Consider the following 57671-nt stretch of genomic DNA (forward strand, 5'->3'; position numbering starts at 1 on the left):
CTCAGACTCTGACCCCAATATTTAGAGAAATGCACTCTGACTTCAAAAGCTAATACTTTGCGCATCAATAATAACCAGAAAATTGTTTACCATTTCTCTCTCTTGTTAAGGTTATACTTGAAGATATCCAACTAAAAGGAACTGATGATGTCTGAGAGAGTAATATTTGAAGCCACCTTTAACCCTGCGGTAAAAACCTACTGGCTTTTAAGTTTACTGTTGGTGTCGTCTATCACTATAGTAGGTATACCTTTCTTGATTATATCCATCCCCTTGTTTTTCCTGATCAGTGGCAAAATATTGGCCGCCATGTCTGCCGTTGTTACAGAACGAAAGCTGGTCGTAAAACGCGGTGTATTTAACAAAGAAGAGAAGTCTATTCCTTTAGAGAAAATTACCGATGTAGCTATGGTCCAAGGACCGCTAATGCGGCTCTTCAATTTATATCGGTTGTCATTCGAAACTGCTGGGCAATCGGCGCAAGGCGCTTTGGTTTCACTTATTGGTATCAATGACGCCGATGCATTCAGAGAGACAATTTTGTCGCAAAAAGATAAGTTACTAACAAATACTGGCGCGTTCCATAGAGAAAAAGTTGATGAAAACGATGATATGAAGTTACTTATTGAAAGCGTTAAACGAATAGAACAGTTGCTAGAAAAAGCGCTTGAGGGAAAACAGTAAACATTCAAGATTAACACCATACAGAAAAGCTAACATCTAAAGCACATTTCTTTGCTTTTTGTGCCTCTAATTTTTTTTACTGTCAGTATTCATAGACGGTCTTATTCGATAAAAGCCTTAATAGAATCGACTTACTTTTAGCAATGTGTAGGTTTTTTGGTAAACTCTTGCGAATATCATTTTAGTCGAAGTAAATAGGACGAACTAATGGCCGTATTCGGTACAGTATTCATGCCAGAAATGGCGCTTGCTACCTTTGTCAACGATCAATGGACTGACACCGAATTTGTCAGTGCTAACAGCATTCAACTTCATCCGGGCGCTCACGTACTCCATTACTCAAGCACATGCTTTGAAGGCTTAAAGGCTTTTAAACATGAAGATGGCAGTATTAATATTTTTAGAATGGATAAGAATATTGAGCGTTTTGCTCAAAGTAGTCGTCTTTTAAACTTGCCTGAAATAGACAAAGCTCAGGTAGAAAAGATGATCATTGATATTGTTGCTAAATACGCATCTGAAGTACCTGAGCCTCCTGGCTCTATGTACATCCGTCCGACTCACATTGGTACAGAAGCATCAATTGGTAAAGCGGCTGCGCCATCAGCTACATCCATGCTGTATGTACTGTTGTCACCGGTAGGAGATTACTTCGCAGGCGGCCTGAAGCCACTAAGATTGTTATTAGATGAAACCGGTATGCGCTGCGCGCCACATATGGGTATGGTGAAGAGTGGCGGGAACTACGCTAGTGCATTGCCTCCTATTCTTAAGGCGAGAAAGGAAGTACAGGCTGACCAAATTTTGTTTTGCCCAAATGGTGATGTTCAGGAAACAGGTGCTGCTAATTTCTTACTGATTGACGGTAATGAAATCATCACTAAGGGCCTAGACTCTACCTTCTTACACGGTGTAACCCGCGCAACTATCCTAGAGATAGCTAAAGACCATGGCATGACGGTTAGTGAGCGCGATATCACAGTTGAAGAACTACTAGAACGCTCAGCGAAACCTAATACTGAAGCTGCCCTTTCAGGCACAGCGGCCGTCCTTACACCAGTAGGAACTTTTATTCACAACGATAAAGAGTATCAGGTTGGTAACGGCGAAGCTGGACCAGTGACAATGAAACTTAGACAAGCGCTAAATGATATCCAATGGGGTAAAGCGGAAGATACCCACAACTGGTTGGTGAAAGTACCAAATTAACCTAAACCGACATCCATAAAAAAAGCCTGCTTTAGCAGGCTTTTTAGAATTTAAGAGGTTTAAGCTTACTTCGCTTGGCCTTGTTTAGCTACTGCATCCATCATTGCTTTAATAGCGTCAGCGTCGCCAAGATACTCTTTAGAAATCGGCTTCAGGTTCTCATCTAATTCGTATACAAGTGGAACACCTGTAGGAATATTCAGACCTAATACTTCGTCATCTGACATGCCATCTAGATACTTAACTAATGCACGAAGGCTATTACCATGGGCGGCAATGATTACGCGCTTGCCGGCTTGGATGTCTGGACGAATGACGTCATGCCAGTAAGGCAGTACGCGTTCGATTGTTAGTTTTAGGCTCTCACCACGTGGCAAGATATCAGAATCTACATTGTTGTAGCGTGGATCGTGACCCGGGAAGTGCTCGCTGTCATCTTCTACCGCAGGAGGTGGAATATCAAAGCTACGACGCCAAATTTTAACCTGCTCTTCACCGTGCTTAGCTGCAGTTTCTGCCTTATCTAAGCCAGTAAGCGCGCCATAGTGACGCTCGTTCAAACGCCAGTGACGCTCGACGGGAAGGTAATGTTGACCCATCTCTTCTAGTGCAATGTTAAGCGTTTTAATTGCGCGCAAAAGGACAGAAGTATATGCCTGATCGAATGTAAATCCAGCGTCTTTTAGAAGCTGACCTGCGGTTTTCGCTTGTGCTACACCAGTGTCGGTCAAATCAACGTCGTGCCAGCCTGTGAAACGGTTTTCCAAGTTCCACTGACTTTCTCCATGACGAATAAGTACCAATTTATACATAGTTGAGTTACCTGCGGCGTTTGAGTGAAATAGTCTGAGATACTTCCAGAAAATGGACGTTCAGACGTATATTTAAAAAACTGCCGTTATCATCCTTGATCAGCGTAGAAAAATCCAGTTCAAGCTATCACAAAATCGCAGGTAAGATGTGTATCCGAAAAGCCATTATTGAGGCTTAGATAAAACGCATAAGATCAGGATGCGCGACTTTTATCCACTCTTGCATAGATGGCTCTTCGATAAAACTGAAGTCTTTAAAATCGAAACCCGGCGCGACAGAACACCCAACAAGTGAATACTCGCCCATAGTTGCTGCTGCTTGGAAATTTCCCGCTTTAACAACTTCTACATATTCGTTGTCCCCACCACCGATGCGGCGCTCCCACATTTGTTGGTTCTCTAATTGAAATAATTGAAGTGGCGCGCCCTCATAGTGGTTCCATACTTCATCGTGCAGTACTCGATGAAAGCGACTGACCTGGCCTTTTAACAGAAGAAAATAGATATGGGTTAGCGCAGGGCGCGTCTGATTATGAGCATATGATGTTGTCTCATGTTCAGAACGAAACACTTGACGGTAAAACCCCCCTTCAGGGTGGGGCTCTAAATTGTACTTCTTAACTAACGGGTGTGTCATGATAGCGTCATTATTATTGTTAATCTTTGCTCGACACCTTCAATAACAATAATTGCGAAGACGCAGCAAAGGTTTCTTATTTGGCTTGGTCTTAAAGCATAACCTCTGCGGATTTATAAGAAAATACAATTGTTGCTAATTTGTAAACTGGGTCGACCAGTTTTGAAATAGTTGCAATGCGCCACTTTAATAATGACCTTATTTGGCCTTGTTTGAAATCTCGATTATTTCAACTGCCGACTCTTTGTGAGTGGCACTATGAACTGTGCGGCTAAAGCTAAATATTGGCCACTTCCAAAAAGAAGTCGGTATATCGTTTTTAGGTGAACTTTTTTTCATGTTTCAGCCGTACAAATACATACTAAGAGCGAGTAAGTGATACTGCTTCAAATTCTGCTAACGTAATCACTTATCATCGTCATTTTAAATTATGAACAGGCAAAGAAGGATGAGAGCGTATGACATATAAGTCTTTTTCGCAGCTTGAGGTCAATGGTAAAAGCTTCAAGGCGGTTAATTTTGACGGTATAGGTAGTAAGTATGCGCTCGACCGGCTTCCGTTCTGTATCAAAATTCTTTTAGAGAACTTGATTCGTCACGAAGACCAAGAATTCGTTAACAGCAGCGATATAGAACAAGTTGCTAAATGGGATATCGAAAATCACGCTGACCACGAAGTTTCATTCGTGCCGGCTCGGGTTATATTACAAGATTTCACAGGTGTTCCTGCTATTGTCGACCTTGCAGCCATGAGAGATGCGGTGAACAGGCTAGGAGGAGATGCTCAAGCGATTAATCCGCTAAACCCAGTTGAACTAGTTATCGACCACTCTGTTATGGTTGATCATTTCGCTGAAGAAAATGCGTTAGAAAAAAATACAGATATAGAAATAGAGCGAAACAAAGAGCGCTATCAATTTTTGAAGTGGGGTCAGTCTAGCTTCGATAATTTTAAAGTGGTTCCTCCTGGCCGCGGCATTGTTCACCAAGTTAATTTAGAGTATCTAGCACGCTGTGCTTTTACTAAAGAGCAAGATGGGGAAACCTTGGTTTATCCCGATACTTTGGTAGGGACAGATTCGCATACCACTATGATTAATGGCCTCGGCGTTCTAGGCTGGGGAGTGGGTGGTATTGAAGCAGAAGCAGCAATGCTTGGTCAGCCAGTTACTATGCTGTTACCAAAGGTAGTTGGTTTTAGGCTTTCAGGTAAATTGCCTGCCGGCGTCACTGCCACCGACATGGTGCTTACTATTACACAGCAGTTACGTGAACACGGCGTAGTCGGAAAATTTGTTGAATTCTATGGGCCGGGCCTTAAGCATCTGACAACAGCGGATCGTGCCACTATCGCAAATATGGCGCCAGAGTACGGTGCTACATGCGGTATTTTCCCTATCGATGATATAGCGCTGGATTACTTGCGTCTGACGGGAAGAGACGAAGATCAGATTGCACTTGTTGAAGCCTATGCGAAGTTTAGCCACTTATGGCATGACGACCACTCCAAAGACGCACAGTATCACGAAACGTTAGAACTAAATTTAGAAGAAGTTGTTCCCTCTCTAGCAGGTCCTAAACGTCCTCAAGATCGCATAGCGCTCGACAATGCCGCAGAGGCATTTAACGAATGGCATCGCTCTCAAATTGACGTAAAAGTGCTAGATGAGGAAACCGATCTCATCGCGGAGGCAGGTCTAGGCACGACCGATGATGTTGACGAAGACCATGATTCTTTTGTGGAATTTAGAGGAAGTAAGTTCAATCTTGAAGATGGCGCTATTGTTATTGCAGCAATCACGAGCTGTACGAACACCTCAAACCCTTCTGTTCTGGTTGGAGCAGGTCTGCTGGCCAAAAAGGCAGCAGAAAAAGGGCTAACGCGTAAGCCTTGGGTAAAAACCTCTCTTGCTCCAGGCTCTCAAGTGGTAACGCAATATTTAGAAGATGCCGGTCTCATGGACCCGCTAGAATCACTAGGCTTTAATTTAGTGGGCTATGGTTGTACAACGTGTATCGGTAACTCAGGCCCGCTGCCAGATGCTATCTCAGATGCGATTAGAAAGGCAAAACTCACCGTCACCTCTGTGCTATCCGGTAACCGTAATTTTGAAGGCCGAATCCACCCAGACGTCGCGGCGAATTACCTCGCGTCTCCACCTCTTGTTGTTGCATATGCACTTGCGGGTAATATGAATATTGATATTACTAAAGAGCCGCTTGGTAAAGCGAGTGATGGTGCGCCCGTATACTTGAAAGATATCTGGCCAACCGAAGAAGAGATTCAGCAATACATCGCCGAAAATGTTACAGGTGATTTATTTAAAGAGAAATATGCTGATGTATTTAAAGGCAGTGGCGAGTGGAACGAGCTAGAGGTAAGCAAAACATCGGTCTACGATTGGCCTGACTCTACCTATATCAAGCATCCTCCATTTTTTGAAGTGATGGAGAAAGAGCCTGAGGTATTGACGGCGATAGAGAACGCTCGATGTTTGGTGAAAGTAGGAGATTCAATTACAACTGATCATATATCACCCGCGGGAGCCATTGCTAATGATAGTCCAGCAGGTGAGTATCTTCAGGCAGAGGGCGTTGATCCTAAAGATTTCAACTCGTACGGTTCGAGACGAGGTAATCACGAAGTCATGATGCGAGGTACGTTCGCTAACGTACGTCTTCAAAACCAATTAGCACCAGGCACCCGAGGCAGTGCAACTACCCATTATCCAAGCGGTGATAGTATGTCTATCTTCCATGCGGCGATGCGCTATAAAGAGGAAGGTGTACCTGCTGTGGTTATTGGTGGTAAAGAATACGGCACGGGCTCTAGTCGAGATTGGGCTGCGAAAGGGCCATCGCTCATGGGAGTCAAGGCGGTTCTAGCCGAGAGTTATGAACGCATCCATCGCTCGAATTTGATTGGAATGGGGATTTTGCCATTGCAATTTAAAGAGGGGGATAGCGCAAGTTCTTTAGAACTCAAAGGTAATGAATCCTTCTCTATTGATGCTGTTGAACGTGGACAGTCTGAGGTAGAGGTAAGAGCTGTTACTGACGATGGTAAAACTACTGCTTTCATGATGGATATCAGAATTGATACATCAAATGAGTTTACGTACTTTGAAAACGGTGGAATTCTGCACTACGTGATCAGGGAATATTTGAAAAAGTAGGTCACCATACAAGCAAAGAAATGCCGTTTATTCAGTTTTGAATAGGCGGCATTTTTATTTGGTGTTAGTAGTAACGTTTTTCGCAAATGATCTCTTTAATATTAGACCCAATAGCCGCTCGTTTTTCACATCTTAAATCTTGTGCGTCAGCGCCATATAAAGACATGTATTCATCCACGTATGGCTCTAACGCTTCTATATAATCTTCTGGCAGCGCATTTTTGATTTGACGATAAGAGCGATTCCATTCAGCAGTTTTTTGCTCCATAGCAACACTTAACCATAACCAACCTTCTTCGTAGCTTACAGGGGTTCCCCACCCTTGAAAGTACATTTGGGCAAGGTAATATTGGCCTTCTTTATTTCCCATTTTTGCTGACTCGGTTAATTTCTCGAGCGCTTTGCCATACCTTTTCGCTTTCAATGCATGTAAACCTAGCTCTAAGGTGGATATATACTCTGACTTCCAGATATGATTTTTAGTTTTTACTTGCGCAACTGCTGATAAAGACAAGCTAAGAAAAGTTATTGCTGTAGCTAAAATGAGTCTTCTGTTCATTGGGTTTCCTTTCCTTTTTTATATATTTGTACTACACACTTTGCTCTAAATAACCTGAGCAAAGGTACAGTTCTTTTGAGATTCCATCTCTGCACCACAAAAACGGAGGCTATTCACCGCCTATAATTTGAACCTGTGCTAAGTCGGTGTCACCTTTGATCACTTTGTAAATGGCGTCTTGAACGAGCGTACGCATTCCATCTTTAGCTGCCTGTGATTTCATGTCTGCGACACTCGCCTCTTTATAAACCATAGAGCGAAGCTCTGGTGTCATACCCAATAGTTCATGGACACCGGTTCGGCCTTTGTAACCAGTATTGCCGCACTCTTGGCATCCTTTTGCTTTGTAGAGTTCAAGAGGCGTTTGGATGTTTAGCTCTGACATGAGCTCCTTGCCGTACTGGCGCTCTATAAACGCGATATCAGTCTCGGTAGCAAGGTATTTCTCCTTGCAACTACCACACAAGGTTCTAATAAGACGCTGCGCTAATATCCCCACACAAGCATCAGAGAAGTTGACTGGGTCAAGGCCTAAATCGAGTAGGCGAGTAATGGTTTCAGGGGCAGAGTTAGTATGCAGCGTTGAAAGTACTAAGTGCCCGGTTAACGAGGCTTCAATACCCGCATGAGCGGTCTCTTTATCACGCATCTCACCAATGAGAATAATATCGGGGTCAGCACGCAAAAATGCCCGTAGCGCAGCGGCGAAATTAAAACCTATCTTGGGGCTTACTTGAACCTGCTGAAGCCCTGGCTGGGTAATTTCCACAGGATCCTCTGCCGTCCAAATCTTCTTCTCTGGCGTATTTAGATAACCCAAAATAGCATGAAGGGTCGTCGTTTTACCCGAACCTGTGGGCCCTACCACAAGTAATATACCGTGTGGCTTTTTAATCATTTCTTCTAGACGCGCGCGATTTGTTGGCGCTAGGTTCATCTTATCGATCGGCATGGCGCCACCCGACGCCAATATCCGCATTACCACTCCTTCACCGGCGACGGTTGGAATTGTGGCAACCCGCACTTCGACCAGCTGCCCGTTCATTCTAAAGGCGAGTTTTCCATCTTGCGGTACGCGCTTCTCCGCAATGTTTAGGTTAGACATGATTTTTATACGTGCAATAACGGCGCTATGGTGAGAGTTAGGCACTTGGTTCATGTCACGGCAGACGCCATCTACCCGCATGCGCACGCGTGTTGGAGCGTTTTTTTCCGGGTCGATATGAATGTCTGATGCATTAAGTCTTTTTGCGTCATGCAATATGCGGCTAACCAAACGTACAACGGCAGGCGCGTCGTCTGATAACTCATCAATTTGCTCGTCGCTGTCATCGTTCGATGAGCTTATTTCATCCAGAATATCACTCATCTCACCAGGGCCACCGCCGCCGGTATTTTCACCTAGGTATTGCAGAATTAAGTTAGGAAGGCTTACTGCTATTTCATAACTGTCAATGCCCATGGCACTTTCGATTTCCATGAGCAGCGCAGCGTTATTCGGCTCTGCCATGAGCACGATAGGTTTGTCGTGCGCATCAGCAATAACTGCAACATAGTTCCTTTTTAGGTAAGAAACATTTAGCCGACTTTCGTTTTCAAATCTGTGATATTTATCGGGTAAGTAAGAAATAAAGGGTACTTGGTAATGAATAGACAGTGAATTGCCTATTTCGTCTTCGGGTATGCGGTACTCAGATACTAGCCGCTGAACAAAAGCCCGAATATCCGGTGTACTTGTTTGAATGTCTTTAAGGGTCGCTTCTTCTAGAAGGCTTTTATGAACGAGAAGATCGAAAGGGTTATTAGTGCCGCCGAGTTCAAATCTAAACTTGTCGCCGAGAATAAGTGCAAGGGCGCTACCAAGTTTTAAGTCATTCTCAGTGAACGCACCATTCACCTTGTTGATAATTTGAATAACGCCCATCAAAACGCCCGCATTCATGATGGGAACGCACAGAATATTTTGTGTTCTGAAGTCACTGTCTTTGTCGAATCTATCTGCAAAACGAAGACGGGGATGAATACTTTGTAGCAATGTGGGGCTATATGGGTCGTCGATAACGACGGCTTTTTGAGATAGTGCAACATACCCGGCAATGGACATTGGGCTGATAGGAACCTTGATCTCAAGTGTTTCCTTACCTGTTTTAAAGCGAGCGACTAAATCCTGGTGTTGACGTCGGCGCTGGAAAATACTCATACGTTGGGCACCGAACAACTCGAGTATAATCGGTTCCAACAACCCGTACGCATCCAAAAGTGTGGAATGGTTATTAAGGATACGTTTTATTTGTGCAAAAGTTTGCTGGTTATTCAGTACTTCCATATTCTCACTTCTAACAAGGACGGCCCGTCCATTTCTAATTATTTATAATTTTCTTCGTAGGGTAATAAGGTATACGCATACCGAGAAAGCAACAATACTACTTATAGACAGTTACATACAGTTATATAGCCTAAAAATATGTGTATAAAAAGCAAACTACCTCTTGCATTGCTCTTTCCTTTCTGTATAATTCGCGCCCACTGCCCAATACGGGCATGAATTTTTAGCCGCGACCTCACTGCTTTTAGGGTGGTTGCCGAAGTAACGGATTTATCATAACTGATTAGGCTGTTGCTGGCGTGCTAGAAAAAAGAACAGGGTTCCGATAGGGAACCATCGGTTTACGCACATCTTTTCTTTCCGGAATTAATGGAAGAGAAAAGGTGAATTTTTTTGTTCTTTCGATTGGAGCTTAATCGATGCCAAATCAAAGAATTCGCATTCGTTTGAAAGCGTTTGATCACAAGTTGATCGATCAGTCTACGGCTGAAATCGTTGAAACTGCGAAACGCACTGGTGCTCAGGTAAGTGGTCCTATTCCTCTACCTACTCGCAAAGAACGCTATACAGTTCTGATTTCTCCGCACGTTAACAAAGACGCGCGTGATCAATATGAAATCCGTACTCACAAGCGTTTGGTAGACATCATCGAGCCAACTGATAAAACAGTTGACGCGTTGATGCGTTTGGACTTGGCTGCTGGCGTTGATGTTCAAATCAGCCTGGGCTAACAAGAGAGGGTTATAACAATGGCGATTGGTCTAGTCGGTCGTAAAGTGGGTATGACTCGCATCTTCACTGAAGATGGTACGTCTATCCCTGTGACTGTTATTGAAGCGACCCCAAACCGTGTTACTCAGCTTCGTACTGAGGAAACTGACGGTTATCGCGCTCTTCAGGTTACTGCTGGAACTAAAAAAGCTAACCGCATCAACAAAGCTGAAGCAGGTCACTTTGCTAAAGCTGGTGTTGAAGCTGGACGCACTCTAGTAGAATTCCGCTTAGAAGATAACGAAGGTGCCGATATTGAAGTAGGCAGTGAAATCACTGTTGAAATCTTTAACGACACTAAAAAGATTGATGTCACTGGTACATCAAAAGGTAAAGGTTTCCAAGGTGCTATCAAACGCTGGAACTTCAGTTCACAGCGTATGACACACGGTAACTCTTTGTCACACCGCGCACCTGGTTCAATTGGCCAAAACCAATCACCAGGTAAAGTATTCAAAGGCAAGAAAATGGCTGGTCAGCTTGGTAACAAGCAAGTGACTACGCAGTCTTTGGAAGTTGTACGTGTTGACGTAGAGAACGGCCTTATCCTTGTAAAAGGTGCCGTACCTGGCGCAACTGGCAACGATGTAATCGTAAAGCCAGCTGTTAAAGCGTAACGTCTGGGGAGTGAACTGATGGAATTAACATTGAAAGACGCGCAAAGCGCTCTTGAAGTATCCGAAGCGACCTTTGGACGTGAATTCAACGAAGCCCTGGTACACCAGGTAGTTGTAGCTTACGGAGCAGGCGCTCGTCAGGGTACAAAAGCGCAGAAAACTCGCGCTGAAGTTCGTGGTGGCGGTAAGAAGCCATGGCGTCAAAAAGGTACTGGCCGTGCACGTGCTGGTACTATCCGTAGCCCAATTTGGGTTGGCGGTGGCCGTGCTTTTGCAGCAAAGCCTCGTGACTTTGACCAAAAAGTTAACAAGAAAATGTATCGCGGTGCGATTAAGAGCATCTTGTCTGAACTAATCCGTCAAGACCGTTTGGTTGTTGTAGAGAAGTTCGGTGTTGACGCACCTAAGACTAAAGCTCTTATTTCTGCACTTAACGAATATGAACTAAATGACGTTCTAATCGTTACTCCTGAAGTTGATGAGAACTTGTTCCTAGCGGCACGCAACTTGTACAAAGTTGACGTACGTGACGTAGCAGGCATCGACCCAGTGAGCTTGATTGCATTTGAGAAAGTGCTAATGACTGCTGATGCGGTTAAACAACTTGAGGAGGCGTTAGCATGAAAGAAGAACGTCTACTGAAGGTGCTAGTTGCACCTCACGTTTCAGAAAAGTCTACCATGGCTGCTGAAGCGAACAACACAGTTGTATTTAAAGTAGCTAAAGACGCGAACAAAGCTGAAATCAAAGCAGCAGTTGAAAAACTGTTTGAAGTTGAAGTTGAAGGTGTTCGTACTGTGAACGTTAAGGGTAAAACCAAGCGTCACGGCATGTCTTTCGGTAAGCGCAGCGACTGGAAAAAGGCCTACGTGGTTCTTAAAGAAGGTCAGGACATCGACTTTGTCGGTGGTGCTGAGTAAGAAGGGGATTAGAAATGCCATTATTGAAAGCTAAGCCAACTTCTGCCGGTCGTCGTCACGTTGTTCAGGTCGTTAATCCTGACCTGCACAAAGGTGCACCTTATGCGCCTTTGCTAGAGAAAAACAGCAAGTCTGGTGGTCGTAACAACGGTGGTCGTATCACGACTCGTCACATCGGTGGTGGTCACAAGCAACACTATCGTGTAATCGACTTCAAACGCAACAAAGACGGCATTCCAGCTAAAGTTGAGCGTTTAGAGTACGATCCAAACCGTTCTGCTAACATTGCTCTAGTATTGTACGCAGACGGTGAACGTCGTTACATTCTAGCTCCTAAGGGTATGAAAGCAGGTGATGCTATCCAGTCTGGTTCGGACGCTCCGATCAAGTCTGGTAACACTCTACCTATGCGTAACATTCCTGTAGGTTCTGTTGTACACGCAATTGAAATGAAGCCTGGCAAGGGTGCTCAAATCGCACGTTCTGCTGGTGCTTACGCTCAGATCCTAGCACGTGACGGAAACTACGTTACCCTACGTCTACGCTCTGGCGAAATGCGTAAAGTTTTATCTGATTGCCGCGCCACCATTGGTGAAGTTGGTAATGCAGAGCACATGCTTCGTTCACTAGGTAAAGCTGGTGCTACACGCTGGCGTGGTGTTCGTCCTACCGTTCGTGGTGTTGCCATGAACCCGGTTGATCACCCACACGGTGGTGGTGAAGGTCGTACATCAGGCGGTCGTCACCCAGTAACTCCTTGGGGTGTTCCTACCAAAGGTAAGAAAACCCGAAGCAACAAGCGTACTGATAAGCTTATCGTACGTCGTCGAAACAAGTAATAGCGAGGATTCACCATGCCACGTTCTCTCAAGAAAGGTCCTTTTATTGACCTTCACTTGCTGAAGAAGGTAGAGGCTGCAGTGGAAAAGAACGAACGTAAACCAATCAAAACTTGGTCTCGTCGTTCTATGATCATCCCAGATATGATTGGGTTGACCATTGCGGTCCATAACGGTCGCCAACATGTACCTGTCATTATTAGTGACGAAATGGTCGGCCACAAGTTGGGCGAATTTGCGCCAACGCGTACTTACCGCGGCCATGTCGCGGATAAGAAAGCTAAACGTTAAGGGGTAGGAAGATGGAAGCATTAGCTAAACACCGTTTTGCCCGCACGTCGGCTCAAAAGGCACGCTTGGTTGCGGATCAAATTCGTGGAATGCACGTTGAGAAAGCTCTTGAGCTTCTTGCGTACAGCCCGAAGAAAAGCGCAGCGCTAGTAAAGAAAGTTTTGGAGTCTGCGATTGCTAACGCAGAGCACAACGAAGGCGCGGACATCGACGAGCTAGTCGTTGCCAAGATTTTCGTTGACGAAGGTCCAACTATGAAGCGTATCAAGCCACGTGCCAAAGGCCGTGCTGATCGTATCTTTAAGCGCAGCAGTCACATCACTGTGGTTGTAGCGGATAACTAGGAGTAGATAATGGGACAGAAGGTACATCCTACAGGTATACGCCTGGGTATCAGCAAACCATGGACATCTACCTGGTACGCTAATACTGCAGACTATGCAGATAACCTGTATAACGATCATCAGGTACGTCAGTATCTGACTAAGCAACTTAAAAACGCTTCACTATCTAAAATCGTGATCGAGCGTCCTGCTAAGAGCATCCGTGTGACTATTCACACTGCTCGTCCAGGCGTAGTAATCGGTAAGAAAGGTGAAGACGTAGAGAAGTTACGTAACTACGTATCTAAGCTAGCCGGCGTGCCAGCTCAGATCAACATCGCTGAAGTACGTAAGCCAGAGCTAGATGGCCAGCTAGTAGCTGACAGCATCTCTAGCCAGCTAGAGCGTCGTGTTATGTTCCGTCGTGCTATGAAGCGCGCAGTTCAAAACGCAATGCGTCTAGGCGCGAAAGGTATTAAAGTTGAAGTTAGCGGCCGTTTGGGCGGAGCAGAGATTGCACGTTCTGAGTGGTACCGTGAAGGTCGCGTTCCTCTGCACACTTTCCGTGCGGACATTGATTACGCAACCTCTGAAGCGTCAACTACTTACGGTATCATCGGCGTTAAAGTATGGATCTTCAAAGGTGAAGTTCTAGGTGGTCTACCTACAACTCAAGAGCAAGCACCAGCTGCTCAACCTAAGAAGAAAGGCCGCAACGCTAAGCGAGAGGGCTAATCATGTTACAACCAAAACGCATGAAGTTCCGTAAGATGCACAAAGGCCGCAACCGCGGCTTGGCAGCGGGTAATACTGTTGCCTTTGGTACTTACGGCCTTAAAGCAGTTGGTCGTGGTCGAATGACTGCGCGCCAAATCGAAGCAGCGCGTCGTGCTATGACTCGTCACGTTAAGCGTCAAGGTAAAATTTGGATTCGAGTTTTCCCTGACAAGCCAATTACTGAGAAGCCTCTTGAAGTGCGTCAAGGTAAAGGTAAAGGTAACGTTGAGTACTGGGTATGCCAAATTCAGCCTGGTCGTGTTCTTTACGAGATGGAAGGTGTTCCTGAAAATCTTGCACGCGAAGCGTTTGAATTGGCAGCGGCTAAACTGCCATTTAAAACAACCTTTGTAACTCGGACGGTGATGTAATGAAAGCGACTGAACTGAAAGATAAAAGCGTAGAAGAGCTGAACGCAGAGTTGATTAACCTGCTACGCGAACAGTTCAACCTACGCATGCAGCACACAACCGGTCAGCTTGAAAAAACTGATCAGTTGAGAAAAGTACGTCGTAACATCGCGCGTGTTAAAACCATTCTGACTCAAAAGGCTGATGCGTAATGACTGAGCAAAAAATTCGTACAGTACAAGGTCGTGTGGTTAGCAACAAGATGGATAAAACCATCACTGTTGTAGTTGAACGTTTTGTTAAGCACCCAATCTACGGGAAGTTCATCAAGCGCTCTACTAAGCTTCACGCCCACGACGAAAACAACGTGTGCAACCAAGGTGACGTAGTAACAGTACGTGAATGTCGCCCGCTATCTAAGAACAAATCTTGGATGCTAGTTGACGTTGTTGAAAAAGCTGGCGTTTAATCGCTAACTTTTTTCAAAGTCTTAAAAAAGCCGCTTTCGAGCGGCTTTTTTGTGTCTGTTTAACTGGGCTGGACAAGATTTTTAACCGTCTTATTAGTATCTTTGTCACCTTGAGTAAGAGAGTTGTATAGGTTGACGTAGGCATTAGCCATCTTTGTTATGCTGAATTTCTCTGCTACATGTTTGTATAGCGCATTTCCATACTGATAACGTAAAGTCGGTTGCTCAATTAAACTCACAAGACTTTCTCCAATGGCATCAATATCTCCAGGCGCCACCATTAAGCCCGTTTCTTTATGGGTAACAATCTCAGGGATACCGCCTACGGGGCTAGTTATCACAGCGCGTCTACTTGCACCAGCCTGTAGTAAAGCAACGCCTAGTCCTTCGGCGTAAGCAGGATGTATAACAATATCTACATTGGGGAGTATTTTTGTCACATCAGTAGTGAAACCGCATAGTTTGACATTACCGGCAAGCCCGTGACGCTCAATCAACGATTGATAACTCTCTTCAAGCCCTCCTTTACCAAACAACAAGCACGTTACCTTTTTGTGCTTATGCAGAACGTCGTGCATTGCAAGTATCACGTCTGCTTGACCTTTTCGAGAAATATACTGGGCAAAATTAGCGATTACGGTATGGTCGCTTGGAATATTAAAGGTGTCGTGCAGACACTGTTTGTTTTCCACAAGAGAGTATTCGTCTAAATCCACAGCAGAATGTATGACGAATTGATGTTTTACTCCTTCGCAATGTTTTGCCACAACGCTTTGTACGCCCTCTGAAATACTGATAACTGCATCGAACTGTTTGTATTTATAGTATGAGAAACGTGACTCTAAGTTGTCGACACGACGGGTACAGACAGAAGGAATGCCGGTCATTTTAGCAATTATTGCTCCCCATACGTCAGCGCCTCGTCGACTATGAATATGGATGATGTTGGGCTTAATCTCTTTTACTAATGAGAGTAAACGTTTGATAAATAGAAAGTCCGTTTCACCTGAATACTTTAAGGCGTGCACGTCACAACGTCCGAGAGACGTGTTCTGAATCTCACTGTCTTGTGTGCATACTAAATGCTGTCGAATGTTATCGTGCTGTTCTAACGCATTGATAAGGTAAGTGACCTGTTTTGCACCACCGTATAAATGTCTGCCTAGTTCAACGTGTAAAACACAAGTGCTCAAATGTCGTCCTTAAAATTTATTTAATAATTTATATACGGAAGAAGCCTATTTAAGACTTCTTTGGGCGTAACTTCCTTCATACAGTCGAATTTGCCGCCACAGGTTGGCCGCCTTTTACACGGCGCGCAGGATAATTCCTTATAAATAATGTGAGTGTTAGCGCTGTCAGTTTTTGTATAAGGGCGTGTAGAGCCAAATATCGCCACCGTAGGTTTATTGAAAACAGTTCCTAAGTGAGTGAGTCCAGTATCTACGCCAACGAGGGCATGGCATTTCGATGCTATAGCGACCGATTCCTCTAGTGTCAGATTCCCTGCTAACGACACTATGCTTTCTTGGCCAAACGTTAAGCTTTCAGCATGTGCGGCATCACTTGGTCCACCTAAAATGACAATGGGCATTCGAGTATGCTTTCTTATTTTCTCTAGTAATGTCTCCCAGTGCTCCATAGGCCAATGTTTTTGTGGTCGAGTTGTAAAGGGCGCAATAACCATAAAAGGCTGTGTAATACCCCTTAATGACAACTTATCAAACGCAGAGGCATTGACCGAGCTTAAGACCCTTACTTGCAGTTGATAGGGCTTTACGTTGTAAGCATTATCTCGCTGTTGCGTATCCGCTATGAATTTGGCTAGGTGACGATATTCACTGCTTATCTCGTCAGACATTGGCTTAGCCGTTGTGTGAGTCAACAGTAAGTGGCTATTCTCTTTACTTTTAAAGCCAAAGCGGACGGGCGCGCCACTTAAGAAGGCCAACAATGCGCTTTTTAAGAGGCCTTGTGCTTCAACGGCCACCGTAAATCTGTGGCTGCGAAGTACTTGTCTAAATTTCCAAACTACCTTAACTAATTGCCAATATTGGCGCCGCTTTGCTAATGCTTTCCATTCGGATTTTGGCCAAGCAATAACATTGTTAACGTGTGGGTGTGCGCTTACCAGCCCAGTGTAGGGGGCTTCTACCAACCATGTTATCTCAACGTTGGGGGCTGTTGACGCGTAAATACTATTGATACTAGACGGAAGGCCTGAAGCCATTACAATATCGCCAATTGCGCTAAGACGAATAAAGAGAATACGTTGAACGTGTTGCGGCATTAGAATAGGCTTTCAAACACAAATATAGTTTACTTGAATCTAGTCAATCATACGTTCACGACAGTTTAATGACTGGCAGTGATACTGACTAATGCCAAGTACTCACGTTAATAAACCAAATAAATTTTACCCGAAGGAAGTATTTATGCCTGCTGCCAAACGCAGTGACTACAAACCTAAATTTGTTGAAACGCTTTGTCGGTGGGGGTATTCATGTGTATTAGCACTTCTTATTCCTTTTGCTATCGCGCAACTTGTTATGAGGGGCTCTACAAGAAATAAAGATTATAATCGTCGTCGTTTCGAACGCTTTGGATTAGTTCGCCGTCCACCCAAAGAAAATGGCTATCTTTTTCATTGTGTTTCAGTAGGTGAGGTCGTGGCTGCTTCGTGCCTTATAAAGCGCATAATGCGCCTTGAACCGGGTGCGCAAATCACTATCACTACCACAACGCCCACGGGGTCAGCACGAGTTCGCGACATTTTTAAAGATACCGTTCATCACTTCTACCTCCCTTATGATCTACATATGGCAATGGCCGGCATGTTGAAGCGGGTAAAACCTAAAATGGTAATGATTACCGAGGTAGAGTTGTGGCCAAACCTGGTTCACGCGTGCTGGAAACGCCATATTCCCGTCGTGGTCATTAATGCCAGAATGACCGACCGTTCTGCAAAGCGTTATAAGAAAATAGGAAAACTTTTTAATCCTATGTTAGGTAAGCTGTCTCACGTATGTGCGCAGGGACAACGAGATTTTGATAACTATTCCTGGCTGGGTATGGATAACAATAGGCTTACTCTCACTAACAACATAAAGTTTGATCAAGCGAGTTCTGAGATAAACACCTCGAGTCACTTTATTGGAATTAGCCGTGGGGAGCGGCCTCTTTTGGTAGCTGGCAGTACACACGAGCCGGAGGAAAAGGCTATTCTTGATGCGGCTTTGGAAGTATGGAAAGTATTACCTTCTTTTCGCGTTGTTATCGTGCCAAGGCATCCGGAACGATTCGATACCGTCGCTAAAATCATTGAAAAATACAATGTATCCTTCGCAAGGACCTCAGAGATCGCATCGGTACCTGATGATATTAACGTTATACTTCTCGACGAGATGGGAAAACTCAACCAAGCGTACGCCGTAGCAAGTTTTGCTTTCGTGGGAGGGTCAATTGCAGAACGAGGCGGACATAATGCACTTGAGCCTGCAGCTTTTTCTTTACCTATTTTGATGGGCCCTCACACCTATAATAACCCTGTTATATGTGAATATCTTCAAAACTGCGGTGCGCTAACGATCGTTGAGGATAGTGCCAATATGGTTTCAGCTTTAACAAGGTGGCTTCAAAAGCCCGACGAGGCTAGTACAGCCGGTAGCGCTGGTAATAAGGTATTACTGGATAATAGCGGAGCGTTAAATGCCACGTTATCGTGTATTTCCAAGTATCTCACATGACGCGAGAAAGCGTCGTAAACGCTATATAACTTACTGTAACTGAATGAAAAACGAACCCCTGATTAGTGCATGGTGTGCACCAAAAGGGTTTGTGCAATGAACCAAAATACAGGTAGTGTTAGTGGCTGAATGTCTAATTTATTGATTTGGCAGAGTTTATTAAAGTTGGTGTACCGTTTGCTATTAAGCGTACGACAGCGTAACGACGGTAAAATCAAAATTAAAATGCTCTTGCTAAGAGGGCACTGTGTTACGCGGTTTTCCAGGGAGAGACCTCCTGCCGGTGGGCAGGAGGTTTTCTTACTTCACGACTCTATGTGGCCTTTTTTTGTACTCTCAGTTGTCCCTTCGTCACGCTCGGGCTCAATCAAGCTAATTAAACGCCATCCCGCTTTCGGTTCAATACTGTTTCCATTGATAAATGTATAGCTCTTACCTTCAGCATTTATAGCAATAAGTGGCGTTGCTCTCTCACCATATTGTTTAATATATTGCTCATAGCTAAACTCCTCAGACAGACGCGTTGTCTTAACCTGAGACTCACGGGCTATTGCCGAGGCCAAGTAACCGTAAGTGACACCCTCATCAAACAAGGTTAACTTCTTAGCGTATTGTTCACTCACTTGGTGACTAGGGCGCGTGGACTGCTCATTATTCGTCAATGCCCACACTTTATCTTTACCCATTGTATATTCAAAGTGATAAGCAATGAGTGGATTGAGCTGCTTATAGGGCGACATGATAAGAACAGTACCAAACGTGTTTAGGTCTAGGTGTCGGGCGGCATGATCTGACATGGGGTTACCGAAATAGATGGGGATGTCCATCATGCGCGCTTCGCGAATGGCATCCCAGTTAGTATCAGCAATCGTCACATCTAATTTTTGATTTAACATTTCACACGCCAAAGCCCGGTTGAACTTGCTTCCACCAAATATTAAATAGCCGGTAGGGGCTGGGGCTCTCACTTTTAATAGTGATGCAACGGTTCGAGAAGTTAAGCTCTGCACCACAACCGTAGCGATAATGACCATAAACACGATGGGGACGATGATACCCGCGCCTTCATAACCTATTTCTTCTAGCTTTAACGAGAACAGCGCTGATACCGCCGCCGCTACAATACCGCGAGGGGCTATCCAGCTAAGTAAGGCTAACTCGTTTAATTTAAGGCCGGTACCAATGGAGGAGGCCATGACTGATAACGGTCTAGCTACAAACATGATGGCGGCCAGCACTACAACAGAGCCCCAACCAACGTCTATAACCGATTGCAAATTCAAACGAGTAGCAAGCAGTATGAATAGCCCAGAGATAAGCAAGACACTCAAGGTTTCTTTAAACTCAAGTATGTCTTCCACATCCACGTCTTTCATATTGGCAAGTACCATACCGGCAATAGTAACAGCCAAGAGGCCGGACTCGTGGGCTACATAGTTAGATGCAGCAAAGACACCGAGAATAATCGTTAATACGGCAGTGTTGAGTAGGTAATGGGGGATCCATTCCTTTCTGATAGATAGCCCCAGTAAATAGCCGGCAGCAAGGCCGAGCACCGAGCCAATACCTACGGTTTTACCAAAGGCAATTAACGTATGTGTAATAGCGGTTTCTTGTGACGCTACGATAAACTCGAACACCAGTACGGCAAGCAATGCGCCGATAGGGTCGATGACTATTCCTTCCCAACGCAAGATGTTCGCGAGATTGGTTTTAGGTCGAACCGTCCGTAACATGGGAACAATAACCGTAGGGCCAGTAACGGTTACAATTGCGCCGAACAAAAAGGAGAGCTGCCATGACAGGTCTAGACTGTAATGGGCAGCCGTCGCTGCAACAATCCACGTCACCACAACCCCAATGGAACAGAGGTTCCTGACCATATTACCGTGACCCGCAATGTCGCTGAACTTAAGCGTTAATGAACCTTCAAAAAGAATGATGGCTACAGAGAGTGAAACAACGGGGAACAGTAAGTCGCCAAATAAACTGTCTGCGTTAAGTACACCGAAAACGGGCCCCACCACAATGCCAACAATTAAAAGAGGTAGTATGGCTGGAAGTCTAATTTTGTATGCCAAGTACTGACAGGCAATAGACAACAGTCCTACTGAAACGAGAGAAAGTAGTGGGTCTGACAAATGTAAATCCTTAACGTATTAATATTATTCCATCGTATATCAGTCTAAGCATTCGTCATACGGTAATGTTAGGACTAATTTACGTGTAGCATGATACGCATAATGATTAAGTTTAGACCAGTATGTTAAGGTGTGCAGCGGGTAAAAATTCATTTTCAAATGGGGCAATAAGAATTGCCTATGCTGTTAAATAAACGGTTGAGCTAACCAAGAAACAATATGAATTTACGTGAGTTAATTCTTTAGTTTGATATTATCTGTGGTGTAGAGATTATTTTGGAGTGTCTCATTGAACAATTTATATCGGTTCATGGCTTTATCATTGGCACTTTTGCTATTTACAGCCTGTGCCGTTAATTATCCAACGCCTTTAGCATCGTTGAAAATCGATACCATGGTAACGTTACCTGATGAGCTTGCAGAAACTTCAGGTTTGTTCTGCGAAGAAGAAGGCATGGTTTCGCTGAACGACTCGGGTAATGCCCCGCTCATATTTCATGTCAATTACCAAGGCGAAATAACAAAGCGTACGCGGCTGGCGCTTACCAATAAAGATTGGGAGGCCATTACTGCGGACCCTGATTTTTATTATATCGCTGACGTTGGGAATAATAAGGGTAAAAGAGAGCAGGTTGAAATTCACAAAGTGAATCGCAGCAACGTGAATGATATTAAAACGATTACGTTAAAATATGCAGGCAACAACGCTGACAATAATATTCCTTACGCTCATGATTTCGACTCAGAGGCCATGGTCAAGCTTGATAACAAGCTACTTCTATTTTCCAAAAGCTGGCGCACGGGGATAACGCATATTTATGACGTTAACGAGGCAGAGCCGCTTCAGACGTTACGTCCTTTCGCATCTATCGAGGGATTACCTGGCGTAGTGACGGGGGTAGATTTTGACGAACTTCAGCAGCGATTTGTGATAACCGGCTATAAGTCAGATCCTTTCGGCAATTTTGCTACCTTTTTGGCGCAAGTTTCAAAAGCGTTTTTACTCCTTGATATTTGGCCTTTAGATGAATACAAGCAAGTTGAGGGCGTGTGTGTCGATGGACAAGGCCTCTACTGGTTCAGTGAGGAGGCAACCGAAGGGCGCAGAGCATCACTTTCAAGCGCTCGGGTTGAAGCTAACTAACAAGCTATATCATCGTTATTACGTTCCAAATATAATTCACTCACTCTCCGTCATACTTTCTTCGTTATTTTTTATCGGGTGTTAGTAATATGGCTAATACCCAACCTCCTATTTTCTTGTCTATACTGATTTTGAAGACGTTAACGGTTTAATCAACGATATTTCAAGAGGCAGCGAAAATGCGACGATTTACTCAGTCACTGTTATCTGCATGTATTTGCCCTTGCTTGCTAATAGCGGGCCCGGCGCAAGCCTCTGTAGTTGAAAAAGCGCAAGAATGGTTAAATCAATACGCAGATAGCGACGATACTTTTTCGCTTACCCTTACGAAGAACAAGATTAAATTTGATGGCTGTAAGCAAAAGCAATATCAACTCGCGTTTAGTCAACAAATTGCCCCCATGTTTAATATTGAAGCCATAGTCCATTACAATAAAGGCCTGCTTGATAATGGCGTATTGTCTCAACGGGTAAGAAGTCATGAATTTGAACTGGTAAGTTGGTGGGACAGCGGCGATTATCGTTTGGGCTTAAGTCATAAAGTTAGACCCCGACATGAAATGAGCATACCAGTCGCTGATACCGTCCGTCTTCCTACTAGCACATCGGCAGGTATTTATTTAGAAATTCCGTTTAAAGAAGATAAGCATGTGCTAACAATTGGCGCACTCAGGGAATCATGGGAAAGCGATGGTGCGTCCTTTCAATTACCTTGGCGTTCTAGCAGAGACAATCAGGTAAAACTCCAATACGCTATCAACTTCTGAATACAATGCGAAGTTAGTTAATTCATCATTCCCAATCCGGGTGAGGACAACGCGCTCGTCGTTGTTAATAGCCGAGGTAGAGCGCGTTATTTATGTTGCCTACTTTGATCTCACGTCGCGGCTAATAGTCGCTATAGTTTGAACCGGCTTACTTCAGAAGATAGCTCCTGCGCTAACTCATCAAGCTTGTCGCTCACGTTCACTAAAATTTGTGTAGCATTAAGCGTTTCTTCACTCGACGCGCTAATATCGTTGATATTGCGACTGATATCTTCAACCACGGTTGCTTGTTCTTCAGTTGCAGTAGCCACTTGCGTGTTGACATCGTTTATATGTGCGATTTCTTCAGCGATGTTTTGCAGTAGCGTATCAATTTCAGTAGTGGCAGCCACCACATCTGTAGTGCGTTCACGGCTAGATTCCATCTGTGAAACGGCTGACTTGGAGTCTTGTTGGAATTTATCAATCTTCACCTGAATCTCGTCTGTGGCTTGAGCAGCACGTTGAGCTAGGGTTCGAACTTCATCAGCAACCACAGAAAAGCCTCTGCCGTGATCACCTGCGCGCGCAGCTTCAATAGCTGCGTTAAGCGCTAACAAGTTAGTTTGCTCTGAGATGCCTCGAATAGTATCTAAGATACCGCCAATTGCCGCTGTATGCTCGTCAAGTGACCGAATCACGCTGGAAACATCTTGTATTTGCTCTGACAGCCCCTGTATTGCATGTACAGCGCGTTGAGTGATTTCTCTTCCTTGGGCCGAATTGGTCGTAGCTAGGTTAGCATTTTGTGCTGCAAGGGTAGCCGATTGCGCGACCTCGTTAACCGTGCTGCCCATCTCTGTGAGCGCTGCTGCAGCCTGTAGAGTTTGATCGCGCTGACTTTTTGTTGAACTTTCTGTTTGATGGGATTGCTTGGCTACGTCTTGCGCTGATGTTTTAAGTGCATGACTCGTTTTCGCTACCTGAGAAATGGTGCCGTGGAGGTGGTCTATAAAGTTATTAAACCCTTCCACCAAGCGCGCAATTTCTTTTTGTTCTGGTGTGGGAATGCGAGAACGCAAATCACCTTGGCCTTGTCCAAGCTGCTGAAATACATCAGCAAGGGATTCTAAAGGCTTAGTTAACGTGCCTGCTAGCCAAATTCCGATAAGCGCGAACGCCCCCGCAATCGCTAACGCCCACACAATGATCTGACGGCTGCCCGCGTTCAATGACGCATAAAGCTCATGCTCTGGCACTTGAGCAACAACATACCAGCCTGCTTTATCTACATAGGTACTTGCAAACAGCTGGGTGTCACCCTTCGAGTCGCTAGTGGCCATAGCAAAGCTCTGGCGATTGAGAAGTTTTCCTGCGGTATTTGAGTCGCTAAGAGACGCAAGTTTAGCTTTACCCAGCAACTCCGTATTTGGATGTGCGATGATAGTACCGCTGCCGTCAACTAAGAAAACAAAACCGGTTTGCGCAATTTTTACGGCGTTTATGATCCCTAACAATTCATCAACGGATTTAGCAACGCCCGACATACCTCTGCCGTTAACTTGCTGATAGTTCGCAAACAGGCGATAGCCCTGACCTGGCTCGTTATACAGGCTTAAAGAAATGGGCTCTCCACTGTCTTTATAGGCAAAAAACCATCCGTCGAATTCATCGTTTTTAAGAGCCCGTAAAAAGCCCTCTTGATTCCAATATTTGTACGTTGTTCTATCGACAAATGAGGCCACGGTTAAATCGTTGAATTCAACAATGTTGTTCAAGTAGCCAAGAAGGCGACGTTCACCAGCGCTGTCTGCACCTGCTGTCGACCATGCAAGAATATCTGGATTTGAAGCGATGCTGTGAGCGACGGTTAGCATTACGCTCGCTTCTCTATCAACACGATTGCCAACTTGTTTGAGAAGTGATGGAAGCTGTAGCTCTTCCATACTATCTTTAACCAGATCGCGGGCAATCCACTGACTAACTGAACCGACGAGTACGGCAGCCGCAAGTACTGCTACGATAAGAGAAATAATGAGTTTTTGTTTTATACTGAAAGTCATGACTTTCGACCACGTAAGTTAATGCTGAAACTATGAATAAAAGATGACGTGGCATTGCAGGCACAACGACGTCTAATACCGGTCGTTACTACGACACAGTACGGCGATTTAAATTTAGCGCTGGTTTTTATTATTCTTTTGGCCAAACATGTTATCGGCCTCTTACCAACAAAGTTTATACTTTTTGGTGGCAAAGAGCTCACTAAGATTGTGAATGACAACTGACCAGAAGGTCAATGAAAAGATGAGTGCTTTGTCGCGTAAAGCAAATAAAAAGGCCTTCGATTAAATAAATTAAACCGAAGGCCAGTATATTTACTGTGTGTTGAATAATTTCAACTACAGCCTAGAAGCGTTGGTGTTTATTCTTTCGCTTCTTTTGGGATCGGGAAGCCGCGGTCACGCATTAACGCGTCTACTTTAGCATCGCGCCCACGGAATTTGCGGTACGCTTCTGCCGGGTCCATTGCGTTGCGTACAGCGAATAGATATTTCACTAAGCGATCGCCTACTTCTTTATCGTAGAAGCCGCCGGGTGCTTCCATGAAGGCTTCTGCCGCATCAGCAGTTAAAACTTCCGCCCACATGTAGCCATAGTAAGCCGCTGCATAACCTTCGCCAGAGAAAACGTGTCCAAAGTGTGGAGAGCGATGACGCATAACGATTTCTTCTGGCATGCCTAGCTTTTTAAGCTCTTCACGTTCAAAAGTATCAGGGTCAATCTTGCTAGGGTCGGTAGTGTGATACTTCAGATCCATGATTGCAGAGGCCATGTATTCTGTCGTCTTGAACCCTTCATTAAAGGTTGAAGCCTTCTTAATCTTCTCAACCAATTCGGCAGGGATCGGCTCGCCAGTTTCGTGGTGTACCAGGTAGTTATTAATAACTTCATCGGTGGTTAACCAACGCTCTAGTAACTGTGACTGAAACTCGGTGTAGTCGCGCACGCCTGAGTGAGAAGATGGGTATTCTACGTCAGACGCTAAGAAGTGTAGCGCGTGACCAAACTCATGGAAGTAGGTTTCAGCATCGTCCCACGAAATAAGCGTAGCTTCGCCATCGGCCCCTTTAACGAAGTTCGAGTTGTTAGAAGATAATACGGTTTTTTTACCATCGAACGTGGTGTAAGAACGGTAGGTCGTTGCCCAAGCGCCTGAACGCTTACCTTGACGTGAGAACGGGTCAAGGTACCAAAGGCCAATGTGCTCACCGCTATCTTTATCTGTTACTTCCCAAACCTTAACATCCTCATGGAAAACCGGCACTTTGCCTTCTTCAACCGGAGTGAAGTTAAAGTTAAACAGGCGACCAGCAACGTAGAACATTGCCTCGCGAAGTTTATCAAGCTGCAAGTATTGCTTTACTTCATTTGAGTCGAGGTCGTATTTGGCCTGACGTACTTTTTCTGCATAGAAGCGGTAATCCCAAGGCTCAATAGTGATATTAGCACCTTCTTTATCTGCAATAGCCTGCATATCAGCCACTTCTTCTTCGACGCGAGCAATGGCCGCAGGCCATACTTTCATCATAAGATCCATGGCATTTTCTGGGTTCTTCGCCATGCGATCTTCTAAACGCCATTGAGCGTAATTTTCGTAACCTAATAGTTCAACGCGCTCATCACGAAGAGTTAGAATACGCTTGATAATGTCGTTATTATCGAACTTATCTGCATTGTCACCGCGATTGTAGTAGGTGCGCCAAACTTTCTCGCGAAGCTCTCTATTTGTAGAGTAGGTTAAGAATGGATCCATCGACGAGCGGGTGTTAGTAATGGCGTATTTACCTTCTTCACCGCGAGACTCAGCGGCAGCCTTTGCTGCTTTTACAAAAGACGCAGGCAAGCCATCCAACTGGTCTTCAGTAATGTAAGTCACATAGTTTTCTTCGTCGGCAAGAACGTTGTTTGAAAACTTAGTGTGCAGCGTAGCAAGTTCTTCGTTTATTTCTGCGTAGCGTTTCTTTGCTTCGCTATCAAGCGTTGCACCATTTCGAGCAAAGCTATTGTACGTCATCCATGTAATACGCTGTTCTTCTGGCGTAAGTGACTTCAGCTCATCAGACTCGTATACCGCTTTTACTCTTTCAAATAGCTTTTCATTTTGCGTGATTTGAGTGAAGAATGCTGACATCTTAGGTGACATTTCTGCCTGAATCTCGCGGAATTCAGGGCTAGATTTGTTAGAGCTCCAAATACCGTAGTAAGTAAACACGCGGCCAAGCTCAGCGCCTGCGCGCTCCATCTCTACAATAACGTTATCAAATGTTGGTGGTGCTTCGTTGTTCGCGATAGCTTCGATTTCTTTAAGGTTCAATTCCATGGCTTTTTCTAGCGCAGGTTTCAAATCTTCTAAATTCATTTTATTGAAAGCTGGCACGCCGCCATACGGGCCTTTAAATTCTTGAAGTAGCACATTATCAAACTGTGCTTGCTGAGATGCTGTTGTAGGTTGTGCATCTGCGCTGGTGGTTTCAGGTGCTTTTTGTTCTGAACATGCACCCAGTGCAACCACAACCGCCATAGCGGTAAGTGATGATTTAAATTTACCCATGAGTTTTCCTGTCTGTTTTTATCTATACGTTTTTGACGCTTATCATCTTAAGATAATGTAAAAATAAGTTAAATGCTCTTTAACGTAATTCCTTGCAGTACAGCGGTTTGAAGAGAAATCGCGCTGATATGCAATTCATCGAAATTGGTCAAATTTTGATTGGCTTTATGCTGTATGGAATTTACACTGCGCGCGTTTTCAAATGCTGGCTTCAGCAACCCTTCAACCTTTTATATTTTAACGTGCTCACTATGTTCGAAATTCTACTTCACGCGTTTCCTGTCGCTTTTGCTTTGGCCTCTTTTTGGTCGAATACTGAACGTAAATTATTGCTACTGAATTTAGGGCTATGTATTGCTATTGGCTCACTTTTGGTTTTCGAGCAAGCGTGGGGAGGAGCCGTTGTTATTACGGTGGCAGGGCTGAGTACTAGTTATAGGCTAATTAACCAAAAGCTACTTTCTCCTGTGGCAACCTATATCACATTAATCAGCATGATGGTTATTGTACTGACGGTGAATAATTTAACCGGTAAAACCTCGTTAGTTGAAGCTATGCCTGTGTTGACTTTTATGGCTTACCGATTTGGTGAGCTTCACTGCAAAGAAGCGGGTCTTCGTGTGTGTATGATTGTTGGCTCTATCAACTTCACAGCGTACGGCATAATTACGCAAACCTGGGGGCTAGCTATTACGGAGGCGCTATTTGCTGCATCAAACCTGTGGTATTACATGAAACTAAGACGTGCCATGCGTACCAGCCCTGTATGAAGCATAAATTAGTTCATGTCAGACCGATAACTGCACTAACCTAATGACAAGAAAGTGGACGTTTTGAAGCCGTTGTTTGTATTGAAACCAAAGCCGCTTTGTGATTTATTGAGTGTTTAAAGGGAATCAAAATTTCACAGGGAAGACGATGCAACGCAAAGCCATCGACAAGGCACTACTTCTTGGTGTTCCCGCTTTTCTACTGGCTCTTTTTGTTTTAAATATCACTGCAGAAGGTGAAGTGAAACTAGTGGCTACCCTAGGCAGTGTAGGGCTATGTATTGGCTTTTTCTCTCACCATTACCTTGGCGTTATCTTGGAAAGCGGCAACGGCAAAGGGTTTGACTTTCACTATCCTCATAAGGAAGCCGTAATAAAAGCGAGACTTCAAGAGGTGCTTGGTGATGATGGGTTTAACAACGTAAAAAAGAATGTCTAAACAAAGCGAAAAGAGTATAAAGCGAAAAGAGTATAAAGCGAAAAGAGTATAGAGCGAAAAAAGTGTAGAACGAAAACAGTAAAAGGAGAAGCCCGAAAGTAATGCTTACTAGCGGGCTTTTTTAATTTATCCGTGTGAAGACTTACGCAAACACCACGGTCTTATTTCTGTGAATAATCACGCGGTCTTCTAAGTGGTAGCGCACGCCATGAGCTAATGCCGTTACTTCACAATCTTTACCCTTACGCACCATGTCAGCTGCACTGTCACTGTGACTAATACGTTTAACGCTTTGCTCAATAATAGGGCCTTCATCTAAATCTTTAGTAACGTAGTGACAGGTTGCGCCAATTAACTTTACGCCGCGATCATAGGCTTGCTGGTATGGCTTAGCACCGGCAAAGCTGGGCAAGAAGCTGTGATGAATGTTAATGGCTTTACCTTGCAGCTCTTGGCAAAGCGTATCAGGTAAAATCTGCATGAAGCGGGCAAGCACGGTCAAATCAATCTTGTATTCTTGAAGTAAGGTCGTGATTTGCGCAAATGCAGCTTCTTTGCCGAGCGCTTTAAAGTCTACCCAGTGAAAAGGCACCTTGTACCAGTCTGCAAATTGCTTCATTTGCGGGTGGTTACCAATAATTACGGGAATATCACAGTGTAGTTCGCCTGTATGCCAGCGGTGCAGCAGGTCAACTAAACAGTGAGACTCAAGGCTGGCTAAAAGAGCCACGCGTTGCTTTTTGTTTGAATCACTCAGTTTCCAATTCATTTGATATTCATTGGCAAGGGGAGTGAACTCTTCCACAAAGCTTTTATGGTCTAATTTTAGCGAGTCGGTACTAATTTCATGACGCATGAAAAAGCGACCTGTCTGTAAATCGGTGTGATGGTTCGCTTCGACAATGGTGGCATTGTGGTCTGCTAAAAATTGCGAAACGCTGGCAACCAAACCAATTTGGTCGGGGCAGTCTATAACTAATCTAAATGTTTGTTGCATGAAGGCAGAATGAATTAAAAAACAGGTCCTCTTTTTACCCGTGCCGCAGCACGTTGTAAAGGTGATAGGCCTCTTTAACCCAGCTTAAATTGGCATAAGTCATAATTACTAACTGTGGTGCAGATGTTTTTGCTCATTCATCAGTTATCCCTCTGCGCAATTTCTCCCTAACAGACATGTTATGTTTTAAAGACCACGACTGGCGAATTGGATAAGTCACTCCCTGTGGCGTGGAGACTGATTCGAATAAGTGAAAGGCAGATACATGCATATCTACACTCGGGCTGTAAAGTGGCAGGGGCAACATTGACGTGGCTTTTCTAACAATTGTAACGTGAGGTTTGTATTCTTTTCCTTCTACCTCAATTGCTGCTTTTCGCGCCGCTTTACGAGATAGTTTAGCGAGTTCCATTAGTGCCTTGGGTTTATTGTTGGGAGCAGCAAATAAAATTTTAGGGCCATTCCATAACCCGGTAGTATCAAGCGTTAGAGAAAAAGGCTCACTCACGAGGTGGTCGAGTTCGTAAATAAGTGCTTCATGCTGTCGATGGCTTATTTCGCCTAGAAAGCTCAGGGTTATGTGAAAATTTGCTGCTGGCACTGCGTAGGGCAGGGGAGACCCTTGATGAATTTGTTGATGCTTTGAAGATTTTCGGGATATCGGAGCGGCAGCTCTTGTCCATTGCCTTGGCATGACTTCAGGTAAGGCTTGCTGACGCCAGCTATCAAGGGCGAGCTTTTCTGAAGTGCTAAGATCTAATCCAATAAAACATCGCATAGCTTTACTCCCTAATTTGCATTTTTACACCAGTTGCTCGTATGAAGCCTTTCTATAGCAATAGCCTATATGTTTTCACTAAACGCATAAACAAAGCAAACATATTAGTAAGCATTTACTTATCATGTCTCAATGATGGAGTTCTGACACACATGATAGGGCTTATCGGGTACACTTACGGCATTAGCTTACAATATTTTTTTGCCCCTTATGTTACAGCCGTTTTCTCATTTACCCGCTTATGAACTTGCAACACCGCTACAAAATGCGATTGTTGACAATAATGTCATTATCGGAGCTCCACCTGGCGCAGGTAAGTCGACCGTGCTGCCCTTGTCGTTACTGCATTCTTCCCTCGAAGGAAAAATATTGCTTATGCAGCCCCGCCGAGTTGTTGTAAGAAGTCTTGCCGATTATTTGGCCAGACAGCTTAAGGAACATGTGGGAGAAACGGTTGGTTATCGTATCAAAGGCGAGTCGAAAACATCGCCTTCAACAAAATTAGAGATTATCACTGAAGGGGTGCTGAGCAGAATGATTCAGCAAGACCCAGAGTTAAGTGGCGTAGCTGCAATTGTTTTTGATGAATTTCACGAACGCAGTATCCACAGTGACTTTGGTTTAGCGTTAGCTCTGGAGGTGCAGGCAGGGCTGCGCGACGACCTTCGGCTAATCATCATGTCGGCAACCTTAGAGATAGAGCCACTTAACAAACTGCTGTCCGAATACAGTGCATTGCCCGTGGTAAATCTGAACACGCAAGGGCGTATGTTTCCTGTAGATATTCGCTATATGCAAGATGTGTCTGCTCATGAACTCGTTCCCAAAGTTGGCAGTGTCATTAAGCAGGCTGTCGCTGAACACCAAGGTGATATTTTGGTGTTTCTGCCAGGAAGAGGGAGCATCAACGCCGTAGCGCGGGACATAAAACCTTTAGCTGAGAGCGCCGATATCGCTCTTCATATGCTTTACGGCGCGCTGGGAAAATCTGCGCAGCAAGAGGCGATCTCTAAAGACGCAACCGGTCGGCGTAAAATTATTTTATCTACCAATATTGCTGAGACGAGTTTGACGATTGAGGGCGTGACTGTCGTCATTGATAGCCTTTGGGAAAATAGTGCACAGTATCACCCATCAAGCGATATTACAGCGCTTACGCAGCAGCGTATTTCTCAGGCTTCTGCGGTGCAGAGGGCCGGGCGAGCAGGGCGCGTCGCGGCTGGAACTTGCTATCGCTTATGCAGTAAAAGCAGTTTTGAGCGTTTGGCAAAGCATAGTGCTGCTCAGATAGAAAAAGAAGATTTGAGCGGCTTCCTACTCGACACCTATGCGTGGGGAAGTACGCCCAATACGCTTGCATTATTAACGAGGCCCTCCCCAGCGCAGCAGCGCACAGCACATAGTAAACTTAGCCGCTTAAATGCAATTACAAGTAAAACCGATGGGGCAAAGGATACTAAACCCGACGCCCATCGCGGGACCGAAAATATCAATATTACTGCCTATGGCCGTTCGCTTGCCAAATTGCCGTGTCAGCCTCACTTAGCACACCTTTTATTAACAGTGAAAAGCGGCTTTGATGCGTTTTCAGATGAAGAGAATAATGCACTAAAACAGGCTGCCATTTTTGTTGTTGCTTTGAGTGAAAGCAATATAAGTACAAGCGGTTCGACAGATGTGATGGACACGTTACTTCATGCGAGTGGCAATACACGAAGCCAATTGCTACATCAGGCCTCTCGCTATTTGCGATATGTATACAATGAAGATACTGATATTCAAGTGCGCAATGCTGACGTGAATTTACTGGATGAGCACGCGCTAGGTTTATGTATTGCTATTGCATTCCCGATGCAGGTGGGATATCTGCGAACGTCGTTGCCGTCGAATAACGGTAGCGCGAAAAAAGCCTCAGGTATCGGCAAGGCATCTACGGTAGGTAAACGCGCGTCTGATTTGCTTGAATATAAACTGGCAAGTGGCAAAGGCGCAGAGCTTACGGCGTCGAACAGTGCGAATTTTGCTAGGGGAGAGGAGGGTGAAAGTACGCCATGGTTAGCAGTACTTGATGGTCAACTGATAAAAAGCACGGTAACGATTCGCCTAGCGCAGCCGTTACCAGAACACTGGTTGCGTGTAGCGTTTTCTAACGCGTTCAGTGAGAAGCGCAGTGTGACGCTCAATGGTGACACGGGCCAGATGGAAGCGCGGAGAATCACCGGCTTCTTTGAGATAACGTTAAGTAGCCTGCCTGTATCTGGGCAAGAAAAAGCACGTGATAGTGACTTTTGGGACGATGCCTTTACTGACGGGTGGTTTTCTTATCTTGAAACCTTGCCGCTTTCAGCTTGGCCTCTCTCACAGTCCGATTGGCAGTGGTGGCGAAGGGTGGAATTAGCCGCAACGCTCAATTTGCCTCAGGAAAAAGCGTTTAACGATCCAGAACCATGGCCATCTTCCCTCAGTGAGTTGGTGTATAAGGCGAGAGACAGCTTAAAATCGTCATTGAAAAACTGTAAGAATATTAAGTCGCTGCAGCAGTTACCGTGGAAAACCGCGTTAAATAATGGCTTGTCGTGGCCTCAACAAGATGCGCTGGCAACACTGTTGCCCACGCATTTAACCGTTCCGTCGGGAAAAAAGGTTGCTCTGGACTATCGCGACAACGGCGATGTGGTGTTGTCTGTTAGGCTACAGGAAATGTATTCGCAGCAAGCGCCAATTACACTTGCAGCGGGCAGTATAACCGTGGTGTGTGAATTACTGTCACCGGCAGGGAGACCTTTACAAACCACAAGTAACTTAGGCATGTTTTGGCAAGGCAGTTTCAAAGAAATTCAAAAGGAAATGAAAGGCCGCTATCCTAAGCACAACTGGGATTTACCGGATTAAAAACAAGGTTGAAGTCTGAGAATAGTTTCTATTAGTTATAAAGGGAGCAGCCATTCTGAATCCCCACGCTTCGCTAGGAAACTTGCCAGCGCCTTCTGAGTGGGTAATTATCTATGCGGATTGGTAAAATTACGTTAAGTTGGTAATTGAATTGTTAAAACTCTCTGAGGTAACGTGACGCTATGAAATCAAACAGACTAGGCACTGCCGCTCTTTTTCTAATGACATCGCTTAGCGCTCAAGCGCATGATTTCTGGTTAGAGCCTACCCATTACCACACCAACACACCCAGCTCAATTGCCCTGCAGTTTAAAGTAGGTCACAAGGAAGACACCTCTCATTGGAGTCTTGCCTGGAATAAAATAGTGGCTCTACGAACTTACTCGTCAGACGGTGTTACAGATATGGGGGCAAGCGTAGTGCCTAGAACAGCATTACTACCTGGTATGGCAAAAACCACTGAGCTAGCTCCTGGCAGTCACGTTATTGGGTTTGAAAGTTATCATGCCACGAGCGTATTAGACGCGAAGAAGTTTAACCAGTACGCAAAAGACGAAGGTTTAGCGGAAATACTGGCCTATCGAGAGTCTAGAGGTCAAAACGATATTGCGGGAGAGGAACTCTACTCTAGAAAAGCGAAAACCATTGTTCAGGTGGGTGACACCATTACGGATAATGTATTAAAGCCTATTGGCCATACGTTAGAAATAGTACCGCTGAATCATCCTTATAAGCTGAACGATAATACGCTGTCTGTTCAAGTATTATTCAAAGGGAAACCACTTAGCAACGCACTGATTGATGCATTATCACTTGCAGATCACAACGCTCAGACGCAAGCCTTAACGACTGATAAAGACGGCAAGGCGACGTTTAAACTCGATACTAAAGGGCCGATGATGCTAAATACCGTGTGGGGCGTGCCGTTAACAAATAGCTCAGCCGCAGACTTTGAAACGTATTTTTCAAGCCTGACGTTCGAGTATCTTCCTTAACCGACACGCTTATATGCAGCGTTTTTGTCAGTAAATGCCGCCAGTGTTATGCACTTCAATGCGGCATGCTTCAATTAGGACTGCGATGTTGTGCCGTTCTCAATTGAGATATCTAACGCAGCCATCACTTCAAGCCCTGGAAACCCGTCAGCAATCATGTTGTTGCTAATTTGATAGTTGCGAATGCCTTCACGTGTGGCTGGGCCTATAATGCCATCGGGTTTGCCCACATCAAAACCTAAGTCATTGAGCTTGCTTTGCAGGGCAATAATATCTTTGCGGTTATATGCCGGAAGGTCAGGCAATGTGGCTTTGATACCAGTAGCACCAGATATACGATCGGCAAGCACGCCAACAGCGATGGCATAAAACTCAGAATTGTTCCAGCGCATGATCACCCGAAAATTCTGATACGCAATAAATGCTGGACCATTATGGCCCGCGGGAACAATTACGTATGCTGTGGTATCGCCTTCACCAAGTTCGCTGCCATCAGCTTTTTTCACGCCTTGGGCGTTCCACTTACTAAGAGGCTTTTTATTTTTATAACCCGATTCCTGATAATCAAAGTTTTCTGGCAGTTGCACTTCGCGGCCCCAGCGAAAGCTTCTCTCCCAACCCAAGCTTGCTAAGAAATTAGCTGCCGACGACAGCGCATCTTCCTCGCTTGCCCACAGGTTTATCTGGCCGTCGCCATCGCCATCAATGGCATAATGCGTATACGCTGAAGGCATAAATTGAGTGTGGCCCATAGCACCCGCCCAAGAGCCAATCATATCTTCTTTTTGTAGCTTCTCTCTTTCCAAAAGTTTGACGGCAACGAGGAATTCTTGGGTAAAGTATTTGCTTCTGCGTTTGTCGCAAGCAAGTGTAGCCAGTGAATCAAGTACTGGCATCTTCCCTTTATACGACCCGAAGTTGGTTTCTAGGCCCCAAAAGGCAAGAAGGTAGTGGGGTGGAACGCCGTATTTATCGCTTAGTTCATGAAGTAGTTTCTCATGTTTAGCGTACATCTCTTTGCCTTTTTCAGTGCGCCAGTCAGTCACTCGCTTACTGAAATACCCTGGAAAGGTTTGAACAAATTCGGGCTGGCTTCTGTCCAACTCTATAACTCTGTCTTGATGAATAAGGCGGGGAAACACATCGTCAATAATCTGCTGACTGACGCCTTCTTGTTTAGCCTTGTCGGCAAGCGCAGCGGTACAACTAGCAAATTGTTCATTTGCAGAAGCATTACTTACTAAAGCACCTGAGAAAAGAATTGCAAATGACGTACGCAACAAGCCACCTTTGAGTGAGAATGTTGATAAAAAAGAAGACTGAAATGAAGCTAAGCGCATAGTACGGTTCCTGTGTTACTTCCCTGCATGCTATCGCATTGTGACCGCGAAACGCGAGTAAAATTCATTCCAAGTAGACGGCTTTTATGGTCAGCACGCTTTTTCAACGGAGTAAGGTTTACAGTGTGCCTAAATGGAAACAGTTGTTGAGAAGCGGCCTCAGTGGTAATGTTTACGCTATCAAAAACGACGTTTTTAAAGGCGCGCGTTAATCAATATCGCAAAGAATGCGATGTCATTTCAATGATCTTCATGGCGTTTTCACGTGGCAAAAAGACAGACTAAAGACAATACATCTTCAAATGGCAAGGCATCGAAAACATCCACAACGGGTAAAAGCTCGTCCAAACGTTCGTGGATGTTCACCCTGTTCTGGCGTGTGAGTCTTATCGGGCTCGTGGTGCTTGGCGCTTATGCTTTTTATCTCGACGCGCAAATTAAACATGCCTTTTCAGGAAATAAATGGGAAGTGCCGGCACAGATATTTGCTCGCCCTCTAGAAATAAGCAAAGGCGAAGAAATTACCCCGCAAGAAGTTATTGATGAACTAAATCTGCTTGGCTACCGAAAGGTGACTTTTGCTGATAGCAGTGGTGAATACAGTTATCAAAATAAGGTGCTCAATGTGCAGCGCCGTGGCTTTCAATTTCCTGAGGGCGCTGAGCCGTTACGCCATCTAGTCATAACATGGGAAGGCCCTCGTATTGGTGAAATATACGACAAGACTCAAGGTCGCCCTTATGGCGCGGTAAAGCTAGAGCCTTGGCTCGTTACGCGCATGACAAGCGGATCGCAAGAAGACCGTATGTTGGTTAAGTTAGATTCTATACCTGAAATGCTGCCCAAAGCCTTAACCTTGGTTGAAGACCGCAACTTCTACAATCATCACGGTGTTGCACCGCTTTCTATTTTGCGAGCTCTTATGGCGAATATTGCTGCAGGAAGAACGGTTCAGGGGGGCAGCACGCTCACGCAACAGCTGGTTAAAAATATGTTTTTAACCCGCGAACGTTCCATCGTTCGCAAAGCAAAAGAAGCCATTATGGCGGTCATTATTGACGCGCGTTACAGCAAGTCAGAAATTATTGAAGCGTATTTGAATGAAGTATTTCTAGGGCAAAACGGCGATATGGCAGTCCATGGCTTTGGACTTGCCAGTTACTTTTACTTTGACCGACCTGCAAATGAGTTAAGTACGGTAGAAATTGCAACGCTGGTAGCTATTATTAAGGGGCCGTCTTACTACAATCCGCGTAAATATCCTGAGCGTACCAAGGAACGTCGCGATCTCGTATTGCGCATGTTGTTTGACGAAAATGAAATTAATCGAGATGAATACGAACGCTATGTCAATATGCCGTTGGGATTAGCCAGTGGCGCAAGCTTAGCAAGCGGTAAACACCCTGCATTTATGGAGCAGGTTCGCCGCGAGTTAAACGAAATCTTGGCAGAGCCAAGCTTAAGAGATTCTGGCGTTAAAGTGTTTACAACACTTGATATTGTAGCGCAACGACGAGCTGAAAAAGCACTGTCGACCACCTTAGACGGTTTACAAAAAGACAGAAAAGTACCGTTGCAAGGTGCCATGGTAGTGACAAACAGTGCAAGTGGTGAAGTACGCGCCATTGTCGGTGGAAAAGACTTTGAGTTTAAAGGTTTTAACCGCGCGCTTGATGCAAAACGTCCTATCGGCTCGTTGATAAAACCAGCGGTGTATTTGACTGCACTAGAAGATCCAACGCAGTTCAATCTGGCAACGCCACTTAAAGATGAGCCTATTACCCTTGAGAGTAAAAATGGGACAACGTGGTCGCCTCAAAACTACGACAAGGAGTTCAGAGGGCAAGTACCTTTGCTTCAAGGTCTGGTTGAGTCTCTCAATGTTCCCACGGTCAACCTGGGTATGCAGATAGGGCTTGATGCTTTGGCTGATACGATTGCGCGCTTAGGTGTAACCACGCCAGTTGATAAAGTGCCATCGCTTACTCTTGGCGCGTTTGAGCTAACACCGTTTAACACCAATCAAATGTACCAAACGCTGTCAAACGACGGTCGCTATATTCCTCTTCATACTGTGACTTCAGTGGTAACAAATGATAACGCATTGCTTTGGAAGAAAGCCGAGTTCTATGCGCAGCGTGCAGATGAGGCGGCAACTTATTTGCTCAACTATGCGCTTTATAAAGTGACTACGGAAGGAACGGCAAAGCGCATAGGCTGGAACTTTGGAAACGTGAATATGGCGGGTAAAACCGGCACTACTGACGACTATCGAGATAGCTGGTTCAGCGGTTTTGATAGAAATAATGTAGTCACAGTTTGGGTCGGCAATGATGATAATAAACCAGTAAACTTAACGGGTGCAGGAGGCGCACTACCTGTCTTTGTAAACTACATGAAATCTCAATCACCCAAGTCACTATCTAGACGTTTTCCTAAAGGGTTGGGCATAGCGCATTTTGATGCTAAAACCGGTGCAGTTGTTGTTGCTGGGTGTGCAGGAAGTTTGAGTGTGCCTGCTATTTTAGATGTGCTCCCTCCACCTCAACAAGATTGCTCAGGCCGGCCGGTCGATAAAGATGGTAACACGAAAGAAAAAAGCTGGTGGGAAAAAATATTTGGATAAAAAAACTCCAGTAAGAAGATAGAAAACACAATTACATTAAACATAAACTCTGTGCTTTCTATCTCCCTCTGGAGCAAAGGCCCAGGGAAGGCAAATCAGATAAATGAGTTAACAAGGCACCTATTTATTTTTATCGCGATTTCAGTGGCTTTTTTGAAGAAAGGTGCGCGCAGTTGAAAAGACTAGCGCACTCACTAAAAACGCGATAACAGGGCCGAGTACTACCATAAACAGTGTAGCGGCAGTTAACATGTGCAATCTCCTTATGCGTCGTTATCGTCTGAGTTCACCGGCTCTATCGGCGTTATCGTAATCTCCGCTACCAAGGTTTCGGCTTCCTCTACCTCTGGCTCGAATGTATGGCTAGCGGTAAGCACGTCGTACGTTACGCTAAGCGCTAATTCCTGCTTTACCTCTGTCATGGCGTTTTGAACCATAAAGTCAGTATGCAAAGCAATGTTGTTTTGAGAGTCATCAGCAAATGCTTGTGTACTTAGCACGCCAGCAACGAAAGAAAGTGCAGTGAAAGTTTTGCGACCGATAAACATAGTAATCTCCTAAAAAGTTATGTTAGACACTGCACTGGGACATACTGCGTGGCAGCTATCATATTGCTAAAGGTTTCGATAATAAGTCGTTATCAATTAACAATTAGTTTATAGCGAGGGATGTGCCAGTTTTGTAAAACGAGTTAAGTTTATGAAAAATATGGTTTTTTATTTAAGCTAAATGAATGCAGCTAAACTTGATAACTAATGAGATGCTAAAAAGTGGTGAAATTTAAACTTAAGTGGTCAAAATGACTAATGGGGCTTGTGAAACGTCGCGTAGTCGAACGTTCAACTACGCGAGTGGTCTAAAAAACATGTTTATGCGCTTAATGCGAGCAACAGTATGTGAAGAGTACAGTACCTAGCGCTTCTTGTTTTTCAGTTGAGAGGCTAATGTAACAGTAATAGCGATGATTACGCCGGCAGCAATACCTACCGCGCCATCCGCCAGTATAGACATAACTAACGATGCATCGGGAATGAGGTCGGTAAACCAGTCGGTGATAACGTGCAAGAAACCTATGCTATGGGTCAGTATGCCACCACCCACTAAAAACATAGCCACAGTACCTACTACCGCCAGTGTTTTCATCAAAGCGGGTGCGGCTACTAACAATGCCCTTCCAATAAACCGCTGCAGAGTATTCATAGACCCTGTTAATGATTTTCGTAGCATGTAGAGCCCTACATCATCCATTTTCACAAGTGCGGCTACAAGGCCATATACGCCAAGCGTTATTGCCAGACTCAACGCCACTAATACACCTATTTGGGTGGTAAGGCTTGCATCTGTAACTGTGCCCAATGCAATCACAATAATTTCAGCAGACAGAATAAAGTCAGTACGAATTGCACCTTTAATTTTATCTTTCTCAAAGGCCACCATATCCACATCTTCGTGGGAAAGTGCCTCTATTCTTGCTTCTCGAGTTTTTTCTTCATCTTCGTGAGGAAGGTACTTGTGCAATAATTTTTCTGCACCTTCAAAACAAAGGTAAAGCCCGCCCAACACGAGTAGCACTGTAATAAGTGAGGGAACAAATGCACTTATGGCCAATGCTGCGGGAACTAGTATGGCCTTATTTAGAAGTGAGCCTTTTGCAACGGCCCATACCACAGGCAGCTCGCGGTCGGCTTTAACGCCTTGAACCTGGTCTGCATTTACAGCGAGATCGTCGCCTAGTACGCCGGCGGTTTTTTGTGCAGCGACTTTTGACATGGTTGCGATGTCATCCATTAACGTTGCAATGTCGTCTAATAGAGCAAGTAAGTTGGCAGCGGCCACAGTAATATTCCTTTTAATTTGTATGTAGTTATAACGTCTGCGCTGTATACATTTATAACGCTATGAAAAAGCAAACGCGATGTGCAAAGAATACGTGCAGCATCTAACTTTTGGCAACCCATCAATTCACGATACATAAAAATAAGATGGCTTTCTGTGTGGGACGCAATAATTATCTATGCGAACTGGTATAAGGTAGTTCTTACACTCTCTATTTATTTTTATGCAAGCACGACAAAGTGCAACGCTCTTGCTAATTATATGTTGATGCTACGCATTGATGGGCATAGTGATTTATCACAAGATTGGTGTAGCAAGTAACACGACTTAATTACATTTGCCTCAATGCGTGATAACTAACGCCTAATTGTTCGTCTCTTCGACAGGGCGTTTATTAACCCTAGCGTCAATAAAGCGATTGTGATCGCCCATTTTGGTGCATTCTAAGGTGCCGCCTGTGAAGCCGCTTAATAATGCCAGCGTTTTGTTCGCAGTACTGCTGCAGTTAACGCGTTTGGACGGGCGTTTATTTTCAATAGCTTCGCGCTGTAGCGTGCTCGGGCCCTTCAATTCAGGGCTATTTTTACTTCGCTGAAAGGCAGCAGCGGCACGCTCGGCATCTTCTGAAATTTGGTTGTTGTGATAGCCGCGAAAATATTGCGCAGCGCCGTCTTTAACCGACAAGTTGAGCGAGCCTGCTCGTCTATTTGCATCTATCGAAAGTGTGGGAGACGTTAAAACGTTAGGTGGTTCAGTTACGTCCGTCTTCGGCTCAACATCAGCGTTCTTTTTGTCCTGCGTTTGCTTTTCAGGTTGTGTGTCTATTGTGTTCTCTGATGCTTTATTAGTTAATGAATTATCGGGCTCATACTGTAATTCAGGTGTTGTCTTCTGCTTTTCTGCGTTATCTGAATCAGTTAGGTCGCTGGTCGCTTCTGTTGCTTCAGGGGGCACAACATCTTTTACTTTTTGAGATCGTGATATCGGTGGGAAGTATAGCCTCGCGCTAATTTCAGGCATTGGCATAGTGGCTTTATGTCGCGTCTTTTGATTATCAATATTTAGCTGAGAAAGAACAATAACTAACGCTACCCCGAGCACGTGAATCAAGGCTGAAACGATTAGAGGGCGCCATGCGGTTTTCTTAGCAGCATGGTGCTCGTTTAGCCTGTCGGGCGCAAAAAAAGCTGGGGTGAGAGTCGTCATAGTAAACAACAGACCATGCACTCAAACGAATAGTTCCCTTCTAATTTCATCGTACTTATTAGTCGCCTCACCTCAACGTTGGACATCTTCGCTTCATTCGAGGGCATTTCTTTAGCTATGCACCAAAATTGTGCGTTAATTTTGGTCTAACATGATGATTTTTGTTTTATGTTATTGAAATATATATAAAAAGATTTGTGGCATGGCTCTTGGTATGTCTTTGTACAGTTGGAAACACAACCATAAATCACAGATTAATAAAAACGAACTGGGAGCAACACATGAAACTAGTCACAGCGATCATCAAGCCGTTTAAGCTAGATGATGTTCGTGAAGCCATTTCAGAAATCGGTATCGACGGCTTGACCGTGACCGAGGTGAAAGGCTTTGGACGTCAAAAAGGACACACTGAACTATACCGCGGAGCAGAGTATCAGGTGGATTTTCTACCTAAAGTCAAACTGGAAATTGCTGTTCAGGATGATCAAGTAGAACGCTTGGTTGAAGCCATCGTTGGCGCTGCCAAAACAGGCAAAATTGGAGACGGCAAGGTGTTTGTTTACGACCTTGAACACGCCGTTCGTATTCGAACTGGTGAGTTGGATAGCGACGCGCTTTAAGCCACAACGATATATTTGCGGAGAAAACCATAATGGAAATCACTTTTGAACTTGGGTATGCGCTAGATACCTTTTATTTTCTAATTTGCGGTGCATTGGTTATGTGGATGGCTGCAGGTTTTGCAATGCTTGAAGCAGGTCTTGTTCGAGCGAAAAATACCACAGAAATCCTAACTAAAAACGTGGCACTGTTCGCTATCGCTTGCACCATGTACATGATTTGTGGCTACGGCATTATGTATGGCGGTGGCGATTGGGGTCCTTTTCTTAGCGGTATCATGGCTGACGGTGCAACCGGTGTTGCTGAAGAGCCTGCTACTTACGCGCCTTCTGCAGATTTCTTCTTCCAAGTAGTATTCGTTGCTACTGCGATGTCTATCGTATCTGGTGCGGTTGCTGAGCGTATGAAGCTTTGGGCATTCCTTGCATTCGCTGTTGTTATGACGGGCTTCATCTATCCGATGGAAGGTGCTTGGACATGGGGCGGTGAAGCGGTATTCGGCATGTATACCCTAGGCGACTTAGGTTTCTCTGACTTTGCCGGTTCTGGTATTGTTCATATGGCCGGTGCAGCCGCTGCCCTTGCTGGTGTAATTGTGCTAGGTGCCCGTAAAGGCAAATACACAGCAGACGGTAAAGTAAATGCTATCCCTGGTGCAAACTTACCGCTTGCGACTTTAGGCACATTCATCCTTTGGATGGGTTGGTTTGGCTTCAACGGTGGTTCTGTACTAGCAACCGCTACGGTTGAAAGTGCAAACTCAGTGGCTATCGTATTTATGAACACTAATGCTGCCGCTGCTGGTGGTGCTATTGCTGCACTTATCGTTGCACGTATTTTGTTTGGTAAAGCAGACCTTACAATGGTACTTAATGGTGCGTTAGCTGGTCTTGTTGCAATCACTGCAGAGCCATCAACACCAACGCCACTACAAGCTACGCTATTCGGCGGCCTAGGTGGTATCTTAGTAGTACTTAGCATTGTTGCACTAGATAAAGTAAAAATTGACGACCCAGTGGGCGCTATCTCAGTTCACGGTGTTGTTGGTCTTTTAGGTTTAATCCTTGTTCCTTTCACAAACGATGGTTCAAGTATTTCTGGTCAGCTAATTGGCGCCGCGACTATCTTTGTATGGGTATTTGTAGTGAGCCTAGTGGTATGGCTAGTGATTAAAGCGGTAATGGGTGTACGTGTAAGCGAAGAAGAAGAATTCGACGGCGTAGACATGAGCGAGTGTGGTTTGGAAGCATACCCAGATTTCACAAGCAGCCGTTCGTAATAAAGTCCGATTAGGCAGAATAAAGCAATAATAATAATGCCTTGTTACCATGTTTAAGCCCCGCCTAGCGGGGCTTTTTTCGTTATCTTTATCGGTGTTTACAAACAAGAGCGTTAAGGAAAGAAGCCTAGGCGTAATGTGACAATGAAGCTACACTAGAGAATATTGTAGCTCTGTACATTAACGCCATATAACGTTTGAGATAAAAGGAACACTATGATTGCAAATGCGCGACTTCTCCCATTGATACTCATCTTATTTAGTGTCAATTGTTTAAGTTATGACAGAATTACCGGGCATACATTTGCAAGTCGCTCAGAAGTGATTGCTAAAAATGGCATGGTAGCCACGAGTCAGCCATTAGCCACACAAGCCGCGTTAGATATCTTAAAGCAGGGAGGCAGTGCGGTCGATGCCGCCATTGCAGCCAATGCAATGTTAGGTTTAGTTGAGCCTACAGGTAGCGGTATAGGCGGTGACTTATTTGCCATAGTGTGGGATGCAAAAGAAGAAAAGCTAGTGGGCTTAAACGCCTCGGGTCGCTCGCCTAGACAATTAACGAAAGCGGTGTTTGCCGAGCGTGGCTTGCATCAAATTCCTAAATTTGGTCCGCTCCCCGTTTCAGTTCCTGGCGCTGTCGATGGCTGGTTTGCGCTACACGAAAAATTTGGCAAGCTGCCCATGTCAGCGTTGCTTACGCCGTCTATCAAATATGCCCGCGAAGGGTTCCCTGTTTCAGAAGTTATCGCCTATTACTGGCAAATGAATTACGAGCGAATTGGTCATTATGATGGCTTCGCCGAGACCTTCCTTATCGATGATAAAGTACCGCAAAAAGGCGATATCTTTAAAAATCCCGGATTAGCGGTGACGTATGAAAAAATCGCAACCGGAGGACGTGATGCTTTTTACAAAGGCGATATTGCGCGCACTATCGATGCCTACATGAAGTCTCAAGGCGGCTTTTTGTCATATCAGGATTTATCGTCACATACCTCTGAGTGGGTCGAACCGGTTGCCGCTAATTATCGCGGGTACGATGTGTGGGAACTTCCGCCGAACGGCCAAGGTATAGCAGCACTGCAAATCCTTAACGTTCTAGAGCACTATGATATTGAAGGAATGGGTTTTAATTCGGCTGACTATATTCACACTTTTGTTGAAGCGAAAAAGCTTGCCTTTGAAGATCGCGCCAAGTTCTATGCTGACCCAGAGTTCAACGACATTCCTGTCGATTGGCTAATATCAAAAGAATACGCAGCCAAACGCCAAAAGCTTATTGATAGCGAACGCGCGGCGAACCGGGTAGACGCTGGCATTTATGAGGGGGATACCATCTATCTGACCGTTGCTGATAAAGATGGCAACATGGTGTCGTTAATTCAAAGTAATTATCGCGGAATGGGGTCAGGAATGACGCCGCCGGGGTTGGGGTTTATTCTGCAAAACCGAGGCGAGATGTTCACTCTCGAAGAAGGGCATTTCAATGAGTATCGCCCTGGCAAGCGACCTTTTCACACTATTATTCCTGCTTTTGTTACCAGAAATGGTAAACCAGTGATGAGCTTTGGTGTGATGGGCGGCGGTACGCAGCCACAAATGCATGCGCAAATTATTGTAAATATTTTAGATTTTGGAATGAATCTGCAAGAGGCAGGTGACGCCCCAAGAATACTTCACAGCGGCTCAAGCAGTCCAACAGGTGCATTGATGACAGATGGCGGCTATGTAAGCTTAGAGTCGGGTTTCAGCGAGACCGTCCAGCGCGAGCTAATGGAGCGGGGTCACAAGCTTCAGCGGGTTGTTGGGGCATTCGGCGGATATCAAGCTATCGCATGGGATGAGCAAAAAGGAGTATATTTTGGTGCCTCTGAAAGTCGAAAAGATGGACAAGCAGCAGGCTATTAAGCACACTAGAGCAAATAATGAACGGTGTAATTAACCAGAGTTATTAAAAGCAGCTTCGCTTGAAAAGGTTTTTAAGCTTGAAGTAGTTGCTACAATTTGTAGAAAGATTCGCAACGCAAATCGCGGCGTATGAACGCCCTTAGCGAAACGTCATAACAAGGCGTTAATAACAACAAGAGCGGCAATGACACAACCACAAAAAGGCCTCTGCGCTGAGCCAAACTTACATGCACAGTATTTATTACTGAATGTGATTGACGACGATAGTGAAGCGGTACGCGCTAAACTATCGCGAGTACTGGATATTTTTGAACATTTCGAAAACGAACATTACGAAGCGATGGTGACCGGTGTTATTGCAATCGGCACGAGCTATTGGCCTGAGGTATACCCTGGCTTAATACCCGTAGAGCTCGCCCCTTTTCCAGACATGCAGTGTGAAGATAGAAGTGCGCCTACTATGCCGTGCGATCTCTTCATTCAAATTCGCGCCGACCGTCTTGATATTTGTCATGCAGTGGGAATTGAAGTTATGGACCTTCTGCGCATTCACGTAGAGCTTGTTGAGCAGATTAGAGGGTTTAGATATTTAGATGGTCGTGATCTTAATGGCTTCCTCTACGGTGCCGATAACCCTCGCGGCATGAAACGCCGTCAAGTGGGCATAGTAGGAGAGGATGACCCTGATTTTAGCGGCGGTAGTTATGTTCACATTCAACGTTATCGGCATGACCTGCGACGCTGGAACAGCCTGTCTAACCGACAGCAAGAGCAGGTGATGGGTACGACCCAAGAACATAACTTAATTAGCAGTGAACAATCCCCTTCGTCTCATAACGTTCGAGCAAGCAGCGTAGCGCCAGATGGTGACGAACCAAGGCTAATTAAGCAAGGAATGCCCTACGGTGACATGGTCTGTCAGGGATTGTTTTTTGTAAGCTGTAGCGCAAGTTCACGCCCTTTTAAGCAAATGCTTCATAGCCAAATTTATGGCAATGGAGAAGGTGACTATGATCGCTGGTTAGATTTTACCAGTGCTGAAACTGGCGCCGCGTTTTTCGCACCTTCCATCAACTTTATTCGCCAGCAAGCTAAGCTATCAGGAAGCTGATTTTTAAGTTAGGTGCAATAAATCAGCGACTTACTAATAAATTAATGCGCCGTCCCAATCGTCTTCGAGGTCCCGATTCTGATAGATCCTACATACATCTAAATGATGGTGGGCAAGGGGGTCATCTGGACTTATCGCAATAGCCGCTTCAAAGAAAGAAATGGCATCGTCCCACTGCTGATTAATTCGGCAGGCTACACCTGCTGCAATTTTAGCTTGTGATGCAAGTCTGCGCTCTTGCTCTTCCTGGGAAAGATGGCTAAGCACTTCATAAATCTCAATGGGTGTTTTTCGTCCTTTTACTCTTACCCAGTCAAGTAATCGCGTTTTGATAGGGTATCCTGAGCCGATGGTTTTAAGTACCTGGGCGCTAACAATAATGTCAGCTTTATATTTAGGGCACAATGCTTCAAGTCTTGATGCTATGTTTACGCTATCGCCGATAACGGTAGTATCCATCCGGTCTTCCGAACCTACAGTCCCCATAATCACTGGTCCAAAATGGATACCGATGCCCATATTGATTGCTTCGTAATTACTGTTTTTTCTGTGACCGTTGTATATAACGAGGGCTTTGCGTAAATCTAGGGCTGCATTTACGGCATCCATCGCTTTCTGCTGAGGCGTACCGCCGGGATGATCAAAAAGCGACATAATAGCGTCACCCATGAACTTATCGATAAAACCATTGTTTTGATGAATAGGGTCATTCATCCTGGTGAAATAAGAGTTAAGAAAGTTCATTAACTCCTGTGGCGTAATACGCTCAGAAAAGCCTGCGAAGCCGCGTATATCGCAAAACATAATAGCCACATTGTTTTCAGCAGCATAGCCAAGACCCAGGGAATCCACATCCGAGTTTGCCATGTGTTCAACGAATTGTCGGGGTACGAACTTTTGAAAGGTTTGAGTTAATCGGAGAGCTTCGTCAGCGGCAGCTTGAAAGCGTGCATCGTCCTCTGTTTTCAATGCAGAGCGGTGAACGTCCACACGACGTGAGAGAGCCTTTCTAAATCGGTACTTTAGACGTCGACTACGCCTAACGTAAAGAATCGTAATGACAGCGCTATAGATGAAGAGCGCGCCCAATGCGCCTGTTTGCCAATCCATTGTGAATCACACCTTTCAACGTCTTTGTTTTTAAGGCTATTTATCTAGCCAAAGAGAATTTCCAGATACGTGTGAGAAAGTTTAAAGGAGATGGCGGCACTAACACATTACTTTTAATTACATTTACAAATATGTGAGTGCCGAACGTTAATTAGCAATTAATGGACATCAGCCTATAAAGTTGAGAACACTTTATCGGCCGCTGCAAGTGTCTTTTCAATGACGTCAGCATTATGCGCTTTTGAAACAAAGCCAGCTTCATAAGAAGCGGGAGCTAAATAAACACCTTGCTCTAACATACCGTGATAAAACTTATTGAACTGCTCGGTATTACAATTAATCGCTTGCTTATAATTGGTAACTTTCTCAACGTCAGTAAAGAATATCCCAAACATGCTGCCCGCAATATTAGTAGTTAGGCTAATATTGTGTTTGTTGGCAAGAGATTGAAATCCGTCGACCAACGCTTGAGTATTTTCAAAAATTGAATCGTAGAGGCCCGGTTCTTTAATTTGCGTTAATGCAGCAAGGCCTGCAGCCATGGCTACAGGATTACCCGATAAGGTGCCCGCTTGATATATAGGGCCAGTTGGCGCGATATGCGTAATAATATCTCGTCTGCCACCAAAGCAACCCACAGGCATACCGCCACCAATCACTTTTCCAAGACACGTTAAATCAGGTTTTACGTTATAACGCTCTTGTGCACCACCGCGAGATACGCGAAAGCCCGTCATTACTTCATCGAAGATCAATACACTGCCGTATTGGTCACAGACGGCACGAAGCCCTTCTAAGAAGCCTTCTACAGGAGGTATGCAGTTCATATTACCTGCAACCGGCTCTACGATAATACATGCAATATCATCACCGTGAGCTTCGAAAACCTCTTTTACACTCTCAATATTATTGTATTCGACAGTAAGTGTGTGTTCTGCCACATTAGCCGGTACACCAGGCGAACTAGGTACACCAAGTGTTAGTGCACCAGACCCTGCCTTTACAAGTAATGAGTCTGCATGGCCGTGGTAACAACCCTCAAATTTAACGATTTTATCTCTACCGGTGTAGCCACGGGCAAGACGTATTGCCGACATGGTGGCTTCGGTTCCAGAGTTCACCATACGTACCATTTCCATTGACGGTACGATTTCGCTTACCAACTCAGCCATAATAACTTCGGCTTCTGTTGGCGCGCCAAAAGAAAGGCCGTTGTACGAAGCCTCAATAACCGCTTCGCGGATCTTCGCATTATTGTGACCCAGAACCATCGGCCCCCAAGATTGGATATAGTCGATGTATTGCTTTCCATCCGCATCCCACATATAAGCGCCGTCCGCTTTAGTGATAAAGCGTGGCGTACCGCCAACCGCTTTAAATGCGCGAACTGGTGAATTTACGCCACCTGGAATGGTTTTTTGGGCGCGGGTAAAAAGGGCTTCAGATTTTTGCATGTAATTACTTACTCTTATTGCTGAACCAAACCACATCACGCTCATACTTGGTCAATAGATTTTCTACCCCAAGGGTTAGCGCGAATAAAGCCATTCTAACCAACACACCATTATCGGTTTGTCTGAAAATAGCGAGGTTCGGGTTAAGGTTTAGATCGTTATCCAATTCGTTGGCTTCCATACGTGAATCTCTTGGAAGTGGATGCATGATAACGGTCTTCGACTGAAAGTGTTTAGTGTAAATCGACTGATTAAGTCTGAATTTACCACGATACTTATTGGCTTCTTCTTGTGATGGGAAGCGTTCTTCTTGAATGCGAGTTTGATAGCAGATATCCGCATCCATATTGCCTTCAAGGGTTTCAGTAATGGTAAGCTGATGGCCCGCGTTTTCTATCGCATCAATAATGGGCTGTGGCATGGCTAATTCTTTGGGCGAGATCAGCGTAAATCGAATGTTTTTAAACAAACAAAGAAGGCGTGACAGGGAATGCACGGTTCGTCCGTAGCGCAAATCACCAATCATTGCGATGTGGAGCCCATCAATACCTTGGCCATTGTATTCAAGTTCGCTTTTGATAGTGAACAGGTCGAGCAATGCTTGCGTTGGGTGCTCGTTTGCACCGTCGCCACCATTTATTACCGGAACTCGGCTTCCCTCTGCAAACTCGGCGACAGATCCCGCCGCGGGGTGACGCATCGCAATTATGTCTGAATAGCCACTTAACACACGTGCTGTGTCGTATAAGGACTCGCCTTTAGCAAGTGCTGAGCTAGACATTCCCGTGGTTTCTCTCACTTCGCCACCGAGAAGGTTAAAGGCAGTGCCAAAGCTGACCCGTGTACGAGTACTTGGCTCAAAAAATAAATTACCGAGAATAGCACCATCAAGCACCGTGGTTCGCTTCTGGCGCCTGGCATAGGGCTTCATGGAGTTGGCGACGGAGAATACTTTCTCGATAGCCTCGCGCTCGAATTGATTAACCGAAAGAATGTGGTTACCGGTAAAGTCAGACATACGCTTCTCAATCATCAACGAAAACGGCGCTAGTGTATAATACCGCTTCATTTAAGTCATTAGAACAAGATGAACTTTGCACTACGTTTTTGTAAGGTTACCGGTTGATAGCTACGTTTCTTCTGGAAAGCACGCTTGCGGCAATTCTTACATACCGCAAAGCAACCTACTTAATGATATTTTGCAGCGGTAACCACCATAGCGTTCTGGCTTGTGCCGGCTGAACGTAAAGGCTGGGTTTACCTTCGAGAGTAATGGGTAAAGAGTAACAGTATCTTTTCTGCAGCGCGCCTCACATGTGCATCAATTTCTATATCTGAAAGTGGTGACTGTATGCCACAAAGCATCATAGTATGAAATTCACCTTTCAGCAGTGCACAGTAATCTACCGCGAGTTGCTGCGCTATGTGTCGGTCTAAGTTGCCTTCGCCAAATTTTTCAATGACATTGCTTAAAGTTTCGAGTGACGCTTCGGGACCAGCTTGGTAAAACAGTGTTGCCACATGAGGGCTATGCACAGCCTCTGCAATAATAACCCGAAAAATGGCGATGGCTTCAGGGTCTTGTAACAAGCGCATGAACTGGCTACCAACTTTTATTAAACAATCAGTGAGTGAAAGCGCGTGCGCCGTTGAGCTAACAAGTTGCTGAGTATCAAGTTGATATGAACGACATTTTGACGTGATTGCTGCCTTGAATAGTGCATCTTTACTATCAAAGTGTGAATAGACGGTTTGTTTAGACACGCCAGATGCTTTTGCCACAGTGTCCATTGACGTATTAGCAAACCCTTCTTTTAAAAAGAGACAAGACGCCGCGTGCAAGATCAAGTGATATTTCTCCTCGCTTTTTGGACGGCCTTGTTTTTTTGTAGTAGCCAAATGAACTCTCGCTTAAAAATAGATATATCAAACTGGACGGTCTAGTATTTATATACTAGCATAGCACAATAAGTATGCAAATATAGCCTAGGGTGCGCTCTAGAACGGTAAAGGGACTCGTTATGACAGCTTCAGCGTCGGCCTCAACAAAAAGTGGCAAACTCACGCTTATTATTTCAATTGTTGGTTTTACCGCGGCTTTAATCATTCTGTTAACCACCGCAGGCCTCGGCAATGCGACGCAAAGCCCAGAGGCAAGACTCCCCGTTGCAGTGTCTACAGGGACTATTAGCATACAGTCGGGCTTTGAAACGCCAGTAAATGTTTTTGGTCTCATTGAATCGCCAAAGGCCACCACACTTTCTTTTGATGTGGCAGGACAGGTCACAACCCTTCTTGTTGAGGAAGGGGACGTGGTTCGCCAAGGCGATAAACTTGCCTATCAAGACGTTAAAAGACTGAGCGCAAGACAGCGAGAACTTCAGGCTTCACTTGAACGGGCTAATGCTGATCTGGCGCTTGCCAAAGTGAATAACGAACGCACTATTTCCTTGGTTGAGAAAAAACTTGAGTCTGCACAACGTCTCGATGAGGCAAAAGCAAGCTTGAATGTGTCGAAAGCGCAGGTGAGCGAAATTAAGGCTGCACTTAATTCCCTAGATGTAGAAATAGAAAAAGCTACGCTAATTGCTCCGTTTGAAGGCGTTGTAAATCGTCGCTTTTTCGATGAAGGGAGTGTAGTGAGTGCAGGCAGCCCAGTTTTTGGCATTACAAGTATAGACAACTACCAAGCTCGTTTTGCTGTGCCCGCTGACGTGGTCGAGCAGTTCGATATAAACGAACCTGTTCTTGTAAAAGTCGGCGACATAAACGTAGCAGGCACCGTCACTCAGCGCCTTCCTGTTCGTAATGTACAAACCCGTACCATTGATATTCTTGTTACATTGAACAGTAACGAACGTGTCCGACCGGGCGATATGGCTATTTTATCTGGCTTTCGCTCTCATACAGAGACCGGAGCTTGGCTCCCTGTTAACGCGTTAAGTAACGGTTTACGTGGGTTGTGGCGCGTATTTGTGCTAACCAATCAGCAGAACGCCCAGCTTGAGGCTCGGGTTGTTGAGGTGGTGTATACCGACGGAAACAAAGCATTTGTTCGTGGTGCACTTAAAGACGGTGAAATGTATGTGAGTGAAGGCACCCATAAATTGGCCCCTGGGCAAATGGTATCAGTGCCCAGTCAACATCAAGCCGGAGCGCGCTAGTGAAGACGTTCAATTTTGATAATGATAAGCCGTACCCTTGGTACACACTCTTTTATAGAAGAGGGCACCTGCTTGTATTAAGTCTGCTTATTCTGATCACCGCTGGCCTTTCCGCTTTAGGTTCACTGCCTCGAATAGAAGACCCCCGAATAGATACGCGCAACGCGTTAATTATTACGCAGTACCCAGGCGCATCTGCTGAACGGGTTGAAGCGTTAGTAAGCGATGTACTCGAAGATAGGCTAAGAGAAATTTTTGAGATCAAAGAAGTTAAGTCTACATCGCGTGCCGGTATCTCTATTATTCTAATTGAGACACAAGATTGGATTGATAACACCAGTAACGAGCAGCTGTTCAGCGAAATACGCGATGCTATTGGCGCGGCAGCAGAGCTGTTTCCAGAAGGTGCAATGGCGCCAATTTTCGACGAAAAACGGGGCGCTACTGCGTTTACTTTATTGCTCTCTGTTCGTGCAGACCATTTCGAAAATACCCCTATAACCCTTACCGCGCGCTTGGCCCAGGAATTAACCGACAGATTGCGAAACGTAAATGGTACTGAATTAGTGCGGGTTTACGGTGCACCGCAGGAAGAGATAAGCGTTAATATTGACCCCGTTAAACTGGCGGCAACGGGCCTTAATCTGCAGCAAGTGAGTAATCTGATTAGTAGTGCAGATCCCAAATTACCTGCAGGTATGCTGAACTCAAAACAAAGCAACCTGCGTTTTACGGTCGGCGAAGGACTTAACGGTGTCAACATGATTGCCTCCATCCCGCTCGTAAATATCGAGGGGCGCTATTTGCGGGTTGAAGACGTAGCATCGGTAGAAAGGAGTTTCACAACCCCTCGAACTGAAGTGGCGTATTTAAATGGCGAAGAGTCTATTTTTGTAGCCGCTCGCATGCAGCCATCTCTTCGTTCCGATGTTTGGACAAAAAACGCCCTCAAGGTAGTGGAGCAATTCAACCAAGACTTTAGCGGTACGCTGACAGCAACGATTGCGTTTGAACAGAATGAGTATACCACTACACGGCTTGCCGATTTATCCATAAACCTTTTAATGGGGTGCGCCGTGGTTATGATGGTTATATTGCTGTTTATGGGTTTTCGCGCAGCATGGATAGTTGGTTTAGCTTTACCTTTGTGTGCCGCTTTTGCCCTTTTTTCGTTGAGTTTCTATAACGAGCAAATTCATCAAATGTCTATCTTTGGCATGATCATCGCCATTGGCCTACTCATAGACAATGCAATCGTAATTACCGATGAAATTCGAATCAACCTTCAGGATCCAGACTTAACGCGGGTGGGCGCGATGGCAAAGAGTGTTTCTCATTTATTTGCCCCGCTTTTGGCATCAACGCTGACAACCATCTTAGGCTTTATGCCAATCTTTTTGCTAAACGGAAACATCGGTGATTTTGTAGGGCCTATTGCGATAAGCGTGGTCATGGCGCTCATTGGTTCACTGTTTATTTCGTTAACCATAATAGCGGCATTAGCCGCTCGCTTTTTGCCGAAAAACGACGGGACTTCACAACAAAGCATAGGTTCACAATCATGGTGGAAAGTTGGTCTTCAAGCGCCAGAGCTCAGTCTTGCGTTTAAAAAGCAATTAGGACGATGGATTAAACAGCCTATTCTTGTATTGCCTGTTATCGCTCTGCTCTGCTTATCAGGCTTTGTCCTATCTACCACACTTGCTAACGTGTTCTTCCCAAGCGCAGATAGAGATCAGTTCGAGGTTTATTTATGGACAAAGGAAGGGAGCAGTATCGACAACACGACCGAATATGTGCGGAAAATTGATAGTGCGATACGCAGTGAAGAAGGGGTTGAGCAAGTGAGTTGGCTTGTAGGAGGCTCCGCCCCCTCGGTGTATTACAATCAAATGATGACCCGAGACAACATGCCTTACTTTGCCAATGCCGTAGTATCCACTACCACGGTAGAAAATGCTGCCTCTCTTGTCGGTAAACTCCAGCGAAAGCTCGATATCAGTTACCCAGAAGTTCAGATAGTAGTACGGGCATTCGGACAGGGGCCGCCAATTGCGGCACCCGTCGAAGTCGAGATTTTCGGTCCAGATTTAAATATTTTAAACGAACTTGGCGATCAAGTGCGTATGTTAATGTCTGAAGTAGATGGCATATCACAGTCAATCACCAGTATCTCTATGGGAGAGCCAGAGTTAAAGATTAACGCAGACAGTGACAGCTTATCCTATTTAGGTTTGACCCTTTCAGAATTAGCTAATCAAATGCAGATTAACTTTTCCGGTATAACGGGCGGCTCGGTGCTAGAGAGCACAGAGGAGATTCCGGTTCGCGTCAGATTAGATGAAGCCTTCAGACAAAATGTAACAGGTGTGGACGCCATGCCTATTCCTGTAGCGGGTGATAATGCTATTTCTTGGTCGCCACTTGCAGCGGTGACCAACTTAACACTTGAGCCTGCAACGAGCAGTATCACAAGAGTTGACGGTGAACGACTTAACCGGATCCAGGCTTTCCTACTGCCAGGCGTCCCCCCCATAGATGCAAGTAATCACTTAAGAGACTTACTGGAATCCCGTTTGATTTTACCCGAAGGTTATCGCATTCACTTAGCAGGTGATGCTGATGAACAGCAGCAGGCGTTAGGACAACTGGCTACTTATGCGCCTGTACTTTTAGTCTTGATGGTGACAACGCTAATTCTAACTTTTACCAGCTTACGCATGGCTGGCGTTATTGGTCTTGTCGCTATTCTTTCGGTAGGGCTGGGCATGTTCAGTTTATGGATATCCGGATTGCCGGTGGGCTTTAACCCTTTACTGGGCTGTGCCGGTCTTATTGGTGTAGCTATTAACGGCTCAATTGTTGTCATTGCCGCAATCAACGCGAATCCCAAAGCAAAACAGGGCGACACCAAAGCCATTGTTGAAGAAACCATGAGCTGTAGCCGCCATATCCTATCAACAACTTTCACTACTGTTGGGGGCTTGATACCCCTTTTACTCTTTAGTGAAGGAAGCTTTTGGCCTCCGCTCGCCGTTGTTTTAGCTGGAGGGGTGGGGTTCTCAGTTATATTGTCGTTGGTATTTACGCCCACGTTAGTGGCAGCTTTTCAGCGATATCGATATAGAAATCACGCCATGGCATAATTTTAAGGGTAAACTATCCCCTTTTAATAAACGTATCAATCGAGCTAGTTAGCGTATGCGAAAAACAAACCCATTAATGCGCTGGTGGCATACTGACTGCGTTAAGTGCAAGCACACGCGACTCTATATTGTTTGGGCCCTAATTATGTTGGTGGTGTATCTTTATGTCTGGCACTAATGTCGAACCTATTTTTATTCGAGCTGCGTCAAAAAGTAATGGCATTACCAGTTTGATACTGGGGGGCGTTGGGCTAATAGTGTCTGCTTTGTGGTTGGTGTTTTTACCAGACTGGCTTTTTTTAGCCGGCATTTTTCTTACCAGCGCCGCATTAGTTTGTTTGTTGGTGGGTTATTTTAAAATTCGTGAGCCAGACTTTAGCCTAGAGATAGCCAAAGACTTCATTACCTATCGTCATCGATTAGGAAGCTGGCGTATACACTGGGATAATCTTCAGCGAGCAGACTGTCCGCGTGTACGTCATGGTCTGGACCATGTTCCTCTTGAAACAATAGGGTTTAAACTTAAAAGTTACACCGACTTTCTACACACTATTTCGCCACGACTTGCCACACATCTATTGATGGAACAGCGTCCGCTTCTGATGCAAAACACAGATGGGAATTGCGCATCAGGGAGCTGTTATGAGCAATCAATGTTCGACGACAAGCAATATGTGATGGAAGATGGCACCGTCATAAAAGGCATTAAAGCAATGTTAGCTCACCGTATGGTAGAGCTGAGGAAACGACTTGGCTATGACATTTTTATAGCGAGTTCAGAGTTAGATCGTGACGCCAGTGAGTTTGCTGCTCTTATCGCGCAATGCCAACGAGCACGACAAATAGACGAGGCTCAGTGAGTAGTTATTTCTTATGCTCACTCTCTTTTACCACTTTCTTCGCTTCTTCGATAAGCGCGGGTAAGTGCTCTTTAACTAACTCGTGTTGACCTAATTTAAGGGCGCTTTCTGTCTCGTTGGCCAAATGCTGAAATCTCGGTAGGCCAGTGTAACAACATGCGCCATGCAGCTTATGCACCTCAGATTTGAGTTCGTTATAATCTTTTAGTTCCCAAAGTGTAGTGAGAAGCTCAATCGTTTCTGGCAGCAAGTCAACGAAACTTTGAAGCATTTCTTCTGCCGTATCTTGATTTTGATTAGCCCGTTTCAGTGCAAGCTGCCAATCAATAGACGGGAGCGCAATCTCTCCTGGCTCGATATTAATACACCACGACTTAACTAAATTAATAAGTTGTTCAACTTCTATGGGTTTAGGCAGGTAGTCGTCCATTCCTGACGCGAGCAGTCGCTCCTGTTCTTCTTTAAAAGCGTGAGCGGTAACCGCCACAATTGGTGTGCCCATGTTCAATGGTGATTTACGGATTTCTCGGGTCGCTTGTAAACCGTCCATACCCGGCATCTGCACGTCCATCAGGATTAGGTCAAACTCTTGGGTTTGACATTGATTAACGGCATCCTGACCGCTAATAGTGGTGACCAAATTGACCGGAGATTGATCAAGCCAGGTATGTAATAGCTTAAGGTTCATTTCCATATCATCTACCGCTAACACTTTGATTTTTGGCAGGCTTGCTATTTTCTCATGTATTGCATTTTTCACCGGCTTCATTTGGTTGTGCACTAAGCTGTCGAGCTTGGTGAGTGTCATCGGCATACGTATTTGAGAATGGAAGTGCTGAGATAAGCTTGGATATTGGGCAAATGGTTCTGGGCCTGAATACCAGAGAATACGTTTTTTGGCAGGAAACTGTACAAATTGGCTAAGAAACGTGTCTCGATCCGCCATTTTACTCACAGGTACAGTCGCCATAAAGAAATCAACCTGTTCTGTAAGTGTAGAAAGGTACGCTAAGGATTCAACAGATGTAACGGCCGCGCCAAGTGTTGCCATAATTTTTGCGCTTGAACGGCGGGTTGTTGGAACCGGGTCGAAAATGACTACGCTCTTGCCCGCCCACTCTTCTGAAGGTGAAAGTGAAAACTTTTGGCTTAACTGGTTCATCCTCAACGACACGTTAAAGGTCGAGCCTTGGCCAACGACACTTTTAAGCGATAAGTCGCCGTTCATTAATCGCACCAATTCACGGCTAATGACGAGCCCCAATCCTGTCCCTTGATAGTTGCGATTGAGAGCATCATCTACCTGAGAAAACGCGTTAAACAATTTTTTCCTGTCATGTCGGCTGATACCAATTCCCGTATCTTCTACCGTTATATTCACCTCATGAATACCGTGGGATAGGGAGCGCCCGCTTACTGCAAGTGTGATGGTGCCGCTAGATGTAAATTTTAAAGCATTGCTAAGAAGATTGTTCAGCACTTGCTTTATGCGAAACACGTCGCCGATTAACTTTTCAGGCAAGGGATTTAAATCGAAAACGAATTCAATGCGTTTACTATGGGAAGATTTAGCCATTATGGTGACCATTTCTTCTAGCAGTTTGTTGGGCGAAAAGGGCTGGTTATTTATTTGTAGCTTACCCGCTTCAATCTTTGAAAAATCCAGTATGTCGTTAACAATGGTTAGCAGGTTGTCAGCGGCAGTATTAACAATTCTTACTTGCTCCTGCTGATCGCTTGGCAGTGAAGCGTTGTCTAGTTCGCGGCTAAAACCTAAAATGGCGTTAAGTGGAGTACGAATTTCATGACTCATGTTTGCAAGAAACTGTGATTTCACGTTACTTGCTTTAATGGCGTCTTTTCTGGCGATATCTAATCGCGCGTTTTGCTCTTCAATCAGTTCAACGTTGTTGCGCAAATCATTTGTCGCTTGTTCTACTTCGCTTTCAAGCTGTCTTCTGCTTTTCTCCATAAGCGCAAACGAGAA

49 protein-coding genes (1 of these 49 running past the window's edge) are annotated in these 57671 nt (G+C 45.0%); 29 read left to right on the forward strand and 20 right to left on the reverse strand.

Annotation, left to right across the window (positions count from 1 at the left end; all coding sequences use genetic code 11):
- The first annotated feature begins 147 nt into the window (after nt 1-147).
- Together GVO62_RS13135 and GVO62_RS13140 are read left to right on the forward strand one after the other, a co-directional pair.
- Entirely contained in the window at nt 148-684 is a 537-nt protein-coding gene (locus GVO62_RS13135) for a PH domain-containing protein (protein WP_159119633.1), read from the forward strand.
- A gap of 207 nt (nt 685-891) precedes the next feature.
- Nucleotides 892-1893 carry a branched-chain amino acid aminotransferase gene (locus GVO62_RS13140; RefSeq protein WP_159119634.1) on the forward strand — a complete coding sequence of 334 codons (1002 nt, stop codon included), beginning with the start codon at nt 892-894 and terminating at the stop codon, nt 1891-1893.
- Nucleotides 1894-1958: 65 nt separating this feature from the next.
- Here the strand turns inward: GVO62_RS13140 and gpmA are convergent, their stop codons facing one another.
- Nucleotides 1959-2705 (reverse strand): 2,3-diphosphoglycerate-dependent phosphoglycerate mutase, encoded by a 747-nt coding sequence (gpmA, locus tag GVO62_RS13145; RefSeq protein WP_105930590.1) that lies wholly within the window; start codon nt 2703-2705, stop codon nt 1959-1961.
- A gap of 175 nt (nt 2706-2880) precedes the next feature.
- Nucleotides 2881-3342, reverse strand: a complete 462-nt coding sequence (locus tag GVO62_RS13150; RefSeq protein WP_159119635.1) for a cupin domain-containing protein — start codon at nt 3340-3342, stop codon at nt 2881-2883.
- 458 nt (nt 3343-3800) lie between these two features.
- On the opposite strand from GVO62_RS13150, the gene acnA reads away from it, so the two are divergent.
- Nucleotides 3801-6518, forward strand: a complete 2718-nt coding sequence (gene acnA, locus GVO62_RS13155) for an aconitate hydratase AcnA (RefSeq protein ID WP_159119636.1) — start codon at nt 3801-3803, stop codon at nt 6516-6518.
- 64 nt (nt 6519-6582) lie between these two features.
- On the opposite strand, the gene GVO62_RS13160 is transcribed toward acnA, so the two are convergent.
- Nucleotides 6583-7077, reverse strand: a complete 495-nt coding sequence (locus GVO62_RS13160) for a sel1 repeat family protein (RefSeq protein WP_159119637.1) — start codon at nt 7075-7077, stop codon at nt 6583-6585.
- 109 nt (nt 7078-7186) lie between these two features.
- Nucleotides 7187-9403 carry a GspE/PulE family protein gene (locus GVO62_RS13165; protein WP_159119638.1) on the reverse strand — a complete coding sequence of 739 codons (2217 nt, stop codon included), beginning with the start codon at nt 9401-9403 and terminating at the stop codon, nt 7187-7189.
- A 419-nt stretch (nt 9404-9822) separates the two neighbouring features.
- On the opposite strand from GVO62_RS13165, the gene rpsJ reads away from it, so the two are divergent.
- Genes rpsJ through rpsQ form a run of 11 tightly spaced genes read left to right on the forward strand, consistent with a single transcriptional unit; the run spans nt 9823 to nt 14760 of the window.
- Nucleotides 9823-10134: a 30S ribosomal protein S10 gene (gene rpsJ, locus GVO62_RS13170; protein WP_010179497.1), complete on the forward strand. Its 312-nt coding sequence runs from the start codon at nt 9823-9825 to the stop codon at nt 10132-10134.
- An 18-nt stretch (nt 10135-10152) separates the two neighbouring features.
- Nucleotides 10153-10791, forward strand: coding sequence for a 50S ribosomal protein L3 (rplC, locus tag GVO62_RS13175; protein WP_025256850.1), 639 nt, complete (start codon nt 10153-10155; stop codon nt 10789-10791).
- Between the two features lie 18 nt (nt 10792-10809).
- On the forward strand, nt 10810-11415 hold the full coding sequence (gene rplD, locus GVO62_RS13180; protein ID WP_012516958.1) for a 50S ribosomal protein L4: 606 nt from the start codon (nt 10810-10812) through the stop codon (nt 11413-11415).
- Nucleotides 11412-11711, forward strand: a complete 300-nt coding sequence (gene rplW / locus GVO62_RS13185; RefSeq protein WP_012516959.1) for a 50S ribosomal protein L23 — start codon at nt 11412-11414, stop codon at nt 11709-11711. The genes rplD and rplW overlap by 4 nt, the downstream gene beginning before the upstream one ends.
- A gap of 14 nt (nt 11712-11725) precedes the next feature.
- Nucleotides 11726-12550 (forward strand): 50S ribosomal protein L2, encoded by an 825-nt coding sequence (gene rplB / locus GVO62_RS13190; protein WP_159119639.1) that lies wholly within the window; start codon nt 11726-11728, stop codon nt 12548-12550.
- 15 nt (nt 12551-12565) lie between these two features.
- Nucleotides 12566-12841 (forward strand): 30S ribosomal protein S19, encoded by a 276-nt coding sequence (rpsS, locus tag GVO62_RS13195; RefSeq protein ID WP_012516961.1) that lies wholly within the window; start codon nt 12566-12568, stop codon nt 12839-12841.
- A gap of 11 nt (nt 12842-12852) precedes the next feature.
- Nucleotides 12853-13185 carry a 50S ribosomal protein L22 gene (gene rplV, locus GVO62_RS13200; protein WP_105930584.1) on the forward strand — a complete coding sequence of 111 codons (333 nt, stop codon included), beginning with the start codon at nt 12853-12855 and terminating at the stop codon, nt 13183-13185.
- Between the two features lie 9 nt (nt 13186-13194).
- Complete coding sequence (gene rpsC / locus GVO62_RS13205) at nt 13195-13899, forward strand: 30S ribosomal protein S3 (protein WP_014947978.1); 705 nt, start codon at nt 13195-13197, stop codon at nt 13897-13899.
- Nucleotides 13900-13901: 2 nt separating this feature from the next.
- Nucleotides 13902-14312: a 50S ribosomal protein L16 gene (gene rplP / locus GVO62_RS13210; protein WP_014947979.1), complete on the forward strand. Its 411-nt coding sequence runs from the start codon at nt 13902-13904 to the stop codon at nt 14310-14312.
- A complete protein-coding gene (gene rpmC / locus GVO62_RS13215) occupies nt 14312-14503 on the forward strand; it encodes a 50S ribosomal protein L29 (RefSeq protein ID WP_012516965.1) in 192 nt (63 codons plus the stop codon). Before rplP ends, rpmC begins: the two co-directional genes overlap by 1 nt.
- Entirely contained in the window at nt 14503-14760 is a 258-nt protein-coding gene (rpsQ, locus tag GVO62_RS13220; protein WP_012516966.1) for a 30S ribosomal protein S17, read from the forward strand. Before rpmC ends, rpsQ begins: the two co-directional genes overlap by 1 nt.
- A gap of 59 nt (nt 14761-14819) precedes the next feature.
- On the opposite strand, the gene GVO62_RS13225 is transcribed toward rpsQ, so the two are convergent.
- Nucleotides 14820-15953, reverse strand: coding sequence for a glycosyltransferase family 4 protein (locus tag GVO62_RS13225; RefSeq protein WP_159119640.1), 1134 nt, complete (start codon nt 15951-15953; stop codon nt 14820-14822).
- 20 nt (nt 15954-15973) lie between these two features.
- Entirely contained in the window at nt 15974-17050 is a 1077-nt protein-coding gene (locus GVO62_RS13230; RefSeq protein ID WP_159119641.1) for a glycosyltransferase family 9 protein, read from the reverse strand.
- A 145-nt stretch (nt 17051-17195) separates the two neighbouring features.
- Between GVO62_RS13230 and GVO62_RS13235 the strand changes: the two genes are divergently transcribed.
- On the forward strand, nt 17196-18506 hold the full coding sequence (locus GVO62_RS13235) for a 3-deoxy-D-manno-octulosonic acid transferase (RefSeq protein WP_159119642.1): 1311 nt from the start codon (nt 17196-17198) through the stop codon (nt 18504-18506).
- Between the two features lie 305 nt (nt 18507-18811).
- Here the strand turns inward: GVO62_RS13235 and GVO62_RS13240 are convergent, their stop codons facing one another.
- Nucleotides 18812-20647, reverse strand: coding sequence for a cation:proton antiporter (locus GVO62_RS13240; protein ID WP_159119643.1), 1836 nt, complete (start codon nt 20645-20647; stop codon nt 18812-18814).
- Nucleotides 20648-20936: 289 nt separating this feature from the next.
- Between GVO62_RS13240 and GVO62_RS13245 the strand changes: the two genes are divergently transcribed.
- Nucleotides 20937-21791, forward strand: a complete 855-nt coding sequence (locus tag GVO62_RS13245) for a hypothetical protein (protein ID WP_159119644.1) — start codon at nt 20937-20939, stop codon at nt 21789-21791.
- 179 nt (nt 21792-21970) lie between these two features.
- On the forward strand, nt 21971-22558 hold the full coding sequence (locus tag GVO62_RS13250) for a hypothetical protein (RefSeq protein ID WP_159119645.1): 588 nt from the start codon (nt 21971-21973) through the stop codon (nt 22556-22558).
- Between the two features lie 131 nt (nt 22559-22689).
- Here the strand turns inward: GVO62_RS13250 and GVO62_RS13255 are convergent, their stop codons facing one another.
- Complete coding sequence (locus GVO62_RS13255; protein ID WP_159119646.1) at nt 22690-24600, reverse strand: methyl-accepting chemotaxis protein; 1911 nt, start codon at nt 24598-24600, stop codon at nt 22690-22692.
- 362 nt (nt 24601-24962) lie between these two features.
- Nucleotides 24963-27152 carry a M3 family metallopeptidase gene (locus GVO62_RS13260; protein ID WP_159119647.1) on the reverse strand — a complete coding sequence of 730 codons (2190 nt, stop codon included), beginning with the start codon at nt 27150-27152 and terminating at the stop codon, nt 24963-24965.
- Nucleotides 27153-27403: 251 nt separating this feature from the next.
- Here GVO62_RS13260 and GVO62_RS13265 point away from each other — a divergent pair, with 251 nt between their 5' ends.
- Both GVO62_RS13265 and GVO62_RS13270 read left to right on the forward strand, forming a co-directional pair.
- Nucleotides 27404-27922 (forward strand): YgjV family protein, encoded by a 519-nt coding sequence (locus GVO62_RS13265; RefSeq protein ID WP_159119701.1) that lies wholly within the window; start codon nt 27404-27406, stop codon nt 27920-27922.
- 148 nt (nt 27923-28070) lie between these two features.
- Complete coding sequence (locus GVO62_RS13270) at nt 28071-28361, forward strand: hypothetical protein (protein WP_159119648.1); 291 nt, start codon at nt 28071-28073, stop codon at nt 28359-28361.
- A 142-nt stretch (nt 28362-28503) separates the two neighbouring features.
- Here the strand turns inward: GVO62_RS13270 and purU are convergent, their stop codons facing one another.
- Complete coding sequence (gene purU / locus GVO62_RS13275; protein ID WP_105930573.1) at nt 28504-29358, reverse strand: formyltetrahydrofolate deformylase; 855 nt, start codon at nt 29356-29358, stop codon at nt 28504-28506.
- A 133-nt stretch (nt 29359-29491) separates the two neighbouring features.
- Nucleotides 29492-30136, reverse strand: coding sequence for an RNA 2',3'-cyclic phosphodiesterase (gene thpR / locus GVO62_RS13280; protein WP_159119649.1), 645 nt, complete (start codon nt 30134-30136; stop codon nt 29492-29494).
- 210 nt (nt 30137-30346) lie between these two features.
- On the opposite strand from thpR, the gene GVO62_RS13285 reads away from it, so the two are divergent.
- On the forward strand, nt 30347-33028 hold the full coding sequence (locus tag GVO62_RS13285; RefSeq protein ID WP_159119702.1) for an ATP-dependent RNA helicase: 2682 nt from the start codon (nt 30347-30349) through the stop codon (nt 33026-33028).
- Nucleotides 33029-33210: 182 nt separating this feature from the next.
- Nucleotides 33211-34023, forward strand: coding sequence for a DUF4198 domain-containing protein (locus GVO62_RS13290; protein WP_159119650.1), 813 nt, complete (start codon nt 33211-33213; stop codon nt 34021-34023).
- A gap of 74 nt (nt 34024-34097) precedes the next feature.
- On the opposite strand, the gene GVO62_RS13295 is transcribed toward GVO62_RS13290, so the two are convergent.
- Nucleotides 34098-35363: a lytic murein transglycosylase gene (locus GVO62_RS13295; RefSeq protein ID WP_159119651.1), complete on the reverse strand. Its 1266-nt coding sequence runs from the start codon at nt 35361-35363 to the stop codon at nt 34098-34100.
- A 265-nt stretch (nt 35364-35628) separates the two neighbouring features.
- Here GVO62_RS13295 and mrcB point away from each other — a divergent pair, with 265 nt between their 5' ends.
- On the forward strand, nt 35629-37989 hold the full coding sequence (gene mrcB / locus GVO62_RS13300) for a penicillin-binding protein 1B (RefSeq protein ID WP_159119652.1): 2361 nt from the start codon (nt 35629-35631) through the stop codon (nt 37987-37989).
- 263 nt (nt 37990-38252) lie between these two features.
- Here the strand turns inward: mrcB and GVO62_RS13305 are convergent, their stop codons facing one another.
- The 3 genes from GVO62_RS13305 to GVO62_RS13315 all read right to left on the reverse strand — a co-directional run bounded on the left by GVO62_RS13305 (nt 38253) and on the right by GVO62_RS13315 (nt 41031).
- Complete coding sequence (locus GVO62_RS13305) at nt 38253-38537, reverse strand: hypothetical protein (protein WP_105930567.1); 285 nt, start codon at nt 38535-38537, stop codon at nt 38253-38255.
- A 364-nt stretch (nt 38538-38901) separates the two neighbouring features.
- Nucleotides 38902-39825 (reverse strand): DUF808 domain-containing protein, encoded by a 924-nt coding sequence (locus GVO62_RS13310; RefSeq protein ID WP_159119653.1) that lies wholly within the window; start codon nt 39823-39825, stop codon nt 38902-38904.
- A gap of 363 nt (nt 39826-40188) precedes the next feature.
- Nucleotides 40189-41031 (reverse strand): hypothetical protein, encoded by an 843-nt coding sequence (locus GVO62_RS13315; protein WP_159119654.1) that lies wholly within the window; start codon nt 41029-41031, stop codon nt 40189-40191.
- Between the two features lie 281 nt (nt 41032-41312).
- Here GVO62_RS13315 and glnK point away from each other — a divergent pair, with 281 nt between their 5' ends.
- The 4 genes from glnK (at nt 41313) to GVO62_RS13335 (ending at nt 45950) form a co-directional block, all read left to right on the forward strand.
- Nucleotides 41313-41651, forward strand: coding sequence for a P-II family nitrogen regulator (glnK, locus tag GVO62_RS13320; RefSeq protein WP_105930564.1), 339 nt, complete (start codon nt 41313-41315; stop codon nt 41649-41651).
- A 32-nt stretch (nt 41652-41683) separates the two neighbouring features.
- A complete protein-coding gene (locus tag GVO62_RS13325) occupies nt 41684-42931 on the forward strand; it encodes an ammonium transporter (RefSeq protein ID WP_159119655.1) in 1248 nt (415 codons plus the stop codon).
- Nucleotides 42932-43147: 216 nt separating this feature from the next.
- On the forward strand, nt 43148-44839 hold the full coding sequence (gene ggt / locus GVO62_RS13330) for a gamma-glutamyltransferase (protein WP_159119656.1): 1692 nt from the start codon (nt 43148-43150) through the stop codon (nt 44837-44839).
- Nucleotides 44840-45023: 184 nt separating this feature from the next.
- On the forward strand, nt 45024-45950 hold the full coding sequence (locus GVO62_RS13335; protein WP_159119657.1) for a Dyp-type peroxidase: 927 nt from the start codon (nt 45024-45026) through the stop codon (nt 45948-45950).
- A 33-nt stretch (nt 45951-45983) separates the two neighbouring features.
- Here GVO62_RS13335 and GVO62_RS13340 read toward each other — a convergent pair whose 3' ends face one another.
- The 4 genes from GVO62_RS13340 to GVO62_RS13355 all read right to left on the reverse strand — a co-directional run bounded on the left by GVO62_RS13340 (nt 45984) and on the right by GVO62_RS13355 (nt 50413).
- On the reverse strand, nt 45984-47060 hold the full coding sequence (locus GVO62_RS13340; protein WP_105930560.1) for an adenylate/guanylate cyclase domain-containing protein: 1077 nt from the start codon (nt 47058-47060) through the stop codon (nt 45984-45986).
- A gap of 173 nt (nt 47061-47233) precedes the next feature.
- Nucleotides 47234-48514 (reverse strand): glutamate-1-semialdehyde 2,1-aminomutase, encoded by a 1281-nt coding sequence (gene hemL, locus GVO62_RS13345; RefSeq protein WP_120963467.1) that lies wholly within the window; start codon nt 48512-48514, stop codon nt 47234-47236.
- Nucleotides 48515-48518: 4 nt separating this feature from the next.
- Nucleotides 48519-49532, reverse strand: coding sequence for an aspartate carbamoyltransferase (locus GVO62_RS13350; RefSeq protein WP_105930597.1), 1014 nt, complete (start codon nt 49530-49532; stop codon nt 48519-48521).
- A 239-nt stretch (nt 49533-49771) separates the two neighbouring features.
- Complete coding sequence (locus GVO62_RS13355) at nt 49772-50413, reverse strand: TetR/AcrR family transcriptional regulator (RefSeq protein WP_105930558.1); 642 nt, start codon at nt 50411-50413, stop codon at nt 49772-49774.
- A gap of 122 nt (nt 50414-50535) precedes the next feature.
- On the opposite strand from GVO62_RS13355, the gene GVO62_RS13360 reads away from it, so the two are divergent.
- The 3 genes from GVO62_RS13360 (at nt 50536) to GVO62_RS13370 (ending at nt 55684) form a co-directional block, all read left to right on the forward strand.
- Complete coding sequence (locus tag GVO62_RS13360) at nt 50536-51678, forward strand: efflux RND transporter periplasmic adaptor subunit (protein ID WP_159119658.1); 1143 nt, start codon at nt 50536-50538, stop codon at nt 51676-51678.
- Nucleotides 51678-54824, forward strand: coding sequence for an efflux RND transporter permease subunit (locus GVO62_RS13365; RefSeq protein WP_159119659.1), 3147 nt, complete (start codon nt 51678-51680; stop codon nt 54822-54824). The genes GVO62_RS13360 and GVO62_RS13365 overlap by 1 nt, the downstream gene beginning before the upstream one ends.
- Before the next feature lie 164 nt (nt 54825-54988).
- A complete protein-coding gene (locus GVO62_RS13370; RefSeq protein ID WP_159119660.1) occupies nt 54989-55684 on the forward strand; it encodes a DUF2982 domain-containing protein in 696 nt (231 codons plus the stop codon).
- Nucleotides 55685-55688: 4 nt separating this feature from the next.
- Here GVO62_RS13370 and GVO62_RS13375 read toward each other — a convergent pair whose 3' ends face one another.
- Nucleotides 55689-57671: the 3' portion of a hybrid sensor histidine kinase/response regulator gene (locus GVO62_RS13375; RefSeq protein WP_159119661.1), read on the reverse strand. Its footprint extends 1137 nt past the window's final position; only the last 1983 of its 3120 coding nucleotides appear in the window; its start codon lies beyond the right edge, outside the window — the gene reads right to left on this strand; its stop codon occupies nt 55689-55691.

The sequence above is a fragment of the Alteromonas sp. KUL150 genome, from assembly GCF_009811475.1.
Classification (GTDB): Bacteria; Pseudomonadota; Gammaproteobacteria; order Enterobacterales; family Alteromonadaceae; genus Alteromonas; species Alteromonas gracilis.

Excerpts from the sequence above, each read along its gene's own strand:
- GVO62_RS13135 (WP_159119633.1), top strand. The coding sequence starts at position 148 with ATGTCTGAGAGAGTAATATTTGAAGCCACCTTTAACCCTGCGGTAAAA.
- GVO62_RS13140 (WP_159119634.1), top strand. The coding sequence starts at position 892 with ATGGCCGTATTCGGTACAGTATTCATGCCAGAAATGGCGCTTGCTACC.
- gpmA (WP_105930590.1), bottom strand. The coding sequence starts at position 2,705 with ATGTATAAATTGGTACTTATTCGTCATGGAGAAAGTCAGTGGAACTTG.
- GVO62_RS13150 (WP_159119635.1), bottom strand. The coding sequence starts at position 3,342 with ATGACACACCCGTTAGTTAAGAAGTACAATTTAGAGCCCCACCCTGAA.
- acnA (WP_159119636.1), top strand. The coding sequence starts at position 3,801 with ATGACATATAAGTCTTTTTCGCAGCTTGAGGTCAATGGTAAAAGCTTC.
- GVO62_RS13160 (WP_159119637.1), bottom strand. The coding sequence starts at position 7,077 with ATGAACAGAAGACTCATTTTAGCTACAGCAATAACTTTTCTTAGCTTG.
- GVO62_RS13165 (WP_159119638.1), bottom strand. The coding sequence starts at position 9,403 with ATGGAAGTACTGAATAACCAGCAAACTTTTGCACAAATAAAACGTATC.
- rpsJ (WP_010179497.1), top strand. The coding sequence starts at position 9,823 with ATGCCAAATCAAAGAATTCGCATTCGTTTGAAAGCGTTTGATCACAAG.
- rplC (WP_025256850.1), top strand. The coding sequence starts at position 10,153 with ATGGCGATTGGTCTAGTCGGTCGTAAAGTGGGTATGACTCGCATCTTC.
- rplD (WP_012516958.1), top strand. The coding sequence starts at position 10,810 with ATGGAATTAACATTGAAAGACGCGCAAAGCGCTCTTGAAGTATCCGAA.
- rplW (WP_012516959.1), top strand. The coding sequence starts at position 11,412 with ATGAAAGAAGAACGTCTACTGAAGGTGCTAGTTGCACCTCACGTTTCA.
- rplB (WP_159119639.1), top strand. The coding sequence starts at position 11,726 with ATGCCATTATTGAAAGCTAAGCCAACTTCTGCCGGTCGTCGTCACGTT.
- rpsS (WP_012516961.1), top strand. The coding sequence starts at position 12,566 with ATGCCACGTTCTCTCAAGAAAGGTCCTTTTATTGACCTTCACTTGCTG.
- rplV (WP_105930584.1), top strand. The coding sequence starts at position 12,853 with ATGGAAGCATTAGCTAAACACCGTTTTGCCCGCACGTCGGCTCAAAAG.
- rpsC (WP_014947978.1), top strand. The coding sequence starts at position 13,195 with ATGGGACAGAAGGTACATCCTACAGGTATACGCCTGGGTATCAGCAAA.
- rplP (WP_014947979.1), top strand. The coding sequence starts at position 13,902 with ATGTTACAACCAAAACGCATGAAGTTCCGTAAGATGCACAAAGGCCGC.
- rpmC (WP_012516965.1), top strand. The coding sequence starts at position 14,312 with ATGAAAGCGACTGAACTGAAAGATAAAAGCGTAGAAGAGCTGAACGCA.
- rpsQ (WP_012516966.1), top strand. The coding sequence starts at position 14,503 with ATGACTGAGCAAAAAATTCGTACAGTACAAGGTCGTGTGGTTAGCAAC.
- GVO62_RS13230 (WP_159119641.1), bottom strand. The coding sequence starts at position 17,050 with ATGCCGCAACACGTTCAACGTATTCTCTTTATTCGTCTTAGCGCAATT.
- GVO62_RS13235 (WP_159119642.1), top strand. The coding sequence starts at position 17,196 with ATGCCTGCTGCCAAACGCAGTGACTACAAACCTAAATTTGTTGAAACG.
- GVO62_RS13250 (WP_159119645.1), top strand. The coding sequence starts at position 21,971 with ATGCGACGATTTACTCAGTCACTGTTATCTGCATGTATTTGCCCTTGC.
- GVO62_RS13255 (WP_159119646.1), bottom strand. The coding sequence starts at position 24,600 with ATGACTTTCAGTATAAAACAAAAACTCATTATTTCTCTTATCGTAGCA.
- GVO62_RS13260 (WP_159119647.1), bottom strand. The coding sequence starts at position 27,152 with ATGGGTAAATTTAAATCATCACTTACCGCTATGGCGGTTGTGGTTGCA.
- GVO62_RS13265 (WP_159119701.1), top strand. The coding sequence starts at position 27,404 with ATGTTCGAAATTCTACTTCACGCGTTTCCTGTCGCTTTTGCTTTGGCC.
- GVO62_RS13270 (WP_159119648.1), top strand. The coding sequence starts at position 28,071 with ATGCAACGCAAAGCCATCGACAAGGCACTACTTCTTGGTGTTCCCGCT.
- purU (WP_105930573.1), bottom strand. The coding sequence starts at position 29,358 with ATGCAACAAACATTTAGATTAGTTATAGACTGCCCCGACCAAATTGGT.
- thpR (WP_159119649.1), bottom strand. The coding sequence starts at position 30,136 with ATGCGATGTTTTATTGGATTAGATCTTAGCACTTCAGAAAAGCTCGCC.
- GVO62_RS13285 (WP_159119702.1), top strand. The coding sequence starts at position 30,347 with ATGTTACAGCCGTTTTCTCATTTACCCGCTTATGAACTTGCAACACCG.
- GVO62_RS13290 (WP_159119650.1), top strand. The coding sequence starts at position 33,211 with ATGAAATCAAACAGACTAGGCACTGCCGCTCTTTTTCTAATGACATCG.
- GVO62_RS13295 (WP_159119651.1), bottom strand. The coding sequence starts at position 35,363 with ATGCGCTTAGCTTCATTTCAGTCTTCTTTTTTATCAACATTCTCACTC.
- GVO62_RS13305 (WP_105930567.1), bottom strand. The coding sequence starts at position 38,537 with ATGTTTATCGGTCGCAAAACTTTCACTGCACTTTCTTTCGTTGCTGGC.
- GVO62_RS13315 (WP_159119654.1), bottom strand. The coding sequence starts at position 41,031 with ATGACGACTCTCACCCCAGCTTTTTTTGCGCCCGACAGGCTAAACGAG.
- glnK (WP_105930564.1), top strand. The coding sequence starts at position 41,313 with ATGAAACTAGTCACAGCGATCATCAAGCCGTTTAAGCTAGATGATGTT.
- GVO62_RS13325 (WP_159119655.1), top strand. The coding sequence starts at position 41,684 with ATGGAAATCACTTTTGAACTTGGGTATGCGCTAGATACCTTTTATTTT.
- ggt (WP_159119656.1), top strand. The coding sequence starts at position 43,148 with ATGATTGCAAATGCGCGACTTCTCCCATTGATACTCATCTTATTTAGT.
- GVO62_RS13335 (WP_159119657.1), top strand. The coding sequence starts at position 45,024 with ATGACACAACCACAAAAAGGCCTCTGCGCTGAGCCAAACTTACATGCA.
- GVO62_RS13340 (WP_105930560.1), bottom strand. The coding sequence starts at position 47,060 with ATGGATTGGCAAACAGGCGCATTGGGCGCGCTCTTCATCTATAGCGCT.
- hemL (WP_120963467.1), bottom strand. The coding sequence starts at position 48,514 with ATGCAAAAATCTGAAGCCCTTTTTACCCGCGCCCAAAAAACCATTCCA.
- GVO62_RS13350 (WP_105930597.1), bottom strand. The coding sequence starts at position 49,532 with ATGTCTGACTTTACCGGTAACCACATTCTTTCGGTTAATCAATTCGAG.
- GVO62_RS13360 (WP_159119658.1), top strand. The coding sequence starts at position 50,536 with ATGACAGCTTCAGCGTCGGCCTCAACAAAAAGTGGCAAACTCACGCTT.
- GVO62_RS13370 (WP_159119660.1), top strand. The coding sequence starts at position 54,989 with ATGTCTGGCACTAATGTCGAACCTATTTTTATTCGAGCTGCGTCAAAA.